Origin of the sequence: Cellvibrio sp., assembly GCF_039207905.1 — a bacterium.
In the GTDB taxonomy this organism is placed as follows: Bacteria; Pseudomonadota; Gammaproteobacteria; order Pseudomonadales; family Cellvibrionaceae; genus Cellvibrio.
Genome location: NZ_JBCECX010000019.1, coordinates 57672 through 109140 on the forward strand (window position 1 = coordinate 57672; position 51469 = coordinate 109140).

Annotated in this window: 44 protein-coding genes (1 of these 44 running past the window's edge); 27 read left to right on the forward strand and 17 right to left on the reverse strand. The window is 46.6% G+C overall.

The annotated features are described in order from the left end of the window. Both gmtZ and gmtY read right to left on the reverse strand, forming a co-directional pair. A protein-coding gene (gene gmtZ, locus AAGC78_RS12945) for a gamma-mobile-trio integrase GmtZ (RefSeq protein ID WP_435784505.1) crosses the window boundary here: on the reverse strand, nt 1-1764 show its 5' portion. 1617 nt of this gene lie to the left of the window's left edge; the window shows 1764 of its 3381 coding nt (coding positions 1-1764); its start codon is at nt 1762-1764; the stop codon falls past the left edge of the window. Beyond that, a complete protein-coding gene (gene gmtY, locus AAGC78_RS12950; RefSeq protein WP_435784506.1) occupies nt 1764-3269 on the reverse strand; it encodes a gamma-mobile-trio recombinase GmtY in 1506 nt (501 codons plus the stop codon). The genes gmtZ and gmtY overlap by 1 nt, the downstream gene beginning before the upstream one ends. Nucleotides 3270-3962: 693 nt before the next feature. Between gmtY and AAGC78_RS12955 the strand changes: the two genes are divergently transcribed. The 3 genes from AAGC78_RS12955 to AAGC78_RS12965 all read left to right on the forward strand — a co-directional run bounded on the left by AAGC78_RS12955 (nt 3963) and on the right by AAGC78_RS12965 (nt 6210). Further along, a complete protein-coding gene (locus AAGC78_RS12955; RefSeq protein WP_435784507.1) occupies nt 3963-4403 on the forward strand; it encodes a band-7 C-terminal domain-containing protein in 441 nt (146 codons plus the stop codon). A 14-nt stretch (nt 4404-4417) separates the two neighbouring features. Then, nucleotides 4418-4882, forward strand: a complete 465-nt coding sequence (locus AAGC78_RS12960) for an NfeD family protein (RefSeq protein ID WP_435784508.1) — start codon at nt 4418-4420, stop codon at nt 4880-4882. Between the two features lie 191 nt (nt 4883-5073). Beyond that, nucleotides 5074-6210, forward strand: a complete 1137-nt coding sequence (locus AAGC78_RS12965) for a patatin-like phospholipase family protein (RefSeq protein ID WP_435784509.1) — start codon at nt 5074-5076, stop codon at nt 6208-6210. 88 nt (nt 6211-6298) lie between these two features. On the opposite strand, the gene AAGC78_RS12970 is transcribed toward AAGC78_RS12965, so the two are convergent. Together AAGC78_RS12970 and AAGC78_RS12975 are read right to left on the reverse strand one after the other, a co-directional pair. Then, the gene (locus tag AAGC78_RS12970; protein WP_435784510.1) at nt 6299-6802 is read right to left on the reverse strand and encodes a DUF934 domain-containing protein; all 504 of its coding nucleotides are present in this window, start codon (nt 6800-6802) and stop codon (nt 6299-6301) included. Beyond that, entirely contained in the window at nt 6786-8450 is a 1665-nt protein-coding gene (locus tag AAGC78_RS12975) for a nitrite/sulfite reductase (protein ID WP_435784511.1), read from the reverse strand. The genes AAGC78_RS12970 and AAGC78_RS12975 overlap by 17 nt, the downstream gene beginning before the upstream one ends. Nucleotides 8451-8730: 280 nt before the next feature. Here AAGC78_RS12975 and AAGC78_RS12980 point away from each other — a divergent pair, with 280 nt between their 5' ends. From AAGC78_RS12980 to AAGC78_RS12990, 3 genes are all read left to right on the forward strand, one after another. Next, entirely contained in the window at nt 8731-9396 is a 666-nt protein-coding gene (locus AAGC78_RS12980; protein WP_435784512.1) for an RluA family pseudouridine synthase, read from the forward strand. A 185-nt stretch (nt 9397-9581) separates the two neighbouring features. Next, on the forward strand, nt 9582-10586 hold the full coding sequence (locus AAGC78_RS12985; protein WP_435784513.1) for a glycoside hydrolase family 16 protein: 1005 nt from the start codon (nt 9582-9584) through the stop codon (nt 10584-10586). Between the two features lie 203 nt (nt 10587-10789). Beyond that, nucleotides 10790-11857: a diguanylate cyclase gene (locus AAGC78_RS12990; RefSeq protein ID WP_435784514.1), complete on the forward strand. Its 1068-nt coding sequence runs from the start codon at nt 10790-10792 to the stop codon at nt 11855-11857. A 165-nt stretch (nt 11858-12022) separates the two neighbouring features. On the opposite strand, the gene AAGC78_RS12995 is transcribed toward AAGC78_RS12990, so the two are convergent. Next, on the reverse strand, nt 12023-13663 hold the full coding sequence (locus AAGC78_RS12995) for a cation acetate symporter (protein WP_435784515.1): 1641 nt from the start codon (nt 13661-13663) through the stop codon (nt 12023-12025). Then, complete coding sequence (locus tag AAGC78_RS13000; RefSeq protein ID WP_435784516.1) at nt 13660-13965, reverse strand: DUF485 domain-containing protein; 306 nt, start codon at nt 13963-13965, stop codon at nt 13660-13662. The genes AAGC78_RS12995 and AAGC78_RS13000 overlap by 4 nt, the downstream gene beginning before the upstream one ends. A gap of 49 nt (nt 13966-14014) precedes the next feature. Between AAGC78_RS13000 and AAGC78_RS13005 the strand changes: the two genes are divergently transcribed. After that, the gene (locus tag AAGC78_RS13005) at nt 14015-14161 is read left to right on the forward strand and encodes a hypothetical protein (RefSeq protein ID WP_435784517.1); all 147 of its coding nucleotides are present in this window, start codon (nt 14015-14017) and stop codon (nt 14159-14161) included. A 67-nt stretch (nt 14162-14228) separates the two neighbouring features. Here AAGC78_RS13005 and AAGC78_RS13010 read toward each other — a convergent pair whose 3' ends face one another. Both AAGC78_RS13010 and AAGC78_RS13015 read right to left on the reverse strand, forming a co-directional pair. After that, on the reverse strand, nt 14229-14825 hold the full coding sequence (locus tag AAGC78_RS13010; RefSeq protein ID WP_435784518.1) for a response regulator transcription factor: 597 nt from the start codon (nt 14823-14825) through the stop codon (nt 14229-14231). 55 nt (nt 14826-14880) lie between these two features. Beyond that, complete coding sequence (locus tag AAGC78_RS13015; RefSeq protein ID WP_435784519.1) at nt 14881-15978, reverse strand: histidine kinase; 1098 nt, start codon at nt 15976-15978, stop codon at nt 14881-14883. Between the two features lie 287 nt (nt 15979-16265). On the opposite strand from AAGC78_RS13015, the gene AAGC78_RS13020 reads away from it, so the two are divergent. After that, a complete protein-coding gene (locus AAGC78_RS13020) occupies nt 16266-17219 on the forward strand; it encodes a prolyl oligopeptidase family serine peptidase (protein WP_435784520.1) in 954 nt (317 codons plus the stop codon). 73 nt (nt 17220-17292) lie between these two features. Here AAGC78_RS13020 and AAGC78_RS13025 read toward each other — a convergent pair whose 3' ends face one another. The 3 genes from AAGC78_RS13025 to AAGC78_RS13035 form a co-directional block, all read right to left on the reverse strand. Then, entirely contained in the window at nt 17293-17991 is a 699-nt protein-coding gene (locus AAGC78_RS13025; RefSeq protein WP_435784521.1) for a PEP-CTERM sorting domain-containing protein, read from the reverse strand. A 104-nt stretch (nt 17992-18095) separates the two neighbouring features. Next, nucleotides 18096-18611 (reverse strand): DUF6942 family protein, encoded by a 516-nt coding sequence (locus AAGC78_RS13030; protein ID WP_435784522.1) that lies wholly within the window; start codon nt 18609-18611, stop codon nt 18096-18098. Nucleotides 18612-18696: 85 nt separating this feature from the next. After that, nucleotides 18697-19338, reverse strand: a complete 642-nt coding sequence (locus AAGC78_RS13035; protein ID WP_435784523.1) for an MOSC domain-containing protein — start codon at nt 19336-19338, stop codon at nt 18697-18699. A gap of 292 nt (nt 19339-19630) precedes the next feature. On the opposite strand from AAGC78_RS13035, the gene AAGC78_RS13040 reads away from it, so the two are divergent. Continuing rightward, a complete protein-coding gene (locus AAGC78_RS13040) occupies nt 19631-20059 on the forward strand; it encodes a VOC family protein (RefSeq protein WP_435784524.1) in 429 nt (142 codons plus the stop codon). Between the two features lie 22 nt (nt 20060-20081). Here AAGC78_RS13040 and AAGC78_RS13045 read toward each other — a convergent pair whose 3' ends face one another. The 5 genes from AAGC78_RS13045 to AAGC78_RS13065 all read right to left on the reverse strand — a co-directional run bounded on the left by AAGC78_RS13045 (nt 20082) and on the right by AAGC78_RS13065 (nt 26004). After that, entirely contained in the window at nt 20082-20471 is a 390-nt protein-coding gene (locus AAGC78_RS13045) for a hypothetical protein (RefSeq protein WP_435784525.1), read from the reverse strand. A gap of 163 nt (nt 20472-20634) precedes the next feature. Then, nucleotides 20635-20856 (reverse strand): penicillin-binding protein, encoded by a 222-nt coding sequence (locus tag AAGC78_RS13050; RefSeq protein ID WP_435784526.1) that lies wholly within the window; start codon nt 20854-20856, stop codon nt 20635-20637. A 154-nt stretch (nt 20857-21010) separates the two neighbouring features. Beyond that, complete coding sequence (locus AAGC78_RS13055; protein WP_435784527.1) at nt 21011-21754, reverse strand: hypothetical protein; 744 nt, start codon at nt 21752-21754, stop codon at nt 21011-21013. 67 nt (nt 21755-21821) lie between these two features. Then, a complete protein-coding gene (metH, locus tag AAGC78_RS13060; RefSeq protein ID WP_435784528.1) occupies nt 21822-25568 on the reverse strand; it encodes a methionine synthase in 3747 nt (1248 codons plus the stop codon). A 211-nt stretch (nt 25569-25779) separates the two neighbouring features. Then, nucleotides 25780-26004, reverse strand: a complete 225-nt coding sequence (locus AAGC78_RS13065) for a hypothetical protein (protein WP_435784529.1) — start codon at nt 26002-26004, stop codon at nt 25780-25782. A gap of 342 nt (nt 26005-26346) precedes the next feature. On the opposite strand from AAGC78_RS13065, the gene nfuA reads away from it, so the two are divergent. Continuing rightward, complete coding sequence (gene nfuA / locus AAGC78_RS13070) at nt 26347-26934, forward strand: Fe-S biogenesis protein NfuA (protein WP_435784530.1); 588 nt, start codon at nt 26347-26349, stop codon at nt 26932-26934. Nucleotides 26935-26998: 64 nt separating this feature from the next. Here the strand turns inward: nfuA and AAGC78_RS13075 are convergent, their stop codons facing one another. Then, nucleotides 26999-27799, reverse strand: a complete 801-nt coding sequence (locus AAGC78_RS13075) for a substrate-binding periplasmic protein (RefSeq protein WP_435784531.1) — start codon at nt 27797-27799, stop codon at nt 26999-27001. A gap of 229 nt (nt 27800-28028) precedes the next feature. Between AAGC78_RS13075 and AAGC78_RS13080 the strand changes: the two genes are divergently transcribed. The 17 genes from AAGC78_RS13080 (at nt 28029) to rplT (ending at nt 51456) form a co-directional block, all read left to right on the forward strand. After that, on the forward strand, nt 28029-30407 hold the full coding sequence (locus AAGC78_RS13080) for a catecholate siderophore receptor Fiu (RefSeq protein ID WP_435784532.1): 2379 nt from the start codon (nt 28029-28031) through the stop codon (nt 30405-30407). Nucleotides 30408-30548: 141 nt separating this feature from the next. Continuing rightward, the gene (locus AAGC78_RS13085) at nt 30549-31229 is read left to right on the forward strand and encodes a Fe2+-dependent dioxygenase (protein ID WP_435784533.1); all 681 of its coding nucleotides are present in this window, start codon (nt 30549-30551) and stop codon (nt 31227-31229) included. Between the two features lie 135 nt (nt 31230-31364). Further along, complete coding sequence (locus tag AAGC78_RS13090) at nt 31365-33854, forward strand: TonB-dependent receptor domain-containing protein (RefSeq protein WP_435784534.1); 2490 nt, start codon at nt 31365-31367, stop codon at nt 33852-33854. Nucleotides 33855-33937: 83 nt separating this feature from the next. Next, on the forward strand, nt 33938-34534 hold the full coding sequence (locus AAGC78_RS13095; RefSeq protein WP_435784535.1) for a PepSY-associated TM helix domain-containing protein: 597 nt from the start codon (nt 33938-33940) through the stop codon (nt 34532-34534). Between the two features lie 68 nt (nt 34535-34602). Next, nucleotides 34603-35130 (forward strand): DUF2271 domain-containing protein, encoded by a 528-nt coding sequence (locus tag AAGC78_RS13100; RefSeq protein ID WP_435784536.1) that lies wholly within the window; start codon nt 34603-34605, stop codon nt 35128-35130. Nucleotides 35131-35178: 48 nt separating this feature from the next. Continuing rightward, on the forward strand, nt 35179-36006 hold the full coding sequence (locus AAGC78_RS13105; RefSeq protein WP_435784537.1) for a DUF4198 domain-containing protein: 828 nt from the start codon (nt 35179-35181) through the stop codon (nt 36004-36006). A 136-nt stretch (nt 36007-36142) separates the two neighbouring features. Next, on the forward strand, nt 36143-37639 hold the full coding sequence (locus AAGC78_RS13110; RefSeq protein ID WP_435784538.1) for a sulfite reductase subunit alpha: 1497 nt from the start codon (nt 36143-36145) through the stop codon (nt 37637-37639). Nucleotides 37640-37751: 112 nt separating this feature from the next. After that, a complete protein-coding gene (locus AAGC78_RS13115) occupies nt 37752-39176 on the forward strand; it encodes an efflux RND transporter periplasmic adaptor subunit (RefSeq protein ID WP_435784539.1) in 1425 nt (474 codons plus the stop codon). Continuing rightward, nucleotides 39176-41113: a MacB family efflux pump subunit gene (locus tag AAGC78_RS13120; RefSeq protein ID WP_435784540.1), complete on the forward strand. Its 1938-nt coding sequence runs from the start codon at nt 39176-39178 to the stop codon at nt 41111-41113. The genes AAGC78_RS13115 and AAGC78_RS13120 overlap by 1 nt, the downstream gene beginning before the upstream one ends. 5 nt (nt 41114-41118) lie before the next feature. Continuing rightward, nucleotides 41119-42534, forward strand: a complete 1416-nt coding sequence (locus AAGC78_RS13125; protein WP_435784541.1) for an efflux transporter outer membrane subunit — start codon at nt 41119-41121, stop codon at nt 42532-42534. A 63-nt stretch (nt 42535-42597) separates the two neighbouring features. Next, nucleotides 42598-45108, forward strand: coding sequence for a PepSY domain-containing protein (locus AAGC78_RS13130; protein WP_435784542.1), 2511 nt, complete (start codon nt 42598-42600; stop codon nt 45106-45108). Nucleotides 45109-45284: 176 nt separating this feature from the next. Next, nucleotides 45285-46274, forward strand: a complete 990-nt coding sequence (locus AAGC78_RS13135; RefSeq protein ID WP_435784543.1) for a lipid A deacylase LpxR family protein — start codon at nt 45285-45287, stop codon at nt 46272-46274. Nucleotides 46275-46542: 268 nt separating this feature from the next. Next, a complete protein-coding gene (locus AAGC78_RS13140; protein WP_435784544.1) occupies nt 46543-48087 on the forward strand; it encodes a PepSY domain-containing protein in 1545 nt (514 codons plus the stop codon). Between the two features lie 165 nt (nt 48088-48252). After that, nucleotides 48253-50178 (forward strand): threonine--tRNA ligase, encoded by a 1926-nt coding sequence (gene thrS / locus AAGC78_RS13145; protein ID WP_435784545.1) that lies wholly within the window; start codon nt 48253-48255, stop codon nt 50176-50178. A gap of 75 nt (nt 50179-50253) precedes the next feature. Then, nucleotides 50254-50802 carry a translation initiation factor IF-3 gene (infC, locus tag AAGC78_RS13150; RefSeq protein WP_435784548.1) on the forward strand — a complete coding sequence of 183 codons (549 nt, stop codon included), beginning with the start codon at nt 50254-50256 and terminating at the stop codon, nt 50800-50802. Between the two features lie 61 nt (nt 50803-50863). Next, nucleotides 50864-51061: a 50S ribosomal protein L35 gene (gene rpmI, locus AAGC78_RS13155; protein ID WP_007642209.1), complete on the forward strand. Its 198-nt coding sequence runs from the start codon at nt 50864-50866 to the stop codon at nt 51059-51061. Nucleotides 51062-51096: 35 nt separating this feature from the next. Next, complete coding sequence (rplT, locus tag AAGC78_RS13160) at nt 51097-51456, forward strand: 50S ribosomal protein L20 (RefSeq protein ID WP_133685253.1); 360 nt, start codon at nt 51097-51099, stop codon at nt 51454-51456. The last annotated feature ends 13 nt before the right edge of the window (nt 51457-51469 follow it).

The window sequence follows — 51469 nt, forward strand, 5'->3', positions numbered from 1 at the left end:
CATGGAACTAGGGTTCTTCTCCCATATAATTTTCTCATTTGTATTGTGCATTTGAGGTATCCACTCGTCTGCTTCTCCACTATCGAGCCAAAGGACCTGTTGGCCTCGCAATGGAACTTGAAGCAATGTATACATAGCGATACTTCTAACAGGTGACCAAAGTTGATAATAAAAGGCTTTTCGTTTACTTGAACAAAAGCGCTCAATGACTCTCCAAACGCAGTCGGGGTCATTTTTGTCGACCATGTAGGGCGGAACTTCAAACCAGTCTGCTTCCATTGCGCCACGAACTTGAATCAAATTTGAAAAATTTTGCGCGTCAGTTGGTACAATCCAATCACGAGCTTTGACAACTAAACTATATGGCAATATTGGCTTCACTGACTCAGATGGTCGAGTGGAGCTGCCTATGAAATTTGTGCTCGATTTTAAAAACGGGTTTTTGTAGCCAGGCAGGATATATAGGTCACCTGTGTCATCATCAATTTCTCCACAAGATGTCTCCAATACATAATTCAAAAAATCATTGAGGAGGCTTATCTTGTTAATGACAGTTTTCTGATTTGAATTATTTTCAAATAAATGGCTTATATTTCCTGCTTCATGTTGAAAATGAAAAAATGGGCCGGGGGAGGTAGGGTGATTAAATTTACATAAATAATTGTTGATAAAAGATTTGGTGACCTCTCTTTTTCTATCCAGGCTTGTTCCCGACACGGACCATTTCCGGGCGAGATCCACCCACTCAGCATATTCGTTAGGGCAGGAGTCGAAGTAGGTCTTTTTTACAAGTATGGATTCCGAATTCACATAGCCTGGCAACGAATTAGTACTTCTTAAATATCGATTCCTACGAACGTGCTCGGCATATTCGCCGCGTGTTTTAATATTATTCTGTTCGCAGTAGAGTTTTGTTTCTGCAAGGTCTAGATACCTGAATTCCATAAATTCTCGGAAAGTTTTTAATCCGTAATGAATATGGGGTTTACTTGGCAGGGCACGATCAACTAACCTTCTTTCATTATATTGTTCCAACGTTTCTACGTTATGCTCCTTCAGTGCACTACGTGCTTTTTCGGCGTCCGGATAGTAGTTTAATAGAAATGCGTACCAGTTAATAAAGTCTTTGTAATAGACTTCAGGTGAGGCTGGCAAACGTGGATCTTGATGCCTCAGTTTTTGATAGGAGTCATAACTATTAATCTTTATCGCTCGGGCGGCTGCGGTGGCCTCGTCCAGGGTTGGGTAAAGAAAACTCCCGAACAGCGCGGTGTGCACGCCGTCCCCGTAATACTTTTTCAGACGACGTTCGGGGGGAAGCTTTTTATCTTCTTTCCGGCGAACTTTGTATTCTGCGTAGGTTCTGATATTCAACTTCTTTAATGCAGAAATTACTTCTTCAGTAGTACTGTATACTTTTCCGCAATATTGTAGCCACGAATGCCACTCATCCTTGTACGTATCAAGCGGACGAGACGGCAAACGGGGATCAAGCATGTATTTTTTTTCGTAGGCGACAGCGCTTTTTATACCAAGTTTCTGGGTCGCTGCGGATGCATCTGCATAGCTTTCGTAAAACTCAGGTGTTGTTTTCGAAAGATAATGATACCAATTAACCCAATCTTTGTAGAATGTCTGCGGATTCGAGGGAAGTTTCGGGTCCTTTTTTTTAAGCTTGTTGTATTCACTTTGCGAAGTTATGCCCAGCGCCTTTGAAGCAATTCTTGCTTCTTCGATAGTTTGATAAAGAAACGGCTTGACCATTATTTTTCACCTCGGAACGTGCTAAAAAGCGGTGCAAAGACACCCATTGGGTCAATGGAACCATATTGGTGGTGGTAAAAATTTGGATAATGATCTACCAAAGTTTTTTCAGGATTTGACGAAGTTAGATTTTCATTCGCGGATGAGTCGATTTTTGAACTAGCGATAGAGAGTTGCTTATTCAGCTCTTCCTGTGATGGCTGGGTGTATACTTGTTGTGAAGAAATAGATTTGTGGTGCATTGCCTTTTTTGTAAAAATTGGGCTCAAACCAGCTTTTCTTAAACGTGTACCGTACGCATGACGATGTGCTTGTGGAGTAGTACCTTGTTCCTTCTGCACTTCATATCCGATTTTATTAATTGCGATTCCATGTGCTCGAATGTAGTTTGATAAAGAAGCTGGCATACCATGTCGGTTGGTAAATGCGAATGGATGTCGCGCTATGTCACCTGCGATAGAGTATTGCGTTTTAAGATATAGTCTCCAGATTTCTAGAAACAGGGCTCCTGAGCTGGTGGGGAACCATTGAACGTAGCAATATTTCTCTTTATCGTTGTCCAACGCCAGTTCTTTCCAGCCCGCATGATATGATTTAACTGTGGATTCGTTTCGGGGTTTTAATCCGTACATTTCCCACAGGTACTCTTGCCTGGTCGCGAATCTTTTTTTGGTTTTTCCAAAATCTTTTGGGGACTTTCCCAGAGATGGATGGTGAAGTTTTACTAACGCCACACCCTTTCGAGTCGGGTCCTCTGATATGTCGGTGATATAAAGGTGAAATGGTTCTGATTCTCGTAAGCCGCCGCAATGTAAAAGAATTGTTATTAATATGTCTCTAAAATTCCAATCATTCCAAGTTCCGCTATCCCCGACTTTAAATCCTTGCGTCAAAAGAGGCATGAACAAGTCCTCGCTGAAAGCATATGTTTTAATTGCTGAGGAAGGGTTCTCACCTGAGAATTTTGAGAATTTATTGAAGCCTGGTTTGCCCAAAAATTGATTGTACAGGTACGGCATGAACGCATTGTTTTTTTTATGCTGATAGGCTGCGTAACTCAGTCCTTTTTCTGGGCAGTAATTTTTTAATAGCTCTGACACAGAAAATATTTCGATACAGTCGTTATCTAAAATATACTCTAAAAATTGATGTACGTGGCTCGCAAGCTCCTTGGCATCCTTAGGCTCCCTAGCTTTCCAGTTCAATTCATTTTCTTCGACTCGTTCTTCGTTGTTAGTTCCGAGTTCAAGTGCTTTGAAAAAGCCTTCAAATAGTTGGCGTGGATTTTTTACTAGACTAGTATTCTTTTCGATGTAGTTTAAAAGCAAAATAATTGCTCTTACAGATTTTCTCATCCAAGATTGGCTATGCGTGCTTTTATCTATCAGGTAGCGTACATGCGAAGCTAGTACTCCGTGATTCTGAATATGTACCACAGGGATTTTTATTTTTTTATCATTTAGGCCTACGCTCACTACTGCTTTTATTTTCAGTTTGTTTAGCATTTTTAATTTCTCGCGTTCAAATTCTCATCTTTTTTTAAGCTACTGCAAAAAAAATTAGAAAGAAAGTGCGGAAAATGTGCAAAAATGAATGTTTCATTTCTTTGACTAAATAATTAGTTTTTGAAATATTTTTGAAGGACTGAAAGCTATTGAAAAATAATGAATTTATTTTAACTATCGATAATATACCAGAAATAAATTAAGGTTATTATTTCGAAATTGCTTATACATTAAGTATCTATATTAAAAAAAGGTCTAATTGTGTGTGCACAGACAATTGAGTTTGTTTTTTTTGATTAAATAATTAGATTTTGGAATATTTTCGAATAGCCGTAAGTTTATTGGAAATCATATGCATGTAATTTTTATATCAGGCATCTTCTTGTGATAAGTTATAGCTATAGTTGTAAGGGGTTGTTAAATTGACCACCCAATGGTGTTGGCAACTGTAAGTCATTGGCCTGTTTTCTAGTGCACTATTTAGCTAGCGAATTTCCGACTGAATCTAAGATATTTGTTATATGTGATGAGGTAGTTTGAAACTCGTTAATTTCTCAATATTGCTTCGTAGTCACGTTTCCAAGAGGCTTTCCCCGCGACTTTCGTTAAATTGTTATACTGAGGTATGAGGTAATAGTTGAGTTACTTGAAATTACGATTCCGCCGTCGATTAAAGAAGACATGGAAAAACAAATGACCGCAGAGCGGCAAAAACGCTCGGCGATCTTAACCGCCGAAGGTGTCAAAATCGCTGCGATTACCACAGCTGAAGGTCAAAAGCAGGCGCGCGTTTTGGATGCAGAAGCTGCGAAGGCGGAGCAAGTTCTCGCCGCAGAGGCGAGTAAAGAAGCACAAATTCTGGAAGCAACCGGTAAAGCAGAAGCTATTCGTTTGGTCGCGATTGCTGAAGCTGAAGCGCTGACAACAATTGGTAAATCGGCAGCGACCGAAGAAGGGCAAAAAGCGGTTGCCTTGAATCTTGCGCAAGGTGCAATTGATGCGCACAAAGCGATTGCACATGAAGGTACTGTAGTATTGACCGATGGTAAAACCAGCGAAAATATTACGACCACTGTTGCGCAAGCCATGGCGGTGTCTTCGTCAATAAATTCTGCACATGCAACTCGCTTCTAGGCTGGAGAAGAGTGATGGGTTTGATTGATCATTTTGCACAGAATCAGGATCATCTTCTCTATGCCATAGCGGGCATCTGTCTGGTGACCGAACTGAGTGTGTTGGGAATGAGTGGCCCACTGTTATTTTTGGCTTTGGGTTGTTTGCTCACCGGTGTGATGGTTTCCATCGGCATGATTAGTGGTTGGGAAATGGAAGTGTTTAGCGTGGCTGTTCTGGCTGCATTAAGTGCGGCGCTGTTGTGGAAGCCGCTAAAAACTTTTCAAAATGCCGGCGTTGGGCGCGATACCAGTAGTGATATGATCGGTAAAGTATTACCAGTGAGCCAATTAATTACGCGTGATCAGGGGGCAGTTGCCTACTCGGGGATTGATTGGCAGGCGCGTCTTGATGCTGCCTACACTGAGCCGGTTGCGGTTGGCAATCGCGCCCATGTAGTAGCAGTGCAGGGGGCTTTACTGCTGGTTCGACCGGAATAAATTCCGTTTGTTTTTAAGAGAGCACCTGATGTTAAGGTGCTTTTTTTATTTGTGCGGGTGGGAAAGTTTTCGCGCCAAAGAATGTCTCAGCTGCTAACCTTAAATAGATTCAGCACTATTCAATGAGATAATGCGTTTTAGCGTAATTGAGTTAGCGTCTGTTTGTACGAATTTTCCAATAAGAAGCGTTTATGAAAACAGCATTGATTTTATCCGGCGGTGGCGCCCGTGCTGCTTATCAGGTTGGCGTGTTGCAAGCAATTGCAGATGTGCTGCCAGAAAGTTGTGATAATCCTTTTCCGATTATTTGCGGTACCTCTGCTGGTGCTATTAATGCGTTAGCGATTGCTGCGCACAAAGGTAATTTTAAATCGGCAGTCAATGCCCTCGCTTATATGTGGCAGAACCTGGATATAGGTCAGGTATATCTGCATGGTTGGGGCGATATTTTAAAAGGCCTTGGCTATCTCGGGATGTCGTTATTTAACGAGGGTATGGGGCGTCGTCGCCCGCTATCGTTGCTTGATAATGCCCCCTTGTGGAATCTGCTCGGATCAAAAATTAATTTCGAAAATATTAATCCCGCTATCGAAAGTGGCCGACTGCTGGCAGTGAGTGTGTCAGCGATGGGTTATACCTCCGGCCATTCGGTAAGTTTTTTTCAGGGCAGCCCTGAATTAAAGGGCTGGTCGCGTTATCGCCGCAGTGGTGTTGCAACCCATTTGCGTCTTGAACATTTGCTTGCATCATCAGCGATTCCCACGATTTTTCCTGCGGTGCGCATTAATCGCGAATATTTTGGCGATGGAGCCTTGCGTCAGCTGGCCCCGATTAGCCCGGCGTTGCACTTGGGGGCAGATGCATTGTTTGTGGTGGGGGTGAGTGGTAACCGCAGCGCGCCTAAAGCGAATCGCCGTGTGCCGCATCGTCATTCACCCTCTATGGGGCAGATCGTTGGGCATTTGTTTAACAGCGCGTTTGTGGATGCGTTGGAGGGCGATCTGGAGCACATGCAGCGAATGAATGAATTGCTAAAACTGATTCCTGAAGATGTGCGTATGCGCGAGGGAATTATATTGCGACCGGTTGAGAACATGGTGATTTCTCCCACGTCACCTATCGATAGTATTGCCGGGCGTAACGTGCGTTACCTGCCCAAAAGTTTGCGTTTTTTCTTGCGTGCAATTGGTGCTACTGCAAAAGGTGGTGGGGCGACGGCAGCCAGTTATTTATTGTTCTCGAATGAATTTATTACTGAGTTAATTGAACTTGGGCGAGCAGATACCTTGGCAGAAGCAGATAATATCCGCGCTTTTTTTAGCCGCTAAATTTTAAACCCTAAAATAAAAACGCCGCTGTCATCACAACAGCGGCGTTTTTTATTGCGGATTACAATTTTATGCGCGACGACGGAACTTATGCTCGACGGCGGAACAGGGGCAATGGCTGATCAACAGATGCTTGGTAATATTCTTGTAAATCACTAAGCGATTTTACCGCTTCTTCAAGATTGGTTTCCGGATTGGCAAACGCAAACGCATTGACACCGCAGCGACGCAAATAGCAAAGCTGATCGCGGATAAAATTACCTACCGCACGCAACTCACCTTTGAAGCCGTAACGCTCGCGCAGCAAACGTGCGGTAGAGAAAGAGCGGCCATCCATAAAGAGTGGGAAGCTAACGCCGATAACAGCGAAACGGTTTGCATCTTCACCGATCAGCTCAGCACCTTCATCGCTATCAAACCACACGCCAATATCAGTGCGGTTTTGCAATTGGTCTTTTTGCGCAAGCCATACCGAAACAGGGATTAATACCTGACCAGCCGGTACTTCTGCTACTGCCGCTTCACCTTCTGCTTTGGCAACGAGTGTCCAGGTATCATCCTGGATAACGCCGTCTTTAATTAGCTTTTGCATAGACTTTCTCCTTGAAGGGAGCTGCACCTATACGACGATAGGTATCGATAAATAATTCTTCTGCCGTGCGGTTAGCAACGTACACATCAACCAGCTTTTGGATAACGCTAGGCATATCGTCAGCGCCGAATGATGGACCGAGCACATCACCGAGTGATGCGTCGTTGCTGGCGCTACCGCCCAACTGCACTTGGTAAAATTCTTTGCCCGCTTTGTCCACACCGAGAATACCAATGTGGCCGACGTGGTGGTGACCGCACGCATTCATACAGCCAGAGATATTCAGGTCGATATCACCGAGGTCATATACATAATCCAGATCGTCAAATTGACGTTGGATAGCTTCAGCAATTGGAATCGATTTAGCATTTGCGAGTGAGCAGAAATCACCGCCGGGGCAGCAAATAATGTCGGTGATAGTGCCGATATTGGGCGTCGCAAAACCGGCTGCTTTACATTCTTGCCACAGGGCAAACAGCTCGGTCTTTTTCACATCGGCTAAAACGATATTTTGTTCGTGGGTTGTACGCGCTTCACCGAAGCTGTATTTGTCAGCGAGGTTCGCGATAATTTCCAATTGCGAATCGGTGATATCGCCAGGTGCAACGCCAGTTGGTTTCAGCGAGAGAGTTACTGATGCATAACCGGGGATTTTGTGCTCGCGAATATTGCGCTGCAACCATTTGCTAAATGCGACGCTATCAGCTGCTTGTGCGTCTATCGATGCTTGCGCAGCAGCGTTATCAATTTGCTCATACGCCGGCGCAGTAAAGAAACCTTTTGCACGTTGAATTTCTTCTTGCGTCAGTTTGTTGTAACCGTCTTTCAGGTGCTGCCATTCGTCTTCCACTTTTTGTGCGAAGACTTCTGGAGTCAGCGCGCGTACCAGAATTTTGATACGGGCTTTGTATTTGTTGTCGCGACGACCAAACAGGTTGTACACGCGCAAGATGGCTTCAAGGTAAGAAAGCAAATCTTCTTCCGGCAGGAATTCGCGAATCGCTACACCGATTACCGGCGTACGGCCTAAACCGCCACCGACAAAAACCTTAAAGCCAACTTCGCCTTTATCGTTGAATACCACTTCCAAACCGATATCGTGCACTTGTACAGCGGCGCGATCCTGGGTCGAACCGGTAACCGCGATTTTGAATTTGCGCGGCAAGAAGGCGAATTCAGGGTGGAAGCTGGACCACTGACGAATAATTTCGCAGTAGGGGCGTGGGTCAATGATTTCATCGGGCGCAACGCCAGCGAACTGGTCGGAGGTAGTGTTGCGGATACAGTTACCGCTCGACTGGGTGCCGTGCATACCCACTTCCGCCAATTCGGAGAGGATATCCGGTACTTCAGTCAGATCCGGCCAGTTGTATTGGATATTTTGACGAGTACTGACGTGGCAGTAGCCTTTATCGTAATGGCGGGCGATATGAGCCAATTTGCGCAACTGGGTGGAGTTGACCATGCCGTAGGGAACGTTGATGCGCAGCATAGGCGCCAAACGTTGTACGTACAGGCCATTCTGCAAGCGCAATGGCAAGAACTGCTCGGGCGGAAGCTCCCCTGCAAGGAAGCGTTCGGTCTGACCACGGAACTGGGCGATACGCTGGCGCAGAATGCTGTGGTCGTAATCGTCGTAGATATACATGGAGCTAAATACCTATCAAATGTAAGCCATCAAAGGATGGCAACGGTAAAGGCCATCACGGTTAGAATGGCTCTGTAGGCTAAAAATTGAGGCGCGAATGATACAGGAAAAGCGCCTTTTCGGCGACTTTTGCGGCGGCACGATAGCAGCAGGATATACCTATGTGAACAACCCTTTCTGACTAAGATTGTTCCTGTAGGTTATTACCCGCAAGTTTATTGGGGTTGAGCTGGTATTATGGCGTTATTGATTATTTGTTTATCTATTATCGATTTCACTTATGCAACCGGATATTGAACAATTATTTGTCCTCCCCGCCTGTGATGGCGAGATTGAAATCTTGCAAAAAACGCAGGATTTTCTCCTGATTAACAAGCCTACACGTCTGCTTAGTGTGCCCGGTCGTCATCCGCAAAACCGTGATTCGGTGATTAGCCGTTTGCTGCCGGATTATCCCAGTGCTGCGATTGTTCATCGGTTGGATTTTGATACGTCGGGTGTAATGGTAATTCCTCTCAATAAGCCTGCGCTTTCCCATATCAGTAAGCAATTTCAGGCACGTACAGTAAGCAAGCATTACACCGCTGTAGTTGCAGGTTTAATGAAAGAGGATAGGGGCGTTATCGATTTGCCAATCGCGTCCGCTGACGGCCCCAAATACAAAATCTGTCACGCGACTGGTAAGCCCTCAGTTACTGAATACCAGATTCTGTCTCGCGACTCTGCTGCGCAAACAACACGGGTATTTCTTCACCCAATTACCGGGCGCTCACATCAATTGCGTTTGCATCTGCAGGCGATAGGGCATCCCATTTTGGGTTGCGAATTCTACGCGGGGGATTACGCCAACGCAGCTGACCGATTGCTGTTGCATGCGACCGATCTTCAATTTACCGATCCACAATCCGGACAACTTGTTTTTATAGAATCGCCACCGGATTTTTAGTTGGACTGCTATTGCCATTCGCACTTAAAGTGAAACAGACATTTTCACTTTGGATCAACTTATGTAAAACCACGTTAAATACCCTGTTAGTTGCTCTGAAGTATTTGACAACGTTGTCCGTTGTGCGAGAAATTTACCTTCGTTAAACCAACATCAATAATCAACCACGATCAAAGGATAACAATATGGGGCACCAGCGTATTTTTCTCACCAGCATTCTTGCGGCATCAATCGCGTTTGTTGGCTGCGATTCAAAGACAAATTCACCGGCTGAGCAAGCATCATCACCAGCGCAAACAGCAGCAGTAGAACCTGCAGCAGCTCCGGCTACTGCGCCGGTATTTTTTGATGACTTTAGTTATCCGGATATCAACGCATTCCACAACAACGGCTGGAAGGTGAGAACTGAAACAGGTCATCCGGGAATCAAAGGCGCAACCTGGTCAGCAGAAGGTTTGTCTTTCCATGCGGATATTCCAGACACCGAAGCTGGCGCCGTCAGAATGAGTTCGGTCACTAACGGCACCGGCGAAAAAACCCGTCACACACAATTTTGCCATGCGCGTAAATATCGCGAAGGCACTTATGCTGCGCGTGTATTTTTCCGCGATGAACCAAGCTCCGGTCCAGACGGGGATGAAGTTATCCAAACGTTTTATGCGATTAGCCCGCTGAAAGCACCCATGGATAAAAACTACAGCGAGACTGATTTTGAATATCTGCCGAACGGTGGTTGGGGCGAAAACACCAAGCCGGCAATGTGGACTACCAGTTGGGATACCTTCCAGTTGGAGCCTTGGACGAAGGTAAATGAATTTACTCGTCAAGAGGGCAGTTACGCCGGTTGGCGCACTTTGGTGTTGACCGTTGCCGACAACAAAGTCACTTATTATGTTGACGGTAAATTATTCTCCGAACACACCAGCGCGGTTTATCCGGAAGATTTTATGTCGATCAACTTTAACCTGTGGTTCATGCCTAAAGGTGCAGATGGTTCGCAAGGGCCAGTAGACTCGCCTGAAATGCGTGAGTATCAGGAAGATATTGATTGGGTATTTTTCCAGGAAGGCGTAGCGATTACGACGGCGGAAGTGGAAGCGCAAATCGCTGACATGCGCAGCAAAAAAGTAGCCTACGTCGATAACGTGAAAGAACAAGATCCTGCATTGCCATCGCCCTGCGGCCTGTAATTATCGGTAATTAAGACACTTTTGTGACAGGGATGTTTGCTTGCTATTAACTGTATCGATTACATCACTAATTGTCTGATTATTTTTGCTCGTTCGCTTGTCATTTTACCTTAAGCCTATAAGATGCTTGGCTTCAGACTCTAAGTGTCCGGTGCTGTGCGGTAGCGTTTCCAACCTGCAAGGCGAGGCTTAACAGGTGAAGAATGCAAAACCAATCTCTTGATGAGCGCGCTTTCTATCGCGGAGTGTTAGTGCTCCTCGCGCTTACAGGAATCATCGCTATGGCAGCGACTGTCCTGCATTATCTGGAGCCCAACCCAGAACCAATGGATTTAGTGATTCCGCCTTTGGCAGCTCTCGCCAATTTTATTCTGGTCACAGTACTGATACTTCGCCCCAAAAGTATTGTGTATGTGGTTTATTCGGCTTTTATTATTGGTATTGCTGCGCTCTCTTTACCCTCCTGGTATTACAGCCTGAGAGCGCACCAGTCTCCCGATTTATTACTTGTTGATATTTTTCCACCCATTTCTGCTTTTATTATTGTTCAGGTTGTCGTGGTGATGGTGATGCTACCACCGCGGCGGGCATTTCCCATTATGACCCTGGCGTGGGTTTTAAACGCGGGCCCGATTCTGACTTATTTGTTCACACATCCGGATGAGTTGTGGACGGCGCGCGGTCAGGAAATGTTCATGAGTTATGGTCTTGTTGTTTTGTTGCTGCTGGTTTTATTACCCTTCCAGCAGCGTGCGCGTTTGCAGCTCGAACGTTTACAAAATGATAATTCCCACATGCATAATTTGGCCGAGCGCGATGCGCTAACCCAGCAATATAATCGCTGGGGCGGCCAACAACTGCTCGATGATTTTATGCGTAACGGCACTGCTGGCAGCATCATTATGCTGGACATAGATCACTTCAAATTAATTAACGATACTCACGGCCATCTGATTGGCGATCGTGTACTGCAACAATTTGCTACCCGTGTAAGCGGCGCATTGCGCAGCGACGGTCATTTGATTCGCTGGGGTGGAGAAGAGTTTCTGGTGTTGATTCGCGGTATCGCCGAGCAAGATGCATTTAACGTTGCACAGCGGTTGCGCAACGCGATTAACAGCGATGTATTTCCACCCGTCGGCAAACTCACTGCATCAGCTGGCGCAACATCGCGGCGGGAAACTGATAATTTGGAAACCTTAATTGCGCGTGCAGACAAAGCACTTTACCAAGCCAAGCTAAATGGCCGTGATCAAGTGGTTTGCGATTAGTGAGGCTTTTTCTCGTTGCGGGGTGTGGTTGTGGCGGACAGCTTGTATTGATAACTTAAAATTATTGTTTTTATTTTTCTTTCCTTTTTCCTTTCTTTCCTTGTTCTCTTCGATATCAACAACTGCGAGCGCTGAATAAATTCACTCGCAGTTGTTGCTTACATCTTAATGTTGAGAAGCTTCGGCCGCTCCGATGCCGGTTTGGGAGCGAACAAACTGTGCATCAAATGCTGCTTGCTCACTTGCTGCTGCGGCAGATTTATCGGTGATAGAGAAAAACCAGATGCCGATAAAGGCGATGCTTACCGAGAATATCGCCGGGTACTTGTACGGGAAAATGGCTTCGGTAAATCCGAATGCATCTACCCAAACGGTTGGACCAAGTACGACGAGAATCACTGCCGTAAACAAACCTAAACCGCCGCCGATAACCGCGCCGCGTGTAGTGAGTTTACGCCAGTACATGCTCAGCAGCAGGATGGGGAAATTGGCACTGGCGGCAACGCAGAATGCGAGGCCAACCATAAAGGCAACGTTTTGTTTTTCAAACACTATGCCGAGCAGTACCGCGATCACACCTAAACAGACGGTGGCGATTTGCGATGCACGGATTTCTTTTTTCTCGTCACGATTACCTTTTAAAACCAGTGTTGCGTAGAGATCGTGTGAGATTGCACTTGATCCTGCTAGCGTCAAACCGGAAACCACTGCAAGAATTGTGGCGAAGGCAACCGCTGAAATAAAGCCTAGCAGAACATCGCCGCCCAACGCGTGGGACAAGTGGATCGCCGCCATATTAGCGCCGCCGATTAATGCACCATCAGTAAAGTAATCGGGGTTTTTCAGCAGCAAAATAATTGCACCGAAACCGATAATAAAGGTGAGGATGTAGAAGTAGCCGATAAAACCGGTTGCGTAAAATACCGAGCGGCGCGCTTGTACTGCATCTTTCACGGTGAAGAAGCGCATTAAAATATGTGGCAGGCCTGCGGTACCAAACATCAACGCGATACCAAGTGAAATGGCTGAAATCGGGTCGCTAACTAAAGTGCCCGGAGCCATAATCGCATCAGCTTTTGCGTGAACTTTTACTGCTTCGGAAAACAGGCTTTCAAAGCTGAATCCAAATTGTGCCATTACCAAAATGGCCATCAGCGATGCGCCGGACAATAACAAAATCGCTTTGATTAATTGCACCCAAGTGGTGGCAAGCATTCCACCAAAGGTGACGTAGAGGGTCATCAATACACCAACAATGATTACTGCTGCTTCGTAAGGTAAGCCGAATAGCAATTCAATCAATTTGCCAGCGCCAACCATCTGTGCGATCAAATAAAACGTAACGGTAACCAGTGAACCGCTGGCCGCCAGAATGCGGATAGGTTTTTGTTGCAAGCGGAAAGATGCCACATCGGCAAAAGTATATTTGCCGAGATTGCGCAAAGGTTCGGCGATGAGTAGCAGCACTATCGGCCAGCCAACTAAAAAGCCAATCGCGTAAATCAAACCATCAAAGCCGGAGGTGTAGACCAATCCCGCAATTCCGAGAAAGGACGCTGCGGACATGTAATCGCCTGCGATAGCGAGGCCGTTTTGGAATCCGGTAATACCGCCACCAGCAGCGTAAAAATCGCTGGTGGTTTTTGTGCGGCGCGCAGCCCAATAAGTGATGCCGAGAGTCACCGCAACGAAAGCGAGGAACATAGCGATAGCGATGGTATTAACACTTTTTTCGCCGGTCGCTTGGGCCCAGGCACAAGTCGCCATTGCCGATAAAATGAGCGCTAAAGGAGCATTGTATTTCATACTTTGCCTCCCGCTTTTTTCACAATCGCCTGTGTCAGCGGCTCTAAAACGCGGTTTGCGTAGTAAACATAAATGCCGGTGATCACCATGCAGAAAAGGATGATGCCGAGCCCGAGTACCATACCGATCGATGTGACGCCATTTCCTATCGGAGTGCCGAGCAGTGCGGGTTCAAAAGCAATCGCCAGGATCAGTGCAAAATAAGCGACGATGACGGCCAGCGAAAGCGGCCACATAATTTTTTTGCGTGCGCGGGTCAGGGCCGCGTACTCCGGCAATTGCCGGATAGTTTCAGTCTGCATGCTAGGTTTCCCTGTTTTTTGTAGTTTATGGGGTGGACTTGGTGCATGAGTGGCTGCTAATTCCGATGTGTTTCGCCTCGGTCAGATAGGCCACCCGGTGGTACTGATTTTTATTGGTCGTTATCGCTGTTATGAGTCGCTGCCGGAGCGGCAGCTTAAGCGGATTCTAGCAGCCATTTTGCTGCTACAGGAATAGTGGGAGGGATAAAAATCGTAAACTTGCATACAAGGTATGCAGTCGCTCAAGTTTAATCAACGAAGAGTCAAATCCAGCCTTTTTGACGGGCAATGCGCGCTGCATCTACGCGGTTGGCCGCATGAAGTTTAGCAATCGCTTCCGACAGATAATTACGTACAGTTCCCTCGGATAAGCACAATACTGTTGCAATCTCAGCAGTGGTTTTCCCCTCAGCTGCCAAACGCAGGGCGCGGCGTTCTTTATCGTTGAGTGGGTCGCTCTCACCGAGCGCCATCATGGCGAGTTCGCCGTCGATCACACGTTTGCCATCCATCACTTTATAAATAGCCTGAATGAGTTGATCGGAAGGTGCATCCTTTAATAAAAATCCCGCAACGCCCATATCTATGGCACGGCGGATATAGCCGGAGCGGCCAAAGGTGGTGATGATGATCGTTTTGGTCGGTAGTTTTTGTTGTAAAACCCACTGAGCTAATTCAAGGCCGGAGCGGCCGGGCATTTCAATATCGGTAAGCAAAATATCGTAGCTGTTTTGTTTCATTAGCAGCCAGGCGCGGTCTCCATCTTCCGCCTGGGTGATTTCAAATCCATCTTCCATGCCGAGCAGGGCAGCCAACGCGCCGCGCACCATGGATTGATCTTCTGCCAACAAAATTTTCATAGTCAGGGTTGCTCTTGTTTCAAAACTGCTTTTTTACTAAGCGGTTGTTTGGTGTTTATCCTTGCTGATGCAATTCTTTCCGCGGCAATGAAATAACAAATTCACAACCTTTACTTATAGACGACTGCAGGTCACCAGTCAGTGCGTTGAGCCGCTCTTGTATGCCTTGTAGCCCATTGCCTGGAATAAGTGATTTTACCGCGCCGTTATCGCGCATACGCACGAGAATTTTGTCGCAGCTTTGCTGGAATTCAATTTGGCAATGATTGCCGTTGCTGTGGCGCAATATGTTGGTGGTGAGTTCGGTCAATGCCAAAATGATGGCTGTTTCAGCGCGCGGAGAGAGTTGGGGAATGTCGCCATTTAGATCGACAATAAAACCGTTCTGACGCAACTTTTCGCACAGCTCCATCACCTCACCGGAAAGACCGCGATGTTTGTAACCTGATACTGTCTGGCGCACGAGGCTCAAACTGTTGCGCGCAATTTGATGTAGCTCGGACAAATGTTGTTTGGCGTTATCCAATTTTTCTTGCGTCAATAATTTTTCGGCCAGTTCTGCTTTTAACGCGATGCTCGACAATGTGTGCCCGAGAATATCATGCAGGTCCCGTGCTATACGCTCGCGCTCGGCAATCACCGCCAACTGTTCAATTTCTTGCCTGCTTTTTAATTGGCTGGTGCGCGCTTCGGTACGGATTCGCTCTACATATCCAATAATGCTGATGGTAACCAAACCTGAAAGTGCGGGAAGGGCGAAGAATGGAAATTGATAACTGAAATAGAAATGCAGTGCGCCAATTATCAGCGCCAGCCCCGCAAGGATCGAGACCCACACTCTGGTGCGATAAAAATATCCGATCAAAAATCCGATGTAAGAAAAAAAAGTACTGGAGCCGGGTGTGTAAGGTGTAATCGCAATGGCGAGAACTGTTAAGGCGAGCACCGGTTTCCAGATATGGCGCGATTGTAGGGTAATCGCCCACAAATACAGGGCGACGAACACGCAATAAACCCCCGCCAGCAACACATAGACGGTGCCACTAAACGGCATGTAATAAACAGGTACAAAATACCAAAGGCTGAAAATCAACCAAACCCAAGCTTTGGCTGAGTGGATTGAGCCTATGCATTGATCAGCATTGTGGTTCATGTCGGCGTGTCTGTGTAAATGGATGTGGGCTTATTATGAACCCGTTGTCAGGGCAGGTGAATGCTCTCAGGTTAAAACCGGCCATTGCTCTAGTCAGATTAGTCTGATTCCTTAGGCTTTGGAGCGCCAGACCTTAAAGTCATTATTGTTTTGTGACAATTGTCAGGGGCTATTAATTGCTGGATTAGCTGGTCAGGCAGTTAAGAAACGCAAAAATACTTGTCGTTTAACCGCTGTAATTCATTCTTGATGGGTTTTTCTTAATAGCAATAACAATAGGATCTATCATGTATTTATCTGTCATGAAACTATCTGTAATAAAACTACGACTGCTTTTGATCATGTTATTGGTTGCAGGAGTGGCTGCTTGCAGCAATTTGCACTCTGCCAAAACACCATCTGCTGAGCAGCTTTTACGCTTGCCTTACATCAGCAGCGTAGATCAGCTTAAGCGTGAATATTTTGTTTATTTGCCGCGCGGTTATGAATCCCAACCGGGGAAACAATGGCCGGTATTATTCTTTTTGCACGGCAATGGCGAGCGCGGCAATGGTCTGGATGAATTGGATTACGTGATCAGCCACGGCCCACTCTATGAGGCCTGGATTCAAAAGAAAGATTTACCCTTCATTATTGTTTCGCCCCAATTGCACATGTTTACCATGGGCAAAGTGCCTTACATAGCAAACCGCACCCGTGCACAAATTCCACAACGTCTGGCTGAGGGTGTACCACCTTACGATCCACTTTTTGGAACACCACAGCCAATGAGTGCAGGCGAAGAAATAAAAGATATGTCTGCGATACCGCCGCTGTTGCCCGTGGGTTGGGAGCAAGTGGAACAGGATCTGATGGGTATGATTAATACTGTGCAGAAAAATTACCGCACTGATACTAATCGTCTTTACATCACCGGCTTAAGTTATGGTGGTTTTGGTACCTGGTATATGGCGAGCAAACATCCGGACTTATTTGCAGCTGCTGTCCCTGTGGTAGGTTGGGGGCATCCGGATTTAATGGAACCTATCGCAAAAGCCAATATCCCCGTGTGGGCATTTGCTGCCGGGCGCGATACCGCAGTGCAGAAGAAATTCTTTTATGCGGGAATTAATAAGCTGGAAGAATTAGGTGAATCCGAAATTCGTTTCACCGTACACGAAGACATGGGGCACGATGCCTGGAAGCGGATTTACGCGAGTAAAGACCTTTATGATTGGTTGCTTGCACATCAGAAAAAATGATCGGATATAAATTTCTAATCCAAGAAGATAAATAGCAAATTTAACACCGCGTAAAGCGGTGTTAAATAGAATTTTATTTATTTAAACGATAACGGATAGTGCCTAGGCCGAGTAAACCTAAGCTTAATAGTATAGCCGAGGAAGGTTCAGGAACAGTTATTGAGTTATCTTTAACTAATAGGGTGCTGAATTGTGCATCCTTGTAGTTGGCGTAGTCGTAATCGTAGTATTCAGCATAATCTGTATCTGCACAGCAAATTCTAGCAGCTTGATAATTGTTATAGTTGTATCCATCGTCGTAAATCATGGCATAGTTTAATTTGTTGGTGTCACTCAGATACCAGCCAAGGCTATAACTGTATTCAAAGCCGTTCCCTTTGTCTTCTACAACGTTGGCCCCTAATACATCTACAACATCATTGATGTACATCTTGGCTGTTACGCCGGCGCCATACCACTCTGATTGGTTGGTGCCCAAGGTTTTATATCTAGACTCTGCAAATAGTTCGCTGAACAAACTGTATATTTCTGAATGGGTGGGAAGGCGCCATCCACGGTAAGTGGTATCGAGTTGAGCGATTGTCTCATTGAAGCTTTTATTGTTAGTCACTCCAAAATCTAACCAGATCAACCCGGTTGATGTTTGTAGTGCTGCTTTATTATCTCCTGAGGTAAAGGCGTCAGTCTCTGTAATAGTTAGCGCTTGTGCAGTGATTGGCAGCATAATTGCTGCTGCGGTAAGAAAGGTTATATATGATTTTTTGAAGTCCATTATCGATACCTGATGAAAATATTGAATTATGATATTGCAATGCGTCATCCGCATAGCGCGGTTGACGATGGCAATCATAATTATTGAGTGGTAGAACTACAAATCTATTTACGATGAATAGGCATAAGTTTTATCAGCCGCGCAATCCGTTCGTTGGATAGCTGTCGATAATCAGGGTAGGGCGCAACAATCAGACGGTGCTCGTTGTTAATTGCAAAATAAGAATCTAGCCAGATAAGTGGTGGCAAATTCAAATGTGCCGCGTAAGTTTTTCCGGCAATGATATGAATAACAGTATTATCTGCATCAAATTGCGGTGAGCTAAATAATAATGCTTCATACGAATGTTGTTGAAATAAATCAAGGTTGCGATACGCTTGCCAGCTAGCCGGTAAATCTGTGCGACCTTGTAATTGATACCAATCAAATAACAGCTTGGCATACACATTAAACACTTTGCGCCAATGGTTACTGGTGTGTTTGACGATATGCTCCTGCTCGCCCATTGTAAGGCCACGGTGCTCCTTCATTATTGGATAATCATCAATCGGTGGGCGATTGGCGATGTAGAAGTTTATACTGCTTTTAGGCGAGCCAAAGCCGATCAGTTTGCTGTGCATTTTTTGCCTTGGAAACTATTGTTTGAAGAATTGCTGAGTATGTTAGAAAGGTTTCTGCAATTTTAATGAACACAGCGATGAGATACTAGCCAATATATTTATCGTAGATTCCCTGGATAATATTCTTATGATAACGGCCGAGTGGTGAGAGCAAGGCCTGCTTCACTATATCCAGATCAGGATTTTTCGAGTGGCAAGTTTTGAATACGTCACTCACAGATGGATATCCCGAATTTTCTTTCGTTAATATCACTTCATCACCTGCACTAATCTCCCCCGTTTTTATCACGCGAGCGTAAGCCCCTGTGCGCGCTGCTTGCACAAATTCTTTGATAAATGCAGAGTCACCAATGCGAGCCGCGAGTTTAAAACAAGGTGTGCGTGGTGCAGATATTTCAATGATCACATTATTAATTTGCAATCTGTCGCCAATATTTAATGGTGCTGCACCGAAACCCGAGAGTGTCAGGTTCTCGCCAAAAATTCCCGGTGAGAGTTTTCTGCCCAGGTGTTCCTCCCACCAGATGTAATCTTCTCGGCTGTAAAGATAAAGCGCTTGATCGAGCCCACCGTGCACGCTGGTATCGACTATCGCATCACCCTCAATCCCCAGCTCGGTTACATGCACTTTTGTTAATACTGGCTCTTTAATAATGCCGGTTTGCACCGGGCCATTAGGTGTATCCAATGATTGTTGTTGGCCTATATTGACCGAAAGCAATTTCATCGCGGTAGCCCTATTATTTCCAAACAGAAATGTGACAGGGATTTTAGTTTAAAAAATGAAATATCGGTGTGGCTTGTGTGATTTGCAATACGTCTTTTGACGTAATAATCAATTCTCTGTGAATCTGACTGTCATGTAAAAATAGATATGTGTAGATTTGAGCGAATATTTTGCACAAATCATAATGCGCGCAGATAAACAGCAAGGGAACATATTTGGCTGTCTGCAATCCTAAAGTAGATAGCAGTCGGACTTTACGATTCATTAATTCATTATTAGAAAGGAGTTCAAAATGGAAACTCAAGAACTACATCGCGGCAGATTAATCGACCATATTCAATTGGTCGTCAATGATCTTCCCGCTGCTAGAAAATTTTATGTGGCTGTTTTTGAAACCCTCAATATTCCACTAGGTGGATCAGGTGACAGCTACTTTTGGGCGGATGAGCTGTTTATCTCAACTGCCGACAGCGACGCTGCTCAAGGTGTTTTAACTGGTCGCCATCACTTGGCATTTCAGGCGCTTAATGAAGCGATGGTCGATGCTTTTTATAAAGCTGCTCTGGAGAATGGTGGGCGGGACAATGGTAAGCCCGGTGAGCGAACTTACCATCCCGGTTATTACGCTGCGTTTGTATTAGATCCGGATGGAAATAATATTGAGGCGGTGTATCACGGTAAGGCAAAACGCAGCGCGCCTTCCGTAAAAGTTGTTTTCTAGTTCAGGTAATGACTGCGAGAGATTAATTGGTACAGGCCTTGTCTTTATAGTCCGGCAATTCCTGAACTGATTTAAATCCCAGCTTTTCAGCATCAGGAAGGTTGCTGCTATGAATCACATAAACGTTAATGTTTCCGGTGCCTCCTCCGCAGACTGCTGGGTAGTTCATCCCATTGTGAGCCTTCTGTGCGCAAATAACATCTATCCCTGCTTTTGCTAATTCCAATCGCATTTCATCTGGTGGTATTCCTGCTCCTTCACATTGAGTTGAACCGTCACTTTTGAATACTTTGGTTTGATTTGGCCCTACTGATTTCAGTTTAACGCCTGAGGATTCACCGTCTCCTCCGCAAGCAGTAAGTAAAGAAGTAAGAGTGACAATTGCAATGATGTGGGTGCGACTGAAAAACATAAAATCTCCTTGTTAGTTGGCGTTGTAAATTAGCCTAACAGTTCAGCATTGGAAAATTGTAATGAGTTGTATTTTGTCATGCGGGTAGATGCGATGTTGGGTATTTGCCTCCACCTTTGCTGCAGAGGCAATTCTTCTTGCTATTAACCATTCCACTCAATCATTAGTAAGAAGAGTTCGGAGTGATGTCGGGATTTATTTCACCATAAACTTCTTCCGGGTCTACTCCGTTCATTAGCAGAGTCTCCCGTACTGTTTGAATATGATCGAGCACCGTTTGGTATCTGTCACCGTATTCGTATTTGTTTACTTCGATAGCTTTAGGCATATAACAAAAAGCAGTTTTTAACGCTTGAATCAGGTCGTCATGTGTTGCGTCAGTCATATCATTCTCCATTTAAACATTTGCCAAAGCCCCCGACAGCGATTTGTCGGCGGGGGGGAATAAATTTAAGTATTTATCATTTGGTAGGTTAGGTAGTTATTCATTGGTGATTGGTTAGGTGTTGGCCATTGCTGCTTAACCTACTGTATGCGAGCTATATCTTTTCTATTTCAAGACCGCTTGCGTTATTGTTTAAATAATTTTTAAGCCAGGTTAACTTCTGTTGAATGGCAATGTCTTTTGATGCTTGTAAATTCCTTATAAGCTGTTCTCTGCCATTTTTTAAATTTATGTGGAAATGTGAATCTGGTTGTCTTTCGTTCCAGGTATTAATAAATTTTATTGATGATGAGTCAAAAACGTCCAAAAATGGTTGCCCATCAAAATCAATTTTTTTGGGGATCGCAGGCTTTTTGTTGGATAAGTCATTATATATCTCTTGCGAAAGTACAATTCTCGGATAGATGGCAACTTTTTGTTCTAATGCGTAGGCGCGAACTAATGCCTTCCCAAAAACAATTCTTTCATTGTGAGTTAGTAAATCTTTTGTGATGGCGCCCCTAGCGTAAAAACCGTGAGAAAATAGTATCCTGTATGTAAGAGCACTCATGGCTGTTACTGCTACAAGCCCGAGATCATTATCGTTAGTAGAAATTAATATGCAGTCAGAGAAAGCTTGTACACGTAAATCCTGCGTTGCTTCGAATTGCTTTACTGCATTAGGATCAGATTCTTTAGATCGAACAATTTTTCTTAATTCGTCAATAATTGAAATATTTGTAAGTACAGTTGTTATTTTTTCATAAGATTCAGGTTCATCTTCAATATTCAAAACAGAGTTTTGGAACCCGAGAATATCTATAAATGATGTGTATCTCGTACTTTGTTTATTGGTCATGCAATACCTATATTTTTTAATTGGTCTGGCGGGTCGCTCCGCGAACCCACCTTGCAAAACTTCAAACTTACTCAGTAATAGCCCCCGGCTCATAAGCTAACACCGGACTCATCCAGCGTTCGATCTCCTGCACACTCCAACCTTTACGCTGCGCCAAACTCTCTACCTGATCTTTTTCAATTTTTCCGGTATTGAAATACTCCGCTTGTGGATGCGCAAAGTACCAGCCGGAAACGGCTGCGGTTGGCAGCATGGCGAAGTGTTCGGTGAGGGTGATGCCGGTATTTTTCTCGCCATCGAGTAAGGCAAACAATTGTGTTTTTTCAGTGTGATCCGGGCAGGCCGGATAACCTGGAGCAGGGCGGATGCCTTTGTATTGTTCTTTGATTAAATCTTCGTTCGATAAATTTTCATCGCGGTCGTAGCCCCAGAATTCTTTGCGTACGCGTTGATGCATATGTTCAGCAAAGGCTTCAGCTAAACGGTCAGCTAGGGCTTTTACCATGATGCTGTTGTAGTCATCGCCCGCGTCTTGATATTGCTTGGCGAGTTCTTCTGCACCAATGCCGGTCGTGACTGCAAAACCACCGATGTAATCTTGCTTGCCGGTTTCTTTCGGTGCAATAAAATCTGCAAGCGAATAATGCGGTTTGGTTTCCATACCTTGTTTTAAGTGTTGTTGACGGATGTGGTGCAGAGTATTGATTTGCTTGCCAGCGTCATCATAGATAGCAACATCATCGTGGTTAACTGTATTCGCAGGCCAGAAGCCGATCACGCCATTCGCTTTGATAAGTTTTTCATCAATTAACTTGTGCAGCATTTGTTGTGCATCGGCATATAAACTGCGTGCGGCTTCGCCGACGAGTTCGTCATCAAGAATCTTAGGGAATTTTCCGGCCAGATCCCAACTGATAAAAAATGGTGTCCAGTCGATAAAATCAACCAGTATATTCAAGTCGTAATCTTCAAATACTTTTACACCTGTGAATGCGGGAGCGGGTGGAATGTAATTATCCCAATCCAGTTTTAATCCTTTAGCAATAGCTTCAGGATAGGTGCGCACAGTGCCGCGTGGTTTACGGTTGGCATTGCGCTCGCGCACTTCTACATATTCCTGCTTTAAATCTTCGATAAATTTCGGACGCAAGTCGTCAGAGAGCAGAGTGCTTGCAACACCTACAGCGCGCGATGCATCGGCGACATAAACGGCTTGGTTCAGATGAAATACCGGATCAATTTTTACGGCGGTGTGCGCTTTCGAGGTGGTTGCACCACCGATTAGCAAGGGTTTGTTGATACCGCGGCGTTCCATTTCGCGGCCGACAAATACCATTTCATCCAGCGATGGTGTAATTAATCCTGATAGGCCAATAATGTCGCAGTTTTGTTCGATTGCAGTGTCGATGATTTTATCGCAGGGCACCATTACGCCCAGGTCAATCACTTCAAAGTTGTTACATTGCAAAACCACGCCGACAATATTTTTGCCGATGTCATGTACGTCACCTTTTACGGTGGCCATGAGTATTTTGCCATTGGGTTTTGAAGCTTCGGTTTTTTCTGCTTCGATGTAGGGTTGCAGATAAGCAACGGACTGCTTCATTACGCGTGCTGATTTTACGACTTGTGGCAAAAACATTTTACCGGCGCCAAATAAATCACCGACCACGTTCATACCATCCATGAGCGGGCCTTCGATTACATCAAGCGGGCGCGGATAATGTTGGCGTGCTTCTTCAGTATCTTCCACGATGTGCGTGGAGATACCTTTTACCAATGAGTGTTCGATGCGTTTTGCGATAGGCAGTGAGCGCCATTCTGCATCTTCTTTTGTTTCACCGGTCGAGCCATCGCCGCGATATTTTTCCGCAATATCGAGCAACGCTTCTGTGCTACCGCTATGACGGTTGAGGATTACATCTTCAACTTTGTCTTTTAATTCTTGTGGCAAATCGTCATACACCGCCAGTTGGCTGGCGTTAACGATGCCCATATTCATCCCGGCTTTAATTGCGTAGTACAAAAACACCGAGTGGATTGCTTCGCGTACCGGGTTGTTGCCACGGAACGAAAACGAAACGTTGGACACGCCGCCGCTAATACCTGCGTGTGGAAGGTTCTCGCGAATCCAGCGAGTCGCTTCGATAAAATCAACTGCGTAATTGTTGTGTTCCTCAATGCCGGTTGCGACTGCAAAAATATTCGGGTCGAAAATAATATCTTCCGGTGGAAAATTAATTTTATCGACCAGTGTGCGATAAGAGCGCTCGCAAATTTCTTTTTTGCGCGCCATGGTATCGGCTTGTCCGGTTTCATCAAATGCCATTACAACTACTGCTGCGCCGTAACGCATGCAGAGTTTGGCTTTGGTGAGGAATTCCTCTTCGCCTTCTTTCAAACTGATCGAGTTAACAATCGGTTTGCCTTGAATACATTTCAGGCCGGCTTCGATGACTTCCCATTTTGATGAGTCAACCATAATTGGAACGCGCGCGATATCCGGCTCGCCCGCAATCAAATTCAAAAAGCGCACCATGGCTTTTTCGGCATCGAGCATGCCTTCGTCCATGTTGATATCAATTACTTGCGCACCATTTTCAACTTGCTCAAGCGCGACTTCAAGTGCAGTGGAATAATCTTCTTCTACGATTAATTTTTTGAAACGCGCCGAGCCGGTAACGTTACAGCGCTCACCTACGTTTACAAATAAAGAATCTTTGGTGATGTTAAATGGTTCGAGGCCGGATAAACGGCAGGCGGGTTCGATATCGGGAATCGCGCGTGGAGGATATTTCCCCATCACATCGGCCAGCGCTTTGATGTGTGCAGGCGTTGTGCCGCAGCAACCGCCGATAATATTCAGGAAGCCGCTTGCAGCAAATTCTTCAACTATCTCTACCATTTCTGCAGCAGTTTGATCGTATTCGCCAAACTCGTTGGGTAAGCCAGCGTTGGGGTGCGCGCTGACAAAACAGTTGGCAACGCGCGACAGTTCTTGCACGTATTGACGTAATTCTTTTGCGCCCAATGCGCAGTTCAAACCCATGCTGATGGGTTTCGCGTGAGCGAGCGAGTTGTAAAACGCTTCAGTGGTTTGGCCGGAGAGTGTGCGGCCAGAAGCATCGGTAATGGTGCCGGAAATCATGATCGGCAATTCAAAACCAACGTTATCGAAATATTGTTGTACTGCGAATACTGCTGCTTTGGCATTGAGCGTATCGAAAATAGTTTCGATCAAAATAATGTCTGCGCCGCCTTTGACCAGGCCATCCATAGATTCAAGATAGTTTTCTACCAATTGATCAAAGGTTACGTTGCGCGCGCCTGGATCATTTACGTCTGGCGAAATAGAACAGGTGCGGCTAGTTGGGCCAAGCACTCCGGCAACGAAGCGCGGTTTGGATGGATCTTTCGCCGTCATTTCATCGCAGAGATCGCGCGCTAATTTTGCCGAGGCGAAATTTAACTCGTGGGTGAGATCTTCCATGTCGTAATCGGCCATGGAAATGCGCGTTGAGTTAAAGGTATTGGTTTCGAGAATATCGGCGCCTGCCTCAAGATAGGCGCGCTGGATTTCGCGAATAACATCCGGTTTGGTGATGCTGAGCAGGTCGTTATTGCCCGCGATGTCCATGTGGTAATTGGCAAAGCGCTCGCCGCGATAATCCGCCTCCTGCAGCTTGTAGCTCTGGATCATGGTTCCCATGCCGCCGTCGAGGATCAGGATGCGCTTTTTAATCGCATCATGGAGGGCATTAATACGTGCCTCTAAAACAGGGGAAAAAGTTGGCAGTACGGCTGGAGTAGTCATGAAAAACCTATGATGATTAAGCGATTGCCCAATTTCGGCAGGATTGCGGCGAAAAGAAGCAATATCAAAGAAGTTCGATATAGAAAATTGGCGCGAATTCTAGCAGAAATCCCTCTGTTGAGGGGCGGCGGCAGGGGGATTTTCCCTGTGCTTTAGTCTAGTCGGGATTGGGTCGGGCGAGATTGGTGGAGGTTGGTAATGCGCTTATTTCTTATTTATCGAAGTGCAATGCTTTTTTTGCTGATGATTCTTTCTCTGCTGCTTCCGAGCGAAGCTGCAAGAGGATGAGGGCGGAGAAAAACGCAAAACCGCAGCCGGCAACCACGATGTGATCTGGATAGAGTGCACCAAAGATAATATTGGCTATGGCCAAACTAAGGTACATGGTCAATCGGAGGGTTTTTTGGTTGAGTAAAAACTCGTTCGAATCGTTCATGGGGGAGCTCCTGTAAAACCTTTTCATCTTCAGCTTGGACTGGTGTTTTTTTAATCTTAGCTGAGGTTTGGCAATTTTATATGACAGATGTGATGAGGTGCCCATTTTTTTGTTAAAGGATTGTTAAAACCGGATAAGCGGCTGTTCGATTAGCGCAGATGGCGACCGACAATACGAGTGATTCTTAATACGCAGCTAGGAGGGCGAAATATACGCTATCTCTATGATGACAATTGTAAATTACTTGTCTCTTTTACTGGTTTGCTAGTGCCTGACTAGTGGGTTTGCAGTAGAATACCTGAGTAATTTAATCGGGTATTAGGCATTTACAGAAAGGTTATTATGGTCAACGTTGATATCACCGAATCCGCCCAAAAATATTTGAAAGAGCTGCTCGACAAGCAAAAAGACAACGACGGTATTGGCATCCGTATGTTTGTTGCCAACCCCGGCACTTCCAACGCTGAAACCTGTATCGCTTACTGCCGCCCCGGTGAAGAAAAAGAAGGGGATGTGGTGGTCGAACTGAACGGTTTTAAAGCGCACTTTGAAGAGCGTAGCCTGCCATTTTTGGAAGATGCCAAAGTGGATTACGCGGCAGACCGCATGGGGGGCCAGCTGACGATTCGCGCCCCTAACTCCAAAATGCCCCGCGTGACCGACGATAGTCCGCTGGAAGATCGCATCAACTACGTGTTGTACAACGATGTTAATCCAAGCCTTGCATCACATGGCGGTAACGTTAGTTTGGTTGAAGTGACTGACGATATGATCGCCATCCTCAAATTTGGCGGCGGTTGCCAGGGTTGCGGCTCAGTGGCGATTACCTTGAAGCAGGGTATTGAAGTCCAACTGATGGACAAGTTGCCGGAGCTGAAAGGTATTCGCGACGTTACCGACCATACAGATCGCAGTAATGCTTATATGTAATTTGCTTCTGCTCTAAACAAAAAAATACCGCCTCAAGGGCGGTATTTTTTTGTGTGCGATATCGCTATTGGTTTCCGATTTGTCGGTTTTCCGCAGTTATTCCCGCTAATTGATCGTATTCGCCTGTCTGTTTTAACTCAGTAAGTCCTTTATCCAACTGCTCTGCCAACCAGCGTGCTCTGGGGCTTTTATGGGAGAAGGCGACATAAACATCGCCGCGATGGTTTAAAAAACGCTTATCGAAAAGACCAATATCCAGCTGCATATTTTTCAGTGCGTATTCTGCTTCTCGGTCAAACATTACTGCGGCATCAATACGGCCTTGTTTCAGCATTCGGATAATTTGTGACTGTTGCGAGACTTTTACTTCATTGAAGCGATGGCGATGGTTTTCGTAGATGTCGCCGTATTCGTAGTCACGGATTACTCCGACACGAAAGTTGCTGGGAATATCTTCTATTGAGTTAATCCGGGTATGGGTTCCCGGTAGGAAAAACCAGTAGGCCTCAACCGAGAGCAGCGGCACTTTGCCGAAGATGTATTGGTCTTGAGTGGATGCTTGTAGTGTGACGTTGTAACCGCCGTCGATTTTGCCAGAGGTCAGGTCGTGCAGTACTCGAGCATAGGGCAACACCTGAAAGCTTGGAGCAAGACCTGTTTTGGCATATGCCGCCTTTATCAGCAGAGTAGAGATGCCTTGTCCATCGGTATCGGAATAGGGGGGCCATGAATTTTCCGCACCCAGCAAAATGCGGATCGAGTTGTCATCCTGCGTTTGGGCAATAGGAGTAGCTGGCGCGCTTGCTTCAGCCGCTGCCATAAGTAGCCACATCAAGAGCCCAAAGGAGATACGGGATTTTCTCATGCTTATAACCCTAGTTCGTGACATCTAATATCACACCTGAAGATTAATCGCATTTAGTTATATGATCAATAAGTTAAATAACGAAGAAAACTCTTCTTGACGGATAAAAAGGTGGGTGTCGTTAAATTCGTTCACAAGTGAGAATTGTTATTATTGCGAATGAGAATGCATATCTATATTATGCGCGTCGTTTTCTCTTTCAGTCTTAATACAATTACAAGGGCTAGCCATGACGACCATCCAAAAATCCACACACATCGTTTCCAAAAAACGCTCAACCGGATTGCAGTTAACTGCAACTGCGTTGTCATCTGCGATTCTGCTTGCCTCTGCTGGCGCTATGGCTGCAGATGACGCTAAAGCAACAGAAACCAAAAAGCTCGACGCTGTTAAGGTTGATGCGGATGCAATCGAGCCCGCATACAAAGCTGACAAAGTAAGTTCAGCAAAATTTACCCAGCCGTTAGTTGATACTCCACAAACTATCGTGGTGGTGAAGAAAGAACTCTTTCAGCAGCAATCCGCGACTACCTTGAGTGAAGCTTTGCGTAATACTCCTGGAATTACCATGTTGATGGGTGAGAACGGTAATACGTCTACTGGTGACTCCATTTTCATGCGCGGTTTTGATACTCAGGGCAGCATTTATGTCGATGGTATTCGTGATTTAGGTAGCATTAGCCGCGATACTTTTAATACCGAGCAAGTGGAAATTGCAAAAGGCCCAGCTGGAGTGGATAACGGTCGTGGTGCGGCTTCGGGCTATGTAAACCTCAGCTCTAAATTGGCCAATCTGGAAAATGCTACTTCTGGCACTGTGATTGGTGGAACTTCTGATTACAAGCGTGCAACTGTTGACGTTAATCGTGAACTGGGTGAAACCACTGCATTGCGCGTAAATCTGATGAAACAAGATGCTGGTGTTGATGGGCGCGATGAGGTGGAAAATAATTTCCAAGGCTTTGCGGCATCTCTCGGTTTGGGATTGGGCACTGATACCCGTACCTATATCAATATTTTGTCGATGGAGCAGTCTGGTATTCCTGATGGTGGTATACCTACTATCGGTTTGGATGGATATTACAACGCAATTTTTGTTACCGGTGCGCTTGCAGGGCAAACGCCAGCGCAAGTTGATACTGAAAATTTCTACGGCTCTACCAGTGACTTCAATGATGTTAAAGCCAATATGGTTACTGTGCGTATTGAGCAAGATTTGGCTGATGGTGTAACTTTGCGCAATACATCACGCTATGGCCGCACTAATCAGGATCAGTTGTTGACAGGTATTAACGCGGTTACTTTTGCGACACCCGCAAATCGTGATACTTGGACAATTTCACGTTCTCGCCAAGGCAAAGACCAAACCAACCAGATTCTCACTAATCAGACCAATTTAGTTGCGGCGTTTGATACTGGCGGCATCAAGCACGATTTAGTTTCTGGTATTGAATTTACCTATGAGAGTCAATTGAACTACACCATGGGTATTCCATTCCCAACACCTACATCGCCTACAGCACCATCCCAAGCTAACGCGAATCTCGACAATCCGAGTACAGCTGATGTGTTTCAGCCGGTACGCCGTACAGGTGGTAAAACTGATGGTGAAACCACAACCTATGCGTTGTACTTACAAGATACTTTGACTCTGAATGAGCAATGGGAATTGAGTGCGGGCATTCGTGCAGATCGTTTCCATACCAAAACTGATGTTGTTACACGCCAAGGCGCGGTAACTGCTCCTGCAACACAAACTATTCCGGTTGGTACTTTGCTCGCTAGCGATGCGCATCTGACAGATGAATTATTTGGTTGGAAATTAGGTGGTGTGTATAAGCCTGCTGCGAATGGTTCTATTTATGTAAGTTACGCAACGTCGCAATTACCTCCTGGCGGTGCAAACTTTGCGTTGAATACTACTAACGCTACCAACAACATCAATAACCCTAACCTTGATCCGCAAGAAGGGACTAATGCAGAGTTGGGGACCAAGTGGAATGTGTTAAATAACAAATTGTTTTTAACTGCAGCTCTGTTCCGCAGTACTAACGAGAATGAAATCGCTACAAACCCGGATGGTTCATCAGTTGCTATCGGTGAAAAACAAGTTGAAGGTTTGGAGTTGGGTGCTGTTGGTTCGTTGACTGATAAGTGGCAAATTAGCGCTGGTTTGGCATTTATGGATAATGAAATCACTCGTGGCAATCGCACAGTCGATAATCCAAGTACTCCAGCAAATGAAGCTTCCGGTAATAACGAAGGTGGTGCAATCCAATGGTCGCCCAAAACAACCTTCACTTTGTGGAATAGCTATACCTTTGAAAATGGTTTTGTAATTGGTGGCGGCGCTCGTTATATAGATACTATGGTTAGTTCAAGTGTTGTTAATGAAGCTGCACAAAGTACACGTTCAATGCTGGAGTTTGGTGATTACTGGGTGTTGGATGCGATGGCCTCTTATCCAATTAACAAAAACATTAGCGTGCAGCTTAATGTCATGAACCTCACCGATGAAGAGTATGTTGGTAGTCTGAATAATGGTGGCTCCCGCTATTATCCTGGCGCTCCTCTCTCTGCTCGTTTGGGCATTAACTTCGCGTTTTAATCGGAATTTATTTGGCAGGGATGCAGCGACAGTATTGAGATTTAATGCTGCAAATAAAGGGGCGCACTTGTTGCGCCCCTTTAACTTTTTTACAGTAGGGTTTTTGCGCAATCTATTCTTCAAAAAACTCGAGATAATTTTATGCTGATTCACATCCCTGAAATCCTGAGCAAGCAACAAGTTGCCGAATTTCGTGCGCGTTTGAGTGAAACCAATTGGGTCGACGGCAAAGCAACTGTAGGTGCGCAAGGGGCGCAGGTAAAAAACAATCGCCAATTACCGGTTGATGGGCCTGCGGCACGTGAATTGGGTGAAATTGTTTTAAAGGCGCTTTATGCCAATCCACTCTTCATGGCCGCCGCATTGCCGCTGCGAATTGTCCCGCCATTATTTAATGCCTATTCGGGTGGTGAGCATTACGGATTTCATGTCGATGGTGCTATCCGTTTGGTACCGGGCAGCAATATGAGTTTGCGTACCGATGTTTCTTCCACCTTGTTTTTGTCCGAGCCGGATGAATACGAGGGTGGCGAGTTAATTGTGCAAGACACCTACGGCAGTCACGAAGTGAAGCTGCCTGCAGGCGATTTGATTTTGTATCCATCGACCAGTTTGCATCAGGTTTCTCCAGTTACCCGGGGTGAAAGGGTGTGCAGTTTTTTCTGGACTCAAAGCATGGTGCGTGACGATTGGAAGAGAAATCTTCTGTATGAGTTGGACTGCAACATTCAATCATTGCGCCAAAAAGTGGGTGATTCAGAGGAGATTGTTGGACTCACCGGTCATTACCACAATCTATTACGGCAGTGGGCACAAGTGTAAAGAAGAGAGTTTTTAGAGTAAAAAGGGACATTTAGGGGACAAATTTATAACAATTCCTAATAAAATTAGGTTTGAGACGACTGCAATTGATAGATATTATCATTTAGATTATTATTAAATGATTAAGAGGCTATCATGACGTTCAACACTTCGCGCAGCATGTCGCTGCCGCGTTCTACTCTATTTAAAGCTATTCGTGGTGCATCACTGGCAGTTATAGCACCCGTTACTTTGTTGGCTGGAGCGAGCGTTAACGCCGCTGAAGAGCCCCAAAAATTGAAAGCAGTCGTTGTTTCTGCTGCTGGTTATGAACAGAAGGTTACGGATGCTCCAGCGAGTATTTCTGTTGTAACCTCCGAAGAGTTAAGCAAGCGTCCCTATACAACCTTGCTGGACGCGGTGCGTGATTTGGAAGGCGTAGATGTTGGTGAGACCCGTGACAAAACAGGCCAAGGAACAATCAGTCTGCGTGGTATGGGGTCTGATTACACCCTGATTTTGGTTGATGGCAAGCGTCAAAATAACCATGGTGATATCTACCCTAATAGCTTTGGTGGCAACCAATTTGGCCATATCCCACCTTTGGATGCGATTGAGCGTGTCGAAGTTATTCGTGGTCCGGCGTCTACCTTGTACGGTGCCGATGCGATGGGTGGTGTAATTAACATCATCACCAAAAAAGTGACTGACAAATGGACCGGTTCTGTGACGCATTCGCGCACCATCGAAAGCGATGATGCATTTGGCGATGACATCACCACTGAGTTCAATGTGATGGGGCCATTAATTCCCGGCAAACTCGGTATGGCGGTGCGCGGCAGCCTGTATAACAAGCATGCCTCCAATCCGACCTATGCAGATTTGCAGTACCCCAATGGTGTTGTGCAAGGCCGTCCTTTGGGTTTTGGCGGTGGAGGTAAAACGGTTGATAACGAAAATGAAGTCTTAGGTGCGCGTTTATCGTGGACACCAACAGATAATCAAAGTATTTGGTTTGATATCGAAACTTCTACCCAGTCTTACAACAATAGTCCTGTTACCAATGATGCGGGTGAAATTGAATACCCGGTTGGTACAGTAGATGGTATTGCCAGCGTGTGGCGTTCGAGCAACTTCTGTAAAGGGTTTACGCCAACTGCAGGCGGAAACCAGGCGAATAAGTGTGCCGCAGGTGGCGGCGTATGGACACCGCGCGCTGATCCGCGTGTAGGCTATCGTCCAACGCAAGAATTTACGCGTGATACCTGGTCGTTAACCCATGAAGGTAAATGGGATATTGGTAATAGTTTTGTGTCCTTGTCTTATGTTGATACTAAGAACGAAGGTCGTACCTTGCCGTTTACGGTAGCAGAGCGTGAGCAGTTGTTAAGTATGATGCGCGCAGAGGGTGCTTATGCCGGTATGTCAGAAGCGGACCGTAAAGCGCTAGCCGAGGCTACTTTCTTACCTCGTCCGGATCGTGAGTTATCGAGCAACCAATATACCTTGGATGCCAAGTTGGATATGCCCTACGAATTAGCGGGCCAACAACACGTTACCGTGGTAGGGGCACAGGTGATTCGCGGTGACTTGAATGATGGTGTGTTCGGGATTGAGAGCGGCACACCTGGTGCAACACAAGAGCACAATATGTACTCGCTTTTTGCCGAAGATACTTGGTATTTGATTGATCCTTTCGCGTTAACAATGGGATTGCGTTACGACGATCATGAAACTTTTGGTGATCAATTTAGCCCACGTCTTTACGGGGTTTACACTCTGAACGATGAGTGGACTTTTAAGGGGGGCGTGAGTACTGGCTTTAAAACGCCTAAAACGACCCAGCTGTATGACGGTATCGTTGGTTTCGGTGGTCAAGGGACATCGCCAATGTACGGTAACCCGGATCTTGAACCGGAAACCACAACCACTTATGAAATGGCGGCTTATTGGCAGTCGACAGCAGGCCATAATGCCAACATCACTGCATTTGTGAACGATTTTGAAGATAAAATTGCGTCGCAACCTTGTGGCGCTAATACAGGTTTGCAGTGCGCGAGTTCTGGTGAATATCAAGAGTTAGGCTACACGGCTAGCAGTCGTACAGTGAATATAGATAACGCTCAAGTGCAAGGTGTGGAGGTTGCCGGTCGTTATCAAATCGCTGACTCTTGGGCGCTGCGAGCGAATTACACCTTTACTGATACCGAAGAGAAAAGCGGTGTGAATAAAGGTCGTCCGTTAAGTGGCAACAACTATGCAAAACACATGGCAAATATCACCTTGGACTGGGCGGCGAGCGAGAAGTGGAATGTGTTTTTAACCACCGAGTTACGCTCTAAACGTTATCGTTCATTCGATGTGGTGACTCAGGAAGAGTTGTACTTCAAAGATTATGAAGTATTGCATTTGGGGGCGAGTTTCAAAGCCAACGAAAACGTGACGTTTAATGCTCGTATTAATAACTTGCTGGATCGTGATTTTACGACTTACGACGTAACATATGATGACTGTTCCGCTGGTACGACTAACTGTGTGTTGAATCCTGGTTCTACAACAGACGGTTATCTAGCGACAATTTATGATGATTACAACAACAAAGACAAAGCGCGTAATTTCTGGGTTGGCGTGAACGTTAAGTTCTAAAAACAGAAAGGTGTTTGTCTAGCGCGGGGTTCCCTTCACGGGGAACCCCGCGCGGCTTTTTTAAAAAGGTGAATTAAACTCGCATGAAGATTTATTTGGGCAGCCTGCGTGAATGGCACTGGATCAGTTCTGCAATATGTCTTGTTGGTATGTTGCTTTTTGCTGTAACAGGCATCACGCTCAATCACGCTGCGCAAATTAAAGCCAAGCCGGAAATTATTACGCTGGAAGCAGAGATCCCAGCCGATGTTATTAAACAAATCAGTGTACCTGATGAAGAAAAAGCACCGCTTCCGAGTGTGTTAACGGATTGGCTTGCGCAAGAAAAAGATATTTCAGTCGGCGACCAATTAGCCGAGTGGAGCGAAGACGAAATTTATTTATCCCTGCCGTGTCCGGGTGGCGACTCATGGCTTAGCATCGATTTGGCCAGTGGCGAACTCGTGTATGAAGTGACTGATCGCGGCTGGATTTCCTATCTGAATGATTTGCACAAAGGGCGCAATACCGGCGTTGCCTGGAGCTGGTTTATCGATGTATTCGCCGTTTTCTGCATTATTTTTTGCATCACCGGATTACTCTTGCTGAAACGTTACGCGAGTGGTCGCCCGGCAACCTGGCCGATGGTGGCGTTAGGTCTGGTATTGCCCTGGATTTTGATTTTGTTATTTATTCATTAAGCACTATTAGTTCGTTAGGTTTTATCGCAACCGTTTTCGATAATTATTAAATTTTGTAGAGGTTAATTATGCGTTCGCGTTGGTTAGTTGCTTCCTCATTTGCAGCAATGTCATTAATGTCTATCAACACTGCCGTTGCAGGTGATCTGACGGTATCGGTAGAAGTTCCTTCTTTAGATGTTGCGGAATACCACAAGCCGTATGTTGCGATCTGGATTGAAAATGAAAAAGGCGAGAGTACTAATCTCGCCGTTTGGTATCAGCTTGAAGAGCGCGGCCAAAAAAGTGAAAAGGGCGAAGAATGGTTGAAAGATATGCGTCAATGGTGGCGTCGTATTGGTCGCGAAACTGATATGCCGGTAGATGGTGTTAGCGGTGCGACGCGTGCGCCCGGCAAACAAGTTGTCAGCTTCACTGAAGGTAAAGCGCCACTTGGTAAGTTGGCAAAAGGTAATTATGTGTTGATGGTTGAGGCTGCACGTGAAGTGGGTGGCCGTGAATTAGTGAAGGTGCCATTTAGCTGGCCTGCTGCAGGCGAACAAAGCGCAAAAGGCAGCAAAGAATTAGGCGAAGTGAAAGTCACTGTAGCGCCATAACCATTTATCAATACGCTTGCTTAACATTTACGTAAAGGAGAAATTACTATGAATACTTTTTTTAAAACGACTCTCTGTACTGCACTGGTTTTGTGTTTGCCTTTGACTGCTCAGGCACACCGCGCATGGTTGTTGCCGAGCGCAACTGTACTTTCCAGTGATGATGCCTGGGTAAGTATTGATGCTGCAGTTTCTAACGATATTTTCCACGCAGACCACGCGCCTATGCGTCCTGATGGTGTTGTTGTTACTGCACCGGATGGGCAAATCCTGCAAGTACAAAATGCAGTGACCGGAAAGTACCGCAGCGTGTTTGATGTGCAATTGCCACAAAAAGGTACCTATAAAATTGCCACTGCATCTAGCGGATTAATGGCCATGTGGAAAACCGAAGACGGCGAGCGTCGCATGTGGCCAGGTCGCGGTGAAAAAGCGAATCCTGCTGATTTTGACAAAATGGTACCCAAAAAAGCCAAAGATCTTGAGGTTTCACAATTCTCTCGTCGTATGGAAACATTTGTAACTTCAGGTACACCGACAGACACCGTTTTGAAAGCAACCAATCAAGGTTTGGAATTGGTTCCTGTTACCCATCCCAACGATTTGTTCGCTGGTGAAGCGGCGACGTTTCAATTCCTGATCGATGGCAAACCTGCTGTTGGTGTAAAAGTAACGGTGATTCCTGGTGGTATGCGCTACCGCAGTAAACAGGCTTCAATCGAATTGGAAACTGACAAAAAAGGCAATATTTCCGTTACCTGGCCGCAAGCGGGCATGTATTGGTTGAGCGCTATCTATCGCGATGACAAAGCAAAAAAACCGGCTAAAACCCGCTCCGGTAGCTATGTTGCAACCTTCGAAGTTTTGCCTGAGTAATAAAAAAGCAGCTGAAATTTGATACCCAAGGTTAATAATTTCAGCTGTCGTTTGTGTGCGACACGGATGTTGCCTGCAAATTGAATTGGTCTTTCATTTCATGAATACACACTATCTATAATGCGGATTTATTGTTGTGCGTTATCTTGCCGCTAGTCTATTAATTATTTTCTACTTTATGTTGTGTTGGGTTTGTTGGCGTAGTTATTTGCGCAGACAAGCTATTGCATCGCTTAATGCAGATGAGTCCGGAGATTACATAGTCATTGGCTATGCCAGCCAAGGCGGAAGTGCGACACGTATTGCCAAAAAAACGGCGCAGCAATTGGAGCAAGCGGGTAAAGCTGTAAAAGTGTTATCGCTTAACCAAATTACCCCCGAAGTATTAACCCAAGCATCAACCTTTTTATTGATCGCCAGTACCTATGGTGAAGGCGAAGCGCCTGACAATGGCAATCGGTTTATCACTCGCACACTTGGTGCGCTTCAATCGGAGTCACTTAAAACCCTACAGGTGGCCATATTGGGATTGGGTGATTCCAGCTATAAATTTTTCTGCGGTTTCGCGCATCAATTGCAACACGAGTTGCAACATCGCGGAGCGCATTTTATCACTGACATTATTGAAGTGAATTTGCTGGATGAGAGCGCATTGCGCCACTGGCAATATTATCTCGGCCAGATTTCCGGACAGGCACATTTTATTGATTGGAGTGCGCCCGCCTATAGCGATTGGAAAATTGTACAGCGCACCTGTGTTAATCCCGGCAGTCCTGGTGCGCCTGCGTTTCATATTAAATTGGCGCCGCTCGGCACCGCTATTGCTGCAGGCGCATGGCATGCAGGTGATATTGCCGAGATTGGTCCCGGTAATTGTGATGGGCGAATCCAGCATTTTTTAACCACCGTTTCGCGCACTGATATCCCACACGAATTGTTGCGGCACAGTGATCTCACTATCAACGAGCAGCGGCTAGCAGATTTAGCGCAGCTTGATGATTCCGCGTTTGTAAGCTCGTTGGTCGATTTGCCGCATCGTGAATATTCAATCGCATCAGTACCAAACGAGGGCTCACTCGATTTACTGGTGCGTCAGGTCAATATTGGCAATGATCAATACGGTTTAGGATCTGGTTGGTTAACGGTGCATGCCGCATTGGCGCAACCGATTCGTTTGCGTATCCGTGCCAATGCACATTTTCACTCACCCGATAATCAGCATCCATTAATCCTGATTGGTAATGGCACCGGCATTGCGGGTTTGCGTTCGCATCTGGCAAATCCAGCGCGCACAAATACACGCAATTGGTTGTTTTTTGGTGAGCGAACGGCAGCAGCGGATAGTTTTTTTGATGCTGATCTACTGCGTTGGCAGTCCTCAGGTTTGCTGGCGCGAGTAGACCGTGTTTTTTCACGCGATGCGGGGATAGGTGCTCCACGTTATGTGCAGGATTTATTGCAATTACATGCTGCAGAATTACAACAGTGGGTTGCTGAAGGTGCAGCAATTTTTGTATGCGGTAGTTTGCAGGGGATGGCTCAAGCAGTGGATGATGCCTTGCGTAATATTATCGGTGCGGAACAGCTTGAACTAATGGCGGATGAGCGTCGCTACTGTCGCGATGTTTATTAACCTCCACGATTGTTAAGATTGTGAAACAAGTGTTCATGCCAGCTTCGCTCAGCCTTTTCAATTAGTGCATAGGTTATACTCGCGTCCATAAATATCTGGATGAGAAAACGCTATGCAAACCCTTGGGAATTCCAATTCTTTCTTCCGTCGCCCCGCTGGGGTAGCAACTTTGGCAATTGCTGCTTTGGTTGTTATTTGGCTGATATGGAAGCTCCTTTTTGCCACTGATGAAAACGAAGTGGTACTGACGACTGAATCTGTGGTGCGCGGTGATATCGAAAATCTGGTAACTGCCACCGGTACGTTGCAGCCGCAAGATTACGTTGATGTTGGTGCACAGGTGTCCGGCCAGTTGGAAAAGTTGCACGTAGAAGTAGGTAGTGAAGTAAAGGCGGGTGACTTGCTTGCTGAAATTGATGCAACCGTTTATGCCGCAAAAGTAGATGCAACCCGCGCACAATTGCAAAACCAAAAGGCCCAGTTACTGGATCGCGAAGCGCAACTGAAACTTGCAGAAATTAACTACAAGCGCGAACAAAATTTATTTGCCGAAGATGCAACTACAAGCGAATCGCTGGAAACTGCCGACGCCAATTTAAAATCCTCCCGTGCGCAACTTAAATCCTTGCAAGCGCAAATTGAGCAAATTGAATCGACCCTGCGTGTAGAAGCGGCCAATTTGAATTACGCAAAAATTTATGCACCTATCGATGGCACCGTGGTGTCTATCACCTCGCGTCAAGGCCAAACCCTGAACACCAACCAACAAGCTCCTACGGTGATGCGTGTCGCTGACTTGTCGACCATGACAGTTCAAACCCAGGTATCCGAAGCGGATATCGGCAAACTCCGCAAAGACATGTCAGTTTATTTCACGACTCTGGGCAGCCAGGGGCGTCGCTGGTACAGTAAATTGGATCGCATTTGGCCCACACCGGAAATTCTTAATAACGTGGTGTTGTACAACGCATTATTCGATGTGCCCAATGAAAGCCGTTTGTTGATGACGCAAATGAGCACCCAAGTATTTTTTGTCGAGTCACAAGCAAAAGATGCATTGCTAGTACCTATGTCTGCGGTCAGTTTTGCTCCACCGCGCGGTATGCGTCCTCAAGGTGGTCCACAGGTTGACGGTGAAAAATCAACTTCCCTGCAAAGTGATAAACCTGCAGCTGCAAATGAAAAACCTGTGGCCGATAGACCGCAAAATGGAACTGCTCCAGATGGTGCGCGCACCAGACCTGAAATGGCAAATGGCAATCGCCCATCAGGTGAGTGGCGGCAGCGTCGTGAAAATAATATGCAAGGGCAGGGCGCAACCGGTAATCAACCGCGTCCGGCAATTGTTAAAGTCATGAATGAGAAAGGCGATATTGAAGAGCGCAAAGTAGTGGTTGGCGTTACCAATCGTGTGCAGGCACAAATTCTTGAAGGCTTGAAAGAAGGTGAAAAAGTTGTCAGCGGCAGCAGCAAACCGAATCAAGTCAAAGTAGCGCCTGCAGGTGGTTTCGGTGGTCCAGGCATGGGTAGACGTTAATGAGTGCTGTTAATCGACCACTGATCAAATTAGCTGGTGTTACTAAAACATTTCGCAATGGTGAAATTGCGACTCAGGTGTTGCACGGTATTGACCTAGAAATCTATCCCGGTGAATTTGTCGCGATCATGGGGCAGTCGGGTTCCGGTAAATCGACCTTGATGAACCTGCTTGGCTGTCTTGATCGCGCCACAACCGGTGATTATTTTTTTGATGGTAAAAATGTTGCTGAGCTAGATACTGATGGCCTTGCACAATTGCGCCGCGAAGCATTCGGTTTTGTATTTCAAAGCTACAACTTGTTAGCCGGTTCAACCGCGTGTGAAAACGTGGAGATGCCTGCAACCTATTCAGGTTTGTCGCCACAGGCTCGCCGTGAGCGCTCAACCCAATTATTAAGTTCGTTGGGCTTGCAAGAGCGCTTGCATCATCGCCCTAATCAATTATCGGGCGGACAGCAGCAGCGTGTTTCAATCGCACGGGCATTGATGAATGGTGGCCAAATTATTTTGGCGGACGAGCCAACCGGTGCGTTGGATAGCCACAGCGGCAAAGAAGTAATGCGTTTGCTGAAAGAGTTATCAGCCCAAGGCCACACCATTATTCTCATTACCCACGATGCAGAAGTGGCCCATCATGCGCAGCGATTAATCGAAATTCGCGATGGCGAAATTGTCTCTGATCCAGGTCCTACTATTCCTAAAGAGTTGCCCGCAGAAGAGCATGCACTACGCGGTGAGTCTGCATTAAAAACCGAAATTTTGGAGGCAACTAGAACGGCGTTCCGCTCGCTCTATAGCAATATTTTCCGCACTATTTTGACGTTGCTCGGCATCGTGATTGGTGTTGCGTCTGTTATCAGTATGCTCGCTATTGGTGACGGCGCGAAAAAATCCGTAGTGGATAGCATCAGTGCTATGGGCAGTAATTTATTGCTTGTACGCCCCGGTGGCCCCACCCAACGGTTTCGTTGGGATTCGGTAACACTGGTGCCGGAAGATGTTTATGCCATCGCAACCTTGCCTCATGTTGCTGCAGCGCTGCCGGAAATTAATGGCAGTTACACCTTGCGTTACGGCAATGTGGATCACAGCACTGAAGTCACTGCAACTGCGGCAAAATTTCCACTCGCACGCAAATGGGATGTAGCTCAGGGAACTTTTTTCTCTGAAGAAGATGAAGCCAATTACGCAACAGTGGTGGTGCTCGGAAAAACAGTTGCGACTAAATTGTTTGCGGAGCAAAGCCCGATTGGTGAATTTATTATCATCAATAACGTGTTGTTCCAGGTTATCGGTGTGATGAGCGAGCGCGGTGCTGACCCCGGCGGGCAGGATCAGGACGACAAAGTATTTGTGCCGTTTAACACCGGCAGCTTGCGTGTCATCGGCCAAAAATTCCTGCGCAATATTACTGTGTCTGTCGATGAAGAAAAGAATATGGAGGAAGTGCAAACCCGTATCCATGCGTTGATGATGGAGCGGCATGGCACCGAGGATTTCCAGATTCGCAGCATGTCATCGCTGATTGATATGGTTTCTGAAACGCAAAATACCATGACCTTTTTGTTGGGATCTATCGCTGCAATTTCTCTGCTCGTTGGTGGTATCGGCGTAATGAATATTATGTTGGTGAGCGTAACTGAGCGAACCCGTGAAATTGGTATTCGTATGGCGACGGGGGCGCGAACTCGCCACATCATGCAGCAATTTTTAATTGAGGCTCTGGTCGTTTCTGCAATCGGTGGTGTGATAGGTGTGGTGCTTGGGTTGGGTACTGCCGCATTGATCGCCCATTTTGGTACGCCGGTGGCCTACTCATTATTCCCGGTCGTTATGGCATTTAGCTGTGCGTTTTTAACCGGATTGTTATTTGGATATTTACCAGCGCGCAAGGCGGCTCATCTCGATCCTGTTGCGGCTTTGGCTACGGAGTAATGGTTATGCAATCACATCAAAAAACCTTGGCTGTTAAAACATTGTCGCTGGTGATCGCGTCATTATTATTTGGCGCATGTTCATTTAATGAAGTGAAAAAGCCGGATATTAATTATGCGGATAATTACTCGGTAATACCTGCGCAATCAGAACTCGAAAATGCCGTTGTTGTAGATTCAAACTGGTGGCAGTCATTTCAATCGCCCGCATTAAACGAGTTAATGCAAGCGGCGCAGCAGCAAAGTCCGGATTTATTAATGTCCGCTGAGCGCGTGAGGCAAGCTGAACTGCAAATGCGCATTGCCAACGCGACTTTATTTCCATCGCTTTCAGCAAGTGCATCCACTGGGGAGTCGCGCAGCAAAGCTGATGGCGAGAGTAGCTATGCGCGCGGAGAATCAAGCCGTGTCGGTGTGAATGTCAGTTATGAGGTTGACTTATGGGGTGGGGTTGCTGCGAACCGCGCATCTGCACGAGCGGGTTATGACGCAACCCGTTTCGACCAGGATGCAGCAACCTTAAGCATTAAAGCCGCTATTGCCGGTGGTTGGTTTGATTGGCTTGCGTTGCAGGAGCGTATTGCTACTGCACGTAAAAATATTGCAATTGCGGAGCGTGTGCAAAATATTGTGGATGCACGTTACCGCAATGGCGCTGCAACAGCTGCGGAAGTCGCGCAGCAGAAAACCAATTTATTAAGCCAGCAGGCATCCTTGTTGCCATTGGAATTGCAAGCGCGTCAAACGCAATCAGCATTGGCGATTTTATTAGGTAAAACACCGCAAGAGTTTACGCTTGCGAGTGAGCAATTGTTGGATATAAATGTGCCGGAAGTTGCGGCGGGGACACCTGCCGATCTGGTTACTCGCCGTCCGGATTTGGCTGCTAGCGAAGCCGATTTGCGCGCAGCTAATGCGAATATCCATGCAGCGCGTGCAGCGCTCTTACCGGGGATTAGCATTGGTGCCAGTGCAGGGAAATCAGCCAGTGAATTATTCAGCTTGAACCCTGCTACACAATCTACCGGTTGGACATTGTCACTCGCACAGACATTGTTTAATGGCGGGCGTTTGGTGAACCAAAAACGCTTGAGCGAGGCGCGTCGCAGTGAATTGGTGTTGCAATATCACAAAGCAATTTTAACTGCACTGCAAGAAGTGGATAACGCACTGGTCTCTGCTGATGTTAGTCAGCGCCAGGAAGTTAGTCAGCGGGAAATTGTTGCCAACGCAGAGCGCAGCCTGCAGCTCACAGAAGCAAGGTATCGCGCAGGAACGGACGATTTGTTATCGCTGCTAGATTCCCAGCGCAGTTTATTCCAGGCACAGGATTCGCTGGTGCAACAGCGTTTAGCGCGCTTGAACGCAGCAGTGGATTTGTATAAGTCACTTGGTGGTGGTTGGACGCTAACAACAAATTAATTTGTCAGATTGGTAAAACAATAGATCACAATAAATTTTATTTTTGGGCTTGGGGGCGTTAGCGTGAAAAACGTTTTATTCCAGATTCACTGGTTTTTGGGGATTACTGCGGGCATCGTTTTGGCAGTTGTGGGTGTTACGGGCGGTTTGATGAGTTTTGAACGCACGATCATGGAGGCGATCAGCCCAGAGATTGTGCAAGTTCAGGTCAGCGGCGAACGTTTGACTCCCGATGCTATTGCAGAGCGTTTTCACGCACAAAAACCAGAATCGCGTGTTGAACAAATCACCTTATGGCCCGAAGCAGATCGCAGTGCATTGGTTCGTGTTGCACCTCCACCTGGCGAGCGTCGTGGTGATGCAGTTTATATCAATCCTTACACTGGCGAGTTGTTGGGAAAAATCACCGGCGAACAATTTTTCCGCACAGTGCGTTCGTTGCATCGCTGGTTATTAATTCCATCGGAGCAGGACGGTATTAATATCGGCCGCCAAATCACCGGCTTCAGTGCATTTGCGCTGGTGTTTTTTGCCTTGTCCGGTTTGTATTTGCGCTGGCCGCGCCGCGCATTGAATTGGCGCAATTGGTTTCGTATTGATTTCAGTTTGAAAGGTCGCAATTTTTATTGGGCGTTGCACTCGGTCATTGGTACCTGGGTGATCCTGATGTATTTGCTGATGGCATTAACCGGCCTGACCTGGTCTTACAGTTGGTATAAAAGTGGTGCGTCACTTTTATTGACCGGTGAACCTGTGCAAGAGCGACGCGGATTTGGCGGGCCTGGCGGTCAGCAGGGTGGTCCCGCTATGCAAGGTGGACAGCGTGGGCAGGGCGGAGCACAAGCGGGAAGAGAGGGGGTTGGTGAACGCCGTGGCATGGGTGAGCGCGAAGGTCGCGGTCAAGGTCGTGAAGGTGGAGAGCATCGCGAACATGTAGCTGCTGCTCCAGTAAAGGTTGATTCTGCATGGCAAACCTTTGCAACTAAAGCAGAAAATAATTACAAATTTGCCAGTATCAGTTTTCCACGTTCAGCAACCGATCCGGTGATGGTGAATTATGTAACGCCTGATGCGACTAATGATCGTCAGCGCAGTTCGATGACTATTGATGCTGCATCGGGTGATGTTGTTGCTGATCAACCTTACACACCGATTGAGCCGTTGGGCAAACGTATTTATCAGGGGATTTATGAATTGCACACCGGTGAGTGGTTTGGTACTCCCGGTTTGATTATCAATATGACTGCCTCATTTTTGATGCCGCTGTTTACCATCACCGGTTTCCTGTTGTATTTCGATCGCCGTAAAAAGAAACGCAATAGCAAAAATGCAGCAGCCGGTGTTGCTAACGCGCATACCGATGCAGATTACTGGATTGTTTACGCAACCCAAACAGGCACCGCAGAGCAACTGGCCTGGAACACTGCGACTATTCTGCAATCCGGTGGAATCAAAGCCAGCGTAAAAAATATTGCTGCACTGGATAAAGCTACGCTGGAATCGGCGAAGAAAATATTGTTCTTAGTCTCTACCTTTGGTGAAGGCGAAGCGCCCGATTCAGCGCGCGGTTTTGCGCGGAAATTATTGAAAGCATCATTGCCATTAAAACAATTGCAATTTGGTGTGTTGGCACTGGGCGATAAACGCTATGCAGATTACTGCTCGTTCGCAATACAGGTTGAGCAATGGTTGTTGGCAAATGGAGCGAATCCGCTGTTTGCGCGGATTGATGTGGATAACGGTAATGAGCAATCCATTCACCAATGGCAGAAGCAGATCGCCGATATCAGCGGTGTAGAAAATGTCACTGCCTGGGCTGCACCGGAATATGAAGAATGGCATTTGCAGAAACGTGAATTATTAAATGCGGGCAGTGTGGGTACGCCGGTTTATCGTGTGACATTACAACCTTCTGCGCCGGGCAATACTCATTGGCAAGCGGGTGATATTTTGGAGATTCGTCCGCAGAATAATACTGAATTACCGCATCGAGAATATTCTATTGCGTCCTTAACAACTGATGGGCAATTGGATCTGGTGGTGCGCCAGGCATTTAATGAAAAAGGTGAGTTAGGACTTGGTTCGGGATGGTTAACCGTAACATCAGAAGAGGGCGGTAAAGTGCTGGCGCGCATTCGTGCGAATCCTTCTTTCCATGCACCGCAAAAAAATTGCGCGATGATTTTGATCGGCGCGGGTACTGGCATAGCTGGTTTGCGTGCACATTTGCATGAGCGTTATCTAAAAGACCAACAACAAAATTGGTTGATCTTTGGCGAACGTCAACGCAGTCATGATCGCCTGTTTGCCAGCGAGTTGGATGCGTGGCAGCAGTCGGGATTCCTTACTGAATTTGATGAGGTTTATTCGCGTGATGGTGAAGGCTATGTACAAAATATTGTTGCATCGAAGCAGCAACAGTTGTGCGAGTGGCTGGATCGCGGCGCTGCTATTTATGTGTGTGGTGGCATGGCGATGGGGTCAGGCGTACATCAGGAATTGATCACCATTTTGGGTGAAGATGGTGTGCAGGAGTTAGTTGACCAAGGCCGTTACTGTCGCGATGTTTATTAACCCTTGATAATTTTCCTACAGCATTAAACAAAAAGCCCTCCAGTGTGAGGGCTTTTTGTTATCCGTTCCCTATCCCACAGAACTGCGGCAAACAAACCGGCTAGCATCCTTCGTAATCTTGCCGCATTCCTTATGTTTGGCAATTGCAAACCAATCATTGCTAAGGGAAGACTTTAATGAAAACAAAATTCGGGGTGTTGGGTACTCGGTGCTTATTAGCCGGTGCGGTTCTCGTCTGGAGCCAGTCTGCATTTGCAGAGCGGGAGTGGGTATCGGCAAGTTGGGAGAACGACATAGTCGCCGGTAAAGACGGTGGTGGTTACACCAACGGCATTTATTTTTCCTACGGGCAGCGCAATGATCCGGGTGAAGAAATTACCAAATCACCCATTCTCACTTTGCCGCTGGCGTGGATGGTGAGCGATGATCCCACCTATGCCTACAAATTGCATTCAGTCGGGCAAGCGATGGTGACGCCTGAGGATATCACCAAGGAAATTCCCGATCCTACTGACGCACCTTATGCAGGGCTGCTTTATCTGCGCTCTACTTATGTAGCTGTGCAGGATGATTTTGCTGATCACGTTGCGACCTTGGTGGGCGTTGTTGGGCCTTCATCCCGTGCAGAGGAAGTGCAGACTTGGGTGCATAAAGTAGTTGGTTCAGACAAACCGAGAGGTTGGGATTATCAATTGAAGGATCAGTTTGTGTGGCAGTTGCAACGCACGGCGGTGTGGCGTTTCTCGACATCTGACTCAAGCCCTTTTGATGCAGTGCTGCTGGCGGATTTGGCGGGCGGTAATCTGGAGACGAGCGGGGGTGGGGGATTGTTTTTGCGCGCAGGTAATTCCCTTGCACGCAGTTATTCCACTATGGGGTTTTTATCCAGCCGGGTAAGTACGCCTATATCGGCGTCGGAAGGTTGGTATATTTATCTCGGCGGCATGGGGCATTATGTGCACAACCAAATTCTGGTTGATGGTAATGAGTTTGGTAGAAGCGCGTCCAAAGGGCTGGAGCATTATCAATATTCCTTGATGACCGGCTTCACTTATACCTGGAAGCGCGCGAGTATTTGTTTCTCTTATCAATCCGATACGGAGCCAAATAAAAGCCAAACGGCGCGCAAGAATTTCGGTGCAATTACCCTGGCGTTACAGATCTAACGATTTCCCGGTCAACGTTGCGGAGATGTACCAAATCAAATACATCTCCGCAGCGCTGTTTTTCCCGCAACATTATCTGTAGTAACTTCAGCACAAAGGCTTGATTCTTTTAATAGTTGATCAAGCTACTTCCCTCACTGCTATTCAATAAAAATCTTTAAAAACATTCCCTTAACTCACTGGGCATGAGTGTTTGGATATTTTGGCTCGGGAGTTGCTCTGGCGTATTCATTGTTGTTATCCAGGTTAGCTGCATCGGAAAATTATAATGAATCGATTCCTGTTTTTGACTCATCGTTGGGTGGGTATTGCCCTTGCGCTGTTTATGTTCATCTGGTTTTCATCCGGCTTGGTGATTATGTATTCCGGGCCATCAGCGCTTACGCCCTCGCAACAATTACAGCATCGCGAAGATCTTTCACCGGCTGATGGTTGGCTTACCGTGGGCGCGGCATTGGCTGGAGTGGAAAATGGCACTGCGACAAATGTGGTTTCTGCGCGTTTGGTGCGTCTTGCCGGTCATCCATCATGGTTAATAGAAAGTAGCAACGGCCAGCGTTTTGCTTTATCGGCAATTGACGGCGGTGTGCATGAAGTATCGGTTGCGGATGCAGAAAAAATTGCGCAGACATGGCTGCGCCACAGTGACGATATTGAATCGAATTCGGTAGCGGTTACTTATCAGGATACTGGTCCGCAGGATAGTAGTGTGCGCAACTACGATACCTTGCGACCTTTCCATAAATTTTCAGTCGACGGCTCCAGTCGTGAATTATTAATTTCAGCGCGCACTGGCGAAATTATTCGCGATTCGACGGCATTTTCCCGAACACTGTATTGGACGGGAAACTGGATTCATTTATTGCGTGGTATAGAGGTTTTTGCGCCGCCGGAAGTGCGGCGTAATACATTGTTGTATTTGGGATTGTTTGCTGTTGTCGCAAGCCTGACGGGTTTGATTGTGGGGTGGCAGCGCTGGCGGCCGGGTTGGTTTGGCAAAAAAACTTACGGACAGGGGCGGGTTCATCCGTACCGTGAAAAGTGGACGGTATGGCATTTTTGGACAGGATTGATTGGCGGTATCGCAGCATTGCTGTGGGCATTTAGCGGCTACATAAGTACCAATCCGCTGCAATTATTTTCCGAAGCGAATGCCAATAAAAATGAACAGGTAAATTATCAAGGTGCAGTTGTGCCGGACGTTCTGCTTAACTGGCAGCCGTCGGCAATAATTCATAACGACACTGGCAATGATGTGGTGGAGTTATCCTGGCGGTATTTGGGTGATCAGGCAACCTTGGTTGCTATTACACGCGAAGGTGATCGCATTAGCCAAAATGTCGCTGGCGCAGCGGTTAATTTTAATGATGGGGCATTGCTGGATGCGGCCAGCCGGCTTACCAAAACGGCAGTAGCTAGTCACAATCTGCTAACGGATTACGATAGCTATTATTATCCGCGTCATTATCAAACTACTTATGATCGTCCTTTACCGGTTGTGCGGGTGGATTTGGCTGATGAGGCGGGCACTCGGTTGTATCTCGATCCACAAGACGGGCGCATCTTATTAAAGGCTGATACCAGTCGACGAGTTTATCGTTGGCTATATTCAGCACTGCATCACTGGGATTTCGGTTGGCTCCATTATCGGCCGATATGGGATTTATGGATGTTGCCGCTCGTACTCATGGGAATCGTATTAGGTTCCTCATCGGTGATTCTTGGATGGCGACGATTGAAAGTCGAATTCAAACCTAAAAAGAAAAAAGCAGCGCCCATCCGGGTGACCAGTGTCGATAAACCGCTAGCCTGACCGAAGTGGGTTAGCAGTTTTGTCATCCTCTTGAGGTTGCCTCTGCTCCCAAAGCTCCCCTATACTCGCCGACCCGCACACTCGTAGGTGCGGGCTTTTTATTTCTACCTACTGTTTTTCATCATGTGACCTTTCGTAGGGGTCACCACTGACCAAGGATTTATCATGCCTGTAATTACTCTCCCCGACGGTTCCAAACGCCCGTTCGAAAATCCTGTATCTGTCTATGAAGTTGCTGCGTCTATTGGCGCTGGCTTGGCTAAGGCTACCCTTGGTGGTCGCGTTAACGGCCAGCGTGTTGATGCGCACGACTTGATTACTGAAGATGCGGATCTGGTGATTTTCACCCCGAAAGACGAAGACGGTTTGGAAATTATTCGCCACTCCTGTGCGCACTTGCTCGGTCACGCGATCAAACAACTGTTTCCCGATGTAAAAATGGCTATCGGCCCGACCATCGATAGCGGTTTTTATTACGACATCGACCTTGAGCAAAAGCTGACCGACGAGGATATCGCCCGTCTGGAAGCGCGCATGCTGGAATTGGCCAAAACCGAATATGACGTAGTGAAAAAGAAAGTCAGCTGGCAAGAAGCCTATGACGTTTTCACCGCGCGCGGCGAGACTTACAAGCTGGAGATCCTGGATCGCGACGTGCCTAAAGATGCAACGCCGGGTCTATATTATCACGAAGAATATGTCGACATGTGCCGTGGTCCACACGTGCCTAACATGCGCTTCTGCCTGAACTTTAAATTGATGCGCACCTCTGGCGCCTACTGGCGCGGCGACTCCAACAATAAAATGTTGCAGCGTATCTACGGCACTGCGTTTGCCGATGCGAAACAATTAAAAGCGTATTTGAATTTGCTCGAAGAGGCGGCCAAACGCGACCATCGTAAACTGGCGAAGAAATTTGATTTGTTCCATCTGCAGGATGAAGCGCCGGGCATGGTTTTCTGGCATCCAAAAGGCTGGACTCTCTGGCAACAAATCGAACAGTACATGCGTACCAAGCAAAACGATTGGGGCTATCAGGAAGTAAAAACACCGCTGATTATGGATCGCACCCTGTGGGAGAAATCCGGTCACTGGGAAAACTATCGCGACAACATGTTTACCACTGAGTCAGAGAAACGTGACTTTGCGGTGAAGCCAATGAACTGCCCAGGTCATATCCAGATCTTTAACCATGGCCTGCGTTCACACAAAGATTTGCCGCTGCGTTTGGCAGAATTCGGTTCATGCCATCGCAATGAGGCCTCAGGTGCGTTGCACGGCATCATGCGTGTGCGCGGTTTTGTGCAGGACGATGCGCATATTTTCTGTACCGATGACATGGTGGTGGAAGAGGTTTCCTCTTTTAACCAGATGCTCAAATCGGTATACGACGATTTCGGTTTTACCGATATCGCTGTAAAACTTTCCCTGCGCCCGGAAAAATATGCCGGAACTCTGGAAACCTGGAACAAGGCGGAAGAGGGCTTGCGTGCGGCCTTGCGTGCAGCGGGACTGGAATGGGAAGAGCTTCCGGGTGAAGGCGCCTTCTATGGTCCGAAAATTGAATACCAGATCAAGGATGCGTTGGGTCGCTCCTGGCAGTGCGGTACTATCCAGCTGGATTATGTATTGCCTGAACGTCTGGATGCGGAATATGTGGCAGAAGACAATGCGCGTAAGCGTCCGGTTATGCTGCATCGTGCGATTCTCGGATCGTTTGAGCGTTTCCTTGGAATCCTGATTGAACACTATGAAGGTTCCTTCCCGGTTTGGTTGGCACCAGCTCAGGTTGCGGTGATGAATATTACCGATAATCAGGCTGATTACGTCAAATTAGTGGAAAAAACCTTGCGCGATAAGGGTATCCGCGTCATTCCGGACTTGAGAAACGAGAAGATCGGCTTTAAAATCCGCGAGCACACAATTCAGCGGGTACCCTACCTGCTCGTCATTGGCGATAAAGAGGTTGAAAATCAATCACTTGCGGTTCGCACAAGGGACGGAGAAGATTTGGGTGTAATGACTCTGGAAGCTTTCATCGAGCACTTGACCGCCGATATAGCGCGTCGAGGCAGAAATATTTCTGCGTAAAGTAGAAATATTTGCCCGACTAACGCAAAAAAAAGCAAAAAGATTCGTTCCTATTAATTATTTGGAGATACAACTATCAAACGAGATAACGCTCCCGCCGCTAAAGGTAATTCTAAGAAAGCGCGGATCAACGATCAGATCGAAGCCAAACAAGTTCGCTTGATCAATGCAGAAGGTGAACAGGTCGGTATTGTTAGCCTGAGTGATGCACTTGCTCAAGCGCAGGCAGCAACGCTGGACTTGGTAGAGATCGTTGCTGATAGCGATCCAATAGTCTGTAAGATTATGGATTACGGCAAGCATCTGTTTGAAATCAAAAAAACCAAGGCCGCTGCCAAGAAGAAGCAAAAGCAGCAGCTGGTGAAGGAAATGAAATTTCGCCCAGGGACGGAGGAAGCGGACTATCAGGTCAAATTAAAGGCTCTGATGCGCTTCCTGGAGCATGGGGATAAGGCCAAGGTAACGTTAAAGTTCCGTGGCCGCGAGCTCGCCCACCAAGAATTGGGGATGGAAATGATGCAACGCATCGAGACCGACCTGACCGAGATGGGGACCGTGGAGCAGGCTGCCAAAATGGAAGGTAAGCAGCTCACTATGGTGATCGCCCCCAAAAAGAGAAAATAGTCGGGCTTTTAGCTGCCTTGATTATTTATATTATTTACCTAAATGTGTGGAGTTCTATCACATGGCAACCAAAGCTAAAGTACACAGTGGCGCGTCAAAGCGCTTCAAAAAGACTGGCGCGGGCTTCAAGTTCAAGCACGCTAACAAGAGCCACATCCTGACCAAAATGACGACCAAGCGTAAGCGCCAACTGCGCGGCACCAGCATCGTAGATGCAGCCGACGTACCACGCGTAAAACGTTTGTTCCGTGCTATCTAATAGCGCTTTTTGAGAATTTTGTAGAGGATTGAATTATGGCCCGTGTTAAGCGTGGTGTAGAGGCGCGTCGTCGTCACAAGAAAGTATTAAAAGCTGCTAAAGGTTACTACGGTGCACGTTCGCGTACATTCCGTGTTGCCAAGCAAGCGGTTATCAAAGCTGGTCAATATGCTTACCGCGATCGTCGCGTTAAAAAGCGTAATTTCCGCGCTCTGTGGATCACTCGTATCAATGCCCAATCTCGCGCTGAAGGCTTGTCCTACAGCCAATTGATTGCTGGCTTGAAAAAGGCGAGCATCGTTCTCGACCGTCGTGTACTGGCTGATCTGGCTGTGTACGACAAAGCAGCTTTTGCTGCTGTTGTTGCGAAGGCTAAATCAGCTCTGGCTGCTTAATCGTCCAACAACC

Coding starts and splice junctions, on each gene's coding strand:
- gmtY (WP_435784506.1), bottom strand. CDS start 3,269: ATGCTAAACAAACTGAAAATAAAAGCAGTAGTGAGCGTAGGCCTAAAT.
- AAGC78_RS12955 (WP_435784507.1), top strand. CDS start 3,963: ATGACCGCAGAGCGGCAAAAACGCTCGGCGATCTTAACCGCCGAAGGT.
- AAGC78_RS12960 (WP_435784508.1), top strand. CDS start 4,418: ATGGGTTTGATTGATCATTTTGCACAGAATCAGGATCATCTTCTCTAT.
- AAGC78_RS12965 (WP_435784509.1), top strand. CDS start 5,074: ATGAAAACAGCATTGATTTTATCCGGCGGTGGCGCCCGTGCTGCTTAT.
- AAGC78_RS12970 (WP_435784510.1), bottom strand. CDS start 6,802: ATGCAAAAGCTAATTAAAGACGGCGTTATCCAGGATGATACCTGGACA.
- AAGC78_RS12975 (WP_435784511.1), bottom strand. CDS start 8,450: ATGTATATCTACGACGATTACGACCACAGCATTCTGCGCCAGCGTATC.
- AAGC78_RS12980 (WP_435784512.1), top strand. CDS start 8,731: ATGCAACCGGATATTGAACAATTATTTGTCCTCCCCGCCTGTGATGGC.
- AAGC78_RS12985 (WP_435784513.1), top strand. CDS start 9,582: ATGGGGCACCAGCGTATTTTTCTCACCAGCATTCTTGCGGCATCAATC.
- AAGC78_RS12990 (WP_435784514.1), top strand. CDS start 10,790: ATGCAAAACCAATCTCTTGATGAGCGCGCTTTCTATCGCGGAGTGTTA.
- AAGC78_RS12995 (WP_435784515.1), bottom strand. CDS start 13,663: ATGAAATACAATGCTCCTTTAGCGCTCATTTTATCGGCAATGGCGACT.
- AAGC78_RS13000 (WP_435784516.1), bottom strand. CDS start 13,965: ATGCAGACTGAAACTATCCGGCAATTGCCGGAGTACGCGGCCCTGACC.
- AAGC78_RS13010 (WP_435784518.1), bottom strand. CDS start 14,825: ATGAAAATTTTGTTGGCAGAAGATCAATCCATGGTGCGCGGCGCGTTG.
- AAGC78_RS13015 (WP_435784519.1), bottom strand. CDS start 15,978: ATGAACCACAATGCTGATCAATGCATAGGCTCAATCCACTCAGCCAAA.
- AAGC78_RS13020 (WP_435784520.1), top strand. CDS start 16,266: ATGTATTTATCTGTCATGAAACTATCTGTAATAAAACTACGACTGCTT.
- AAGC78_RS13025 (WP_435784521.1), bottom strand. CDS start 17,991: ATGGACTTCAAAAAATCATATATAACCTTTCTTACCGCAGCAGCAATT.
- AAGC78_RS13030 (WP_435784522.1), bottom strand. CDS start 18,611: ATGCACAGCAAACTGATCGGCTTTGGCTCGCCTAAAAGCAGTATAAAC.
- AAGC78_RS13035 (WP_435784523.1), bottom strand. CDS start 19,338: ATGAAATTGCTTTCGGTCAATATAGGCCAACAACAATCATTGGATACA.
- AAGC78_RS13040 (WP_435784524.1), top strand. CDS start 19,631: ATGGAAACTCAAGAACTACATCGCGGCAGATTAATCGACCATATTCAA.
- AAGC78_RS13045 (WP_435784525.1), bottom strand. CDS start 20,471: ATGTTTTTCAGTCGCACCCACATCATTGCAATTGTCACTCTTACTTCT.
- AAGC78_RS13050 (WP_435784526.1), bottom strand. CDS start 20,856: ATGACTGACGCAACACATGACGACCTGATTCAAGCGTTAAAAACTGCT.
- AAGC78_RS13055 (WP_435784527.1), bottom strand. CDS start 21,754: ATGACCAATAAACAAAGTACGAGATACACATCATTTATAGATATTCTC.
- metH (WP_435784528.1), bottom strand. CDS start 25,568: ATGACTACTCCAGCCGTACTGCCAACTTTTTCCCCTGTTTTAGAGGCA.
- AAGC78_RS13065 (WP_435784529.1), bottom strand. CDS start 26,004: ATGAACGATTCGAACGAGTTTTTACTCAACCAAAAAACCCTCCGATTG.
- nfuA (WP_435784530.1), top strand. CDS start 26,347: ATGGTCAACGTTGATATCACCGAATCCGCCCAAAAATATTTGAAAGAG.
- AAGC78_RS13075 (WP_435784531.1), bottom strand. CDS start 27,799: ATGAGAAAATCCCGTATCTCCTTTGGGCTCTTGATGTGGCTACTTATG.
- AAGC78_RS13080 (WP_435784532.1), top strand. CDS start 28,029: ATGACGACCATCCAAAAATCCACACACATCGTTTCCAAAAAACGCTCA.
- AAGC78_RS13085 (WP_435784533.1), top strand. CDS start 30,549: ATGCTGATTCACATCCCTGAAATCCTGAGCAAGCAACAAGTTGCCGAA.
- AAGC78_RS13090 (WP_435784534.1), top strand. CDS start 31,365: ATGACGTTCAACACTTCGCGCAGCATGTCGCTGCCGCGTTCTACTCTA.
- AAGC78_RS13095 (WP_435784535.1), top strand. CDS start 33,938: ATGAAGATTTATTTGGGCAGCCTGCGTGAATGGCACTGGATCAGTTCT.
- AAGC78_RS13100 (WP_435784536.1), top strand. CDS start 34,603: ATGCGTTCGCGTTGGTTAGTTGCTTCCTCATTTGCAGCAATGTCATTA.
- AAGC78_RS13105 (WP_435784537.1), top strand. CDS start 35,179: ATGAATACTTTTTTTAAAACGACTCTCTGTACTGCACTGGTTTTGTGT.
- AAGC78_RS13115 (WP_435784539.1), top strand. CDS start 37,752: ATGCAAACCCTTGGGAATTCCAATTCTTTCTTCCGTCGCCCCGCTGGG.
- AAGC78_RS13120 (WP_435784540.1), top strand. CDS start 39,176: ATGAGTGCTGTTAATCGACCACTGATCAAATTAGCTGGTGTTACTAAA.
- AAGC78_RS13125 (WP_435784541.1), top strand. CDS start 41,119: ATGCAATCACATCAAAAAACCTTGGCTGTTAAAACATTGTCGCTGGTG.
- AAGC78_RS13135 (WP_435784543.1), top strand. CDS start 45,285: ATGAAAACAAAATTCGGGGTGTTGGGTACTCGGTGCTTATTAGCCGGT.
- AAGC78_RS13140 (WP_435784544.1), top strand. CDS start 46,543: ATGAATCGATTCCTGTTTTTGACTCATCGTTGGGTGGGTATTGCCCTT.
- thrS (WP_435784545.1), top strand. CDS start 48,253: ATGCCTGTAATTACTCTCCCCGACGGTTCCAAACGCCCGTTCGAAAAT.
- rpmI (WP_007642209.1), top strand. CDS start 50,864: ATGGCAACCAAAGCTAAAGTACACAGTGGCGCGTCAAAGCGCTTCAAA.
- rplT (WP_133685253.1), top strand. CDS start 51,097: ATGGCCCGTGTTAAGCGTGGTGTAGAGGCGCGTCGTCGTCACAAGAAA.